This is a genomic window from Helicobacter pylori, assembly GCF_002832345.1.
Classification (GTDB): domain Bacteria; phylum Campylobacterota; class Campylobacteria; order Campylobacterales; family Helicobacteraceae; genus Helicobacter; species Helicobacter pylori_CP.
This window is the reverse complement of sequence record NZ_PHLZ01000002.1, coordinates 1-57,671: the sequence shown is the minus strand read 5'-3', so window position 1 is coordinate 57,671 and position 57,671 is coordinate 1. Positions and strand designations below refer to the sequence as shown.

Here is a 57,671-nt window from a genome sequence, read left to right as displayed (position 1 = left end):
CTTTCGCCTGTAATGACTTCTTTGTCAAACAATTCTTTGACCATGATCTCAATCGCTTCTCTATAGTCGCTTAAGGTTTGTTTGACATGCTTATAGCGCTCTTCTAGCAGGTTTTTAATGAAAAGATCCATTTCTTCTGCGGTCTTTTCGCTAAATTCCCTACTGCTTCCATAACCACCTCCCAAAAAGGCGTTCCGCTGTTTTTCTAACACCATAAGCCCACTGACACTGCTCATGCCGTAGTAACTCACCATGCCTTTAATAATATCAGTCGCTCTTTCTAAATCGTTGCTCGCACCGGTAGAAATTTCTTCTAAAAAGACATCTTCAGCCGCTCTCCCGCCTAAAAGCACATCAATTTCAGCGATGAGTTCGTGTTTTTGCATCAAGTATTTGTTTTCTTCAGGCGTGTTAAGGGTGTAGCCTAAAGCCGCCATGCCCCTTGGAATGATAGAGACTTTATTCACCCTAGCGCTCCCTTTAGTCATTTCAGAAATCACGGCATGCCCGCTTTCATGGTAGGCGACAATTTTCTTTTCCTTAGGACTGATGCGCCTGCTTTTCTTTTCTAACCCTGCAATCCCTCTTTCAACCGCTTCTTTTAAATGCTGTTGCCTAACTTCTTTTTGGTTGTTTCTTCCTGCTAAAAGTGCGGCTTCATTGATGATATTCGCTAAATCCGCCCCTGCAAGCCCTGCGGTGAGTTTGGCGACTTCTTGCAAATTCACATCATTAGCGAGTTTCACGCCTTTAATATGCACTTTTAAGATTTCTACCCTACCATTAAAATCAGGCTTATCCACTAAAACCTGCCTGTCAAAGCGCCCTGGACGCATTAAAGCCGGGTCTAAGATTTCAGGGCGGTTCGTTGCAGCTAAGACAATTACAGGCGCGTTTTCGCTCCCAAAGCCATCCATTTCGGCTAAGAGCTGGTTTAAGGTTTGCTCTCTCTCATCGTTCCCGCTCACCACGCCTCCAGCCGCTCTGCTTTTACCTATGGCATCAATTTCATCAATAAAAATGATACTAGGGGCTTGTTTTTTAGCGGTTTCAAACAGATCCCTAACCCTGCTTGCCCCTAATCCTACAAACATTTCAATGAAACTGCTCCCTCCCATAGAGAAAAACGGCACATGCGCTTCGCCGGCCACCGCTTTGGCTAAAAGGGTTTTACCCGTTCCTGGAGGCCCTACTAATAACACGCCTTTAGGGATTTTAGCCCCTAAATTGGCGTATCGTTCGGGGTATTTTAAGAAATCTACGATTTCTACCACCTCTTCTTTGGCTTCTTCATTGCCCGCCATGTCATTAAAACGCACATTGGGTTTTTCAGCGTTAATGAGTTTTTTCGCGCTCCCCATGCCAAAAATACCCCCACCCATATTTTTTTGCATGCGGTTTGCCATAAACATCCATAGCCCTAAAATCACTAAAATAGGCATGAGCCACCCCAACATGTCGGTAAAAAAGTTAGACTCGCTAAAACCAGAATAATTGATTTTTTTTTCGTCTAACAAAGGCACTAAGGTCAAATCAGGCACTCGTTTAGCGATATAGATCACACGATTGTTACCCTCTTTATGGCTGGCTTTGATCAAAGTTTGACCGATACTCACATTTTCCACTTCATTATTGCTGATGAGCTGTTTGATTTCATGGTAGCTCACATTTTTAGTGCTAGAAGCTAAGAAATTGTCCGAAAAACTGCCATCAGAATTGAAAGAGCGCAGAAAAAAGATGAGTAAAATCCCTCCAAGAACCGCAAGGATAATGGGACTTTGAAAAAAAGGTTTTTTAGGTTCGTTCGTTGGTTTCATTATAATCCTTAATTTATTGGTTGTTTTTTAAGCAATTTTAGAGCGACCCATTCGTTACGCTGCCGCTGTTCTAAAACCTCAAATCCATTATAATAGATCTGTAAAACAGAGTTTAAATGGGTTTCTAAAATCCCTGATAAAATAAGAGTGTGGTTACAAAGCCGCACAAATTCACTATACAAACTCTTAATCACATCAGCGACAATGTTCGCCACAATGATATCAAAACGCCCTTCAATTTTTTGCGTAGAGCCATGAATGACTTTATCTTGCGCTAATAGGGTGATTTGATTCAAGCTAAAATTTTTTAGGGTTTCTTCAACGGCTAAACTATCCGTATCGCAAGCTACTAAAGCGCTAACGCCTTGTTTTTTTAAGGCGATGCTCAAAATCCCGCTCCCACAGCCCACATCTAAAGCGTTTTTGCGTTTTAAATCAAGGTTAGAGAGCAGTTCCAAACACATAGAAGTGCTTTCATGATGGCCTGATCCAAAGGCCAAAGCCGGATCAATCATTATGTAATCATTTGTAACAACATGGCTTGGCTTTTGATGCCAGCTAGGGTGTATGTAAAATTTGGCGCATTGCACCGGTAAAATAGCTTGTTTGTAAGCTTCTAGCCAATCTTTTGAAGCCAAATTGCGTGAAAGGTAGAAAAAATCAAACTCGTTTTGCAAGTTTTGTTTTAAATTCAAACAAAACGCTTCTAATGCTGGAATGAGCGAGTGATTCAAATCCTTTTGAGAGCGTAAAATAACGAAATTTTTGAGATGCGGAGATTTTTCTTTTAAATTTTCTTTCAAATCTTTTTTTAGGGGGTCATGAGTGGCGAAATAATGCCAACTGGATTGGCTTATAAATTCAATGGTTTCTTTATCGTCAAACGCTTTTAAATTTTCTAAGCTAGATTCTTCTAAGGCTAGGTGCGTGGTGTCTAAAAGAAAGCCCTCAAAAAGCTCTCGCTCCTTAGGGAAGATAAAGAAAAACTCATAATACATTGGCTTTAACACTCAATCGTTTGTCCCTAAAACAACCTCTAATTTTTCCTTCAAAACTTGGGGGGTAAAAGGCTTCACAATATAGTTATTCACACCCGCTTTCAAAGCCGTAATGACTTCGGCCTTACCGCCCTCTGTGGTGATCATAATAATAGGAATTTCTTTAAAACGGCTATCAGAGCGCACCTTTTTAACGAGATCCAAGCCATTCATTTCAGGCATGTTCCAATCTGTAATAAGCACCTTAGTGTCCGCATTAGCGTCTAGTTTTTCCCAAGCTTCCACCCCATGCTCAGCTTCTAAAACATCTTCATAGCCTAAGCGTGAAAGTGTGTTTTTAATAATTCTTCTCATAGTTGAGCTATCATCTACTACTAGTAGTTTCAAAGTGCTTCTCCTTTTAAGATTGCATTTAAATTAGGCTCTTTTTAAACAGCCAAAGCGTCTCTAACGCCTTATAATAATAAATCATTCCAAATAATAGCATGTTTTGATTAAAATTACCTTGACCGACAATAATCATTGGCTAAATGGAGCGTTTAATGAGCGTTCTCATTTGTAAAAAAATTCAGTTTGTTTGCTATCATAATAGTTTAAAAGTAATAAAATAACTTTTGAGTGCGATAAAGGGTCATTGGATGGTTTGAAAAAAGAAAGACAAGGATTTTACAAGTAAGTGTATTATTTGAGAATTTTAATACTGGGTATAAGTTTTTTAAATATTTTAAATGCTGAAAATTTGAGTTACATGTCTTCTTCTTATCAAATAGGCACGGTGTTTATGCGCCCTTTAAACACTAACAAGCTTTTACAAGGGGCTTCAATCCTTCAAGGCTATGAAGTGAATCCTAAAAACGATTGGGCTTATTCTAGGTATTATTTCTTTATAGATTATGGCAATGTGCTTTTTAATAATGACTCTACTTTGCAGGCGAACATGTTCACTTATGGGGTGGGAGGGGATTTCATGGTCGCCTACGCTAAAAACCCTATCAACCGCTGGGCTTTTTTCTTTGGCTTGCAACTGGCCGCTAACACATGGATACTCAACAATAAAGTCAAAGATTTGGTGGTGAACACTTGGGATTCGTTAAAAGATTTCAATTTTCATAACACTTATTTCAGGGCTATCGGTAAATTTGGGGTGCAGTTTCGCACGATCGTTTTGTATCATAAGGTGGATGTGGAAATTGGCATGAAAATCTTTCTAACCCCTGAAAGGCGCAGTTTGTTTGAAAGGAGCTTTTTGTTTTTTATTTCGCATTCGTGGCATTTTTAAATGGCGGAGAGAGAGGGATTCGAACCCTCGAAGGCTTGCACCTTACACGCGTTCCAGGCGTGCTCCTTCAACCACTCGGACATCTCCCCTTAAAAGGGGCTTATTATAACTAAGATTTGTTTAAAAAGGGCTTATTTTAAAAGGAGTGAGTCTTTAGAAATCACGCCATCAATCTGACTTTTAGCGCAAATTTCCCACAACTCTGTATCGTTTAAATCCATAGAAAACAAGATTTTGCTATCTAATAAGTAATTCGTGGCGTGTTGTTGGGCGAGTACGGCTTGCTTAATATCCTTAAAAATACAATAGAGCGGTTTGAAAGCGTTGAATAAAAAAAAGGCGTCCGTTTCTATCTTGTGCGATAAAAAGATCACGCTAAAATTGACGCCATTTTCACAGCAATACTTAGCTAATTCCAAATTTTTTGGGTTTGCTTCAAAACACACTATATCGTTATTGGCACTGGAATGAATAGCATCGGTGTCTTTAATGAAAACAAAACGAGCGCTAGGGATTAAAGGGTGTCCTAAAATAAGCATTTTTACCTCTTATCCTTCAAACAAGTTTCACTGCAATAGGCTACCGCTCCGCTATAAATAGCGTCTTTGCTAGAGACATAAGTTTGGCATTTAGAACATACAATCATGTGATCTTCTAATTCTTTAGGGGTTTGTTGCGTGTAAGAGTGGTTGTCTTTATGATTGTCTTTAAGGGGTTTTTGCCTCAAAAACAAACGCCATAAAACCCACACGATAATGAGTAGGGGGATTAAAATTCTTAACATAAACTTTCCTTTGATTTGTAAAAATAAACACGCTTTTGATGCATAAAGCATTCAGTGTCTTTACAAGCGATTTCATCTTTTAACTGCTCGCCTTTATAGAATAAAAAATACCCCTTATCTTTTAGGAAGCGTTGGCTTTTTTCTATCAAAAAAGAAGAGCTAGCGACCGCTCTAGAAGTGATCAAATCCACTTGTAAAAGATTTTGATAATCTTCTAAACGCTTTTTAACAATCTCAATATTTTTTAAAGGCAAAACGCTTTTAAGGTAATTTAAAAAAGCCGCTCTTTTTATTCTTGGCTCTAAAAGAATGAATTGTGTTTCAGGTTTTTCAAGGGCTAAAGGGATAGCAGGAAGTCCCGCCCCGCTCCCAATATCCAAGCAGCTTTTAAAATCTTTGACAAATTCTAAGGGTTTTAGAGCGTCTGTGATCTGGGGTTCTAACTCGCTTAAATGTTTCGCGCCGCTCAAGTTGTGCGTCTGGTTCCATTCTAAAAGGATGCGCGCATAATCTTGCAATAAGGGGTTCATAAAATCAGCATCCCATCGCCATAAGAATAAAAACGATACTTCTTTTCTATGGCTATTTTGTAGATTTCTTTGGTTTTTTCTAAGCCTATCATCGCGCTCACAAGCATTAAAAGGCTAGATTTAGGCAAATGGAAATTAGTGAGCAAGTGATTAACATGCTGGATAGGGTTAGCAAGATGCAAGAATATATCGCATTCAAACGCCTCTTGATTAGGGTTTTTTAAACGCTTGAAGTATTCCACGCTCCTTAAAGCGGTCGTGCCGATGCATAAAATCTCTTGGGATTCTTGCAAAATTTCTTGGCTCTTTTTAGGAATGTGTAAAACCTCTGTATGGATTTGATGCTCTCTAATATCTTTAGTTTCTACGCCAAGAAAAGTCCCAGCCCCCACATGCAAGGTCAAAAAAGCGTGCTTGAAACTTTTCAATAATTTTTCTAAGGTATTTTGAGAAAAATGCAATGACGCTGTAGGGGCAGCCACCGCGCCGATGTGTTTAGCGAACACGCTCTGGTATTCATGCGCATCCAAACTTTCATCCGCTCTTTTAATATAAGGGGGTAAGGGCATATGCCCGTATTGCTCTAAAAGTTTTAAGATATTTTCTTGATTTAAAGGAGTTTTATGGTCATAAAAAGCGATCAAGCGCTGGCCGTTATGAAGCAATTCCAAAACTTCAGCGTGATAATTTGCATCAAAAAAGATTTTGTCCCCCACTTTGATCTTGCCCTTAATTTGAGTGAGAGCGGTATTATTTTTAAAAAAGCGGTGGAAAAACACTTCGGTCGTTTTTGATGGCAAAAAGGCATGCTTAGATCCAAAAAGCCTAGCCTTAATCACTTTAGTGTCGTTCAACACAATAAGGGCGTTTTTAGGGAAAAAATCTAAAACATGCTCAAAAGTGGTGTGCGTGATTTTTTGCGAACGCCTTTCATAGACGAGCAATTTAGCCTTTTCTTTGGGCAAAATGGGGTAGCTTGCGATCAATTCCTTAGGCAAACAATAATCATAGCTTTCTAGATCAAATTCTTTCAACTAATTCTCTTTGGTGTCATTTTCGTTGTTATTTTCGTTATCTTTGGGAGCCGGATTGACCATTTTGGCGATTAAAATAGAAAGCCCATAAAGCCCCACTAAGGGCAATGCCATAAAGATTTGACTCACCACATCAGGGGGAGTGATAATCGCTGCTACAATAAAAATCACTACAATAGCGTATTTGAAATACGCTTTCAAGCTCGCATCAGTAATCAAGCCCACTTTAGCCAAAAAATACGCCAAAACAGGCAATTCAAACGCCACGCCAAAGCCTAAAATCAAGCGTGTGAAAAAGCTCACGTAACTGGACGCAGAAATATTGGCCGCAAACACATCGCTCCCAAAAGTGGCTAAGTATTCAATGATGAAAGGGAACACCACATAATAAGAAAACGCCGCCCCCATTAAAAACATCCCACTCCCAAAAAACACAAAAGGCAAAATCACTTTTTTTTCATTCTTATAAAGCCCTGGAGCGATAAAGAGCCATAATTGCCAAAAAATAATGGGCATGGAAATGACGATAGCGGCTGAAAAACTGATTTTAACCGCTACCATGACCCCTTCAATAGGGGAGAGCTGAATGAGCGTGCCTTTATAAGAATTTTTAACAAATTCAAAAATATTTTTCCAAAAATGAAAGCATCCCAAAAACGCCACTAAAATCGTTCCCACAGAAACCATCAAGCGCTTTCTTAATTCCTGTAAATGCGGTTTTAAATCTTCAAACATGCTCTTTTTCTTTGTCGTGTTCTTTGGCGTTGTTATCGGTTGTTAATTGGACTTCTTTAGGAGACTCATCGCTTGAAACTTCTTTATTGGAGTGGTTAGGGGGTGCGTTGTTTTCTAGGCTTTGTTTGTAATCTTGCATCAAATCCTGAATGCTTTTAATCTCATTTTCTGCAGTTATTTTAGCATCTTCTAATTCTTCAATCTTAACGCCCTTAAGACTCTCCACTTTGTTTTCAAAGAGTTTTTGATACTCTAGGGTTTCTTTTTTGATTTCTTCAATATTGATTTCTTTATCTAAAGTGTCCTTAGCGTCATTGAGCGTTTTTTTAACCGTGCGAAAAAACTTCACCATATCCACGACAGCTTGGGGGAATTTTTCTGGCCCTAAAAAAATAATCGCTACAACCAACACCACAAGGATTTCAAAAAAGCCCATGCCAAACATAATGATCTACTTTCACACCCTTTAAAATTTTATCGTTATTGTAGTGTAATTTTCTTTCTAAACAAGATTAAAATAAAGTTTGGGGGTTTAAAGTGGGGATTTTTAAAAGCGCATGGGTTTTAGGCGTGGCGATCCTGCCTTTAGCGGTGCGCTCTAAATAACCATTAGCGAGTAAAAAAGGCTCAATCACATCTTCAATCGTGCCTTCATCTTCTCTCATAGACGCTGCAATCGTGTTCAAACCCACCGGCTTTCCTTGAGCGTTAGCCAACAAAGATAAATACGCCAAATCCGCTTCATCAAAGCCTAATTCATTCACGCCTAATTCATTCAAGGCATGCAAAGTGATGTTCAAATCCATCAAGCTTGAATTTTTGACTAGCGCAAAATCGCGCACCCTTTTTAAAAGCCTTAAAGCGATCCTTGGCGTGCCTCTACTCCTTTTAGCGATTTCATCAGCGCTTTCTTCTTTGATGTCTTGGTTGAGTTTAGTGGCGGCTTTTTTGATGATAAGGGCCAGTTCGCTAGGGCTATAAAATTGCATTCTAAAACTCATGCCAAACCTGTCTCTTAAGGGGTTAGAAAGCATTCCGGCTCTAGTGGTAGCGCCGATGAGGGTGAAAGGGGGTAAATCAATTTTAATGGTTTGAGCCGCTGGGCCTGAGCCTATGATAATATCCAACCTAAAATCTTCCATCGCCGGGTATAAAACCTCTTCAATCGCTGGGCTGAGCCGGTGGATTTCATCAATAAAAAGAATGTCTTTAGCTTGCAAATTCGTCAAAATGGCGGCTAAATCACCGCTTTTTTCTATCATGGGAGCGGCGGTGATTTTGATATTGGTTTCCATTTCTTTAGCGATGATATGACTGATTGAAGTTTTACCCAAACCGGGCGGGCCAAAAAAGAGCATGTGATCCAAACTTTCTTGGCGTTTTTTAGCCGCGCAAATAGAAATTTGCAAATTGCTTTTAATCTTTTCTTGACCGATAAAATCTTCCCAAAGATTAGGGCGCAAACTCACTTCTTGAGAAGTTTCAAAATCCAAAGTTTCTAAATTGACTATCCGTTCTTTCATTTAATGATAACTTTCTAATTCGTTAGGGAAGTTTCCCTTTTTCACATCATCAGCGTATTGCTTGATAGCGTTTTGAACCAATTCTTTCCCTTTGAGGTATTCTCGCACGAATTTAGGCTTAAAGCTATCAAAAAAGCCTAACATATCGCTCCACACTAAAATCTGCCCGTCGCAATCCTTGCCGCTCCCTATGCCGATCGTGGGGATTTTGATTTTTTGCGTGATTGTTTGAGCGATAGGGGTGGTTATGCCCTCTAAAACCAACAAACCCACCCCGGCTTCTTCTAAACTCAAGGCGTCTTCTAAAAGCTTTTTTTGTTGCTCTTCGTTTTTGCCCTTAATCTTATAACCTCCATCAAGACGCACGAATTGGGGCATTAAGCCGATATGTCCTACCACGATAACGCCCTCATTAGTGAGCGTTTTAACCAGTTTCGCTTTTTCTTTCCCCCCCTCTAGTTTGATCGCGCTCGCTTGGGTTTCTTTATAAACTCTAATGGCGTTTTTTAGAGCTGTTTTTTCATCTTTATAGCTTCCAAAAGGCATGTCTGTGATGATAAAAGGAGTCTTAGCGCCCGCGCACACGGCTTTGGTGTGATAGAGCATCATTTTTACACTCGCGCTTAAAGTGTCGTTTTGATTGAAAAAACTCATGTTCAAACTATCGCCCACTAGAATCACATCCACTAGCGGATCAAATATTTGAGCGAACAGCGCGTCATAAGCCGTAATGGCGATGATTTTTTCTTGATTTTTTTTAGCTTGGAGATGGTTGAGGGTGATTTTTTTAATTGGGGCGGTTTGCATGCTCATTAAAAATCCTAAGTGTTAAATATAGTGGCATTGTAGCATGACTTTATTGGGGTGGGTAAAAATTTTACTCCATTTTAACCGGTCATTTTAATTATTTTAGTATAATTGAAAGAAACTTTTAACAAACAATTCAAGGGATTTAGCGATTTTGGGTCTTAAAAAACATGTTATTTTATGGTCTTTAATGGGGTTTTATACGGGATTGAGTGCACTTGATTATGATACCCTAGACCCGAAATATTACAAATATATCAAGTATTATAAAGCTTATGAAGATAAAGAAGTTGAAGAATTGATCAGAGACTTAAAAAGGGCGAACGCTAAAAGCGGGCTTATTTTAGGGATCAATACCGGGTTTTTTTATAACCATGAAATCATGGTTAGAACCAATAGTTCCAGCATCACGGGGAATATTTTAAATTATTTGTTCGCTTACGGCTTGCGTTTTGGCTATCAAACTTTCAGGCCGTCGTTTTTTGCGCGCTTGGTCAAGCCAAATATCATTGGCAGGCGCATTTATATCCAATATTATGGAGGAGCTCCTAAAAAAGCGGGCTTTGGGAGCGTGGGGTTTCAATCGGTTATGCTGAATGGGGATTTTTTATTGGATTTTCCTTTGCCTTTTGTGGGGAAATACCTTTATATGGGGGGTTATATGGGTTTAGGTTTAGGGGTTGTAGCGCATGGGGTGAATTACACGGCGGAATGGGGGATGTCTTTTAACGCAGGATTGGCTCTAACGGTGTTAGAAAAAAACCGCATTGAATTTGGATTTAAAATTTTAAATAATTTCCCTTTTTTGCAATCTAATTCTTCAAAAGAGACTTGGTGGGGAGCTATAGCGAGCATTGGGTATCAATATGTGTTCTAAAAAAATAAGGAATCTCATTTTATGCTTTGGTTTTATTTTAAGCTTGCATGCTGAAGAGAGTATGACTGAAGAAAATACCCCTAAAGACGCCCCCATTCTTTTGGAAGAAAAACGCGCCCAAACGCTAAAGCTTGAAGAAGAAAAGGAAGCTAAAAAGAATATTGATGAAAAAAGCCTGCTTGAAGAAATCCATAAGAAAAAACGCCAACTCTACATGCTCAAAGGGGAATTGCATGAAAAGAATGAATCCATCTTATTCCAACGAATGGCTAAAAATAAGAGCGGTTTTTTTATAGGCGTAATCCTTGGCGATATAGGGATTAACGCTCATCCTAACGCTCGATCTTATGAGAGCTTTGAACCTTTAAATAATATTCAAGCTTCTCCTTTGTTGTATGGCTTAAGGAGCGGGTATCAAAAGTATTTTGCTAACGGGATTAGCGCCTTACGCTTTTATGGGGAATATTTAGGGGGGGCGATGAAAGGGTTTAAAAGCGATTCTTTAGCCTCTTATCAAACCGCAAGCTTGAATATTGATCTATTGATGGATAAGCCTATTGATAAAGAAAAAAGGTTTGCGTTAGGGATATTTGGAGGCGTTGGAGTGGGGTGGAATGGGATGTATCAAAATTTAAAAGAGATTAAAGGGTATTCACAGCCTAACGCTTTTGGGCTAGTGTTGAATTTGGGGGTGAGCATGACGCTTAACCTCAAACACCGCTTTGAATTAGCCTTAAAAATGCCTCCCTTAAAAGAAACTTCGCAAACCTTTTTATATTATTTTAAAAGCACTAATATTTATTATATTAGTTACAACTATTTATTGTAAAGGCTAAAATGTTGAAATTTAAATATGGTTTGATTTATATCGCGCTCATTATAGGACTTCAAGCGACAGATTATGACAATTTAGAAGAAGAAAACCAACAATTAGACGAAAAAATAAACCATTTAAAGCAACAGCTCACCGAAAAAGGGGTTTCGCCCAAAGAGATGGATAAGGATAAGTTTGAAGAAGAATATTTGGAGCGAACTTACCCAAAGATTTCTTCAAAGAAAAGAAAAAAATTACTCAAATCTTTTTCCATAGCCGATGATAAGAGTGGGGTTTTTTTAGGGGGTGGGTATGCTTATGGGGGATTTAATCTTTCTTATCAAGGGGAGATGCTAGACAGATATGGCGCGAATGCCCCTAGCGCGTTTAAAAACAATATTAAGATTAACGCTCCTGTTTCTATGATTAGCGTTAAATTCGGGTATCAAAAATACTTTGTGCCTTATTTTGGGACACGATTTTATGGGGATTTATTGCTTGGGGGAGGGGTGTTAAAAGAGAATGCAAGCAAGCAACCTGTAGGCTCGTTTATTTATGTTTTAGGGGCTGTCAATACCGATTTGTTGTTTGATATGCCTTTAGATTTTAAAACTAAAAAGCATTTTTTAGGCGTTTATGCGGGTTTTGGGATAGGGCTTATGCTCTATCAAGACAAGCCTAATCAAAACGGGAGGAATTTGGTAGTGGGGGGCTATTCAAGCCCTAATTTTTTATGGAAATCTTTGATTGAAGTGGATTACACTTTTAATGTGGGCGTGAGTTTAACGCTTTATAGGAAACACCGCTTAGAGATTGGCACCAAATTACCGATTAGCTATTTGAGAATGGGAGTGGAAGAGGGAGCGGTTTATCAAAATAAAGAAGATGATGAGCGTTTGTTGGTTTCGGCTAACAACCAGTTCAAGCGATCCAGTTTTTTATTAGTGAATTATGCGTTTATTTTTTAAGGCTTGATTTTGGAGTTGAGGTTTAAAATTTTAGCGTTAGTCGTTTTGATTTTAGGGGGTTATTTGATTTTTAACGCTTTAATCACAAAAACCAAAGCTTTAAGTTTTAGTTTGAATAGCAAAGAGGATGCGCTCAATGACAATAATGAAGCGCTTTTTTGGGATTTAAAAAAACCCATTAAGATTAAAATAGCAGCCCCAAAGGGCATCAAACGCTATGAACTAAAAGTAACCACGCAAGATAATTTGATTCTATATGAAAAAGAAAATCTGGTATTGGATAAACCCAAGTCTTTAGAAGTGCCTTTAATTAGGCCTGAAATCATGGGGTTAGAAGACAAGTGCCTTTTATATGAAATTCAAGCTAATGATTGGAGCTATGCTAATTTTTTCAATGGCAATAAGGCGTCTTTCAAACAAGAAGTGTGTGTTGATACGATAAAACCCTCAATCACGATTTTATCTCGTTCCCCAAGCATCGCTTATGGGGGGAGCGCGGTAGTTGTCTTTGAAGCTTTGGATAAGAATTTGTCTCAAGCGTTTGTGCGCGTCAAAAAAAAGGATTTTAAAGCTTTCAGGCTTGTAGAATTCAAGCAGCGTAATGTTTTTATCGCTCTAGTGCCTTGGCCTTATAAAAATAAGGATTTTAGGGCGTTCATTGTCGCTAAAGATAAAGCCTATAACTCTAATACCACCCCTTTATTGTTCAAGCGAAAAACCCGTCATGTGAGGGAAAAAGATATAGACTTAAGCGCCTTAAAAGATAAGATGGCAAAGCAAGAAAAATTTCAAAACCACACTGAACAAACTTTATTAGAAAGATTTTCCAACGCGCGCTTAAAAGATTTGGAAAAAATCCACAAGATCGCTTTAGAGCAAGGGGATTTTTATAAGGATTTTTCCCGTTTTCAAGCGCTAAAACCCTTGAACGAGTCTTTTAAAATGGCAAGCAATTTTTTAGAAAATCGGCGTATCTTAAAGGATAATCAGGTGTTGTTCCAGTTCTTGCATTTAGGGGTAGATTTGATACCTGGCAAGGATTTATCTTTAGCGTTTGATCCATCTGCAAAGAGGGTTTTTAAGGGGGAGTTCGATTTTTATGGTAATAGTTTAATCAATTGCTATGGGTTAGGTTTGTGCGTTTTTTTAGCGCATTTAAAAGACGATGGAAGCGTGGGGAGTAGTGGTTTGAAATTAGGGAGCGGGTTGCATTTAGGGATGCTTTTGCAAGGGGTTTTTGTCCGGCCCAATGAATGGCTTAATGAGCAATGGATAAAAACCAATATTATCGCCCCCATAGAGCAAGCCAAGCGGCTTTTAATGAAAGGATAGTCATGTTAAAAACGAATCAAAAAAATGTGCATGCGTTTGAAATTGAAAAGCAAGAGCCTGAAGCGGTCATAGGATTTTTAGAAAAAAACCACGCCCTTTTGCAGTATTTTCTTATTATATTTAAATATGATATTGAGCCAGAAGTCAAAGCCATTTTGCACAAACACCAGCTTTTGTTTTTAGAAACGAATCGCCCTTTAAACGGGCGTCATATCAAAACCACAGAAAAAGACGCTAACCTTTTAAAGCAAAATAGCCCTAATGCGATAGAACCCAAGACAACGATTTATGAGCGTCATATCAGGAGTGGGGAAGAGATTTATAGCGCTAATCACCTTATTTTTTTGGGCAATATCCACAATGGAGCCAAGATTATTTCAGAAAGCTGTGTGTCGGTTTATGGGGTTTGCGAAGGGGCGATTGTGTGCTTTGGAGAGTGTTTGATTTTGAAAGAAGTCAAGAGCGCTCAGATCGTTTTTCAAAATAAAATTTTATCTCTAAAAGAGGTTGAACGGCTTTTGGTAAATAAAAATATTAAAATAATCACTAAAAATGACGATATACTAGACATAAAGGAAGTATTATGAAACAAACAACCATTAACCACTCTGTGGAATTAGTAGGGATAGGCTTGCACAAGGGCGTTCCTGTGAAGCTTGTTTTAGAGCCTTTAGGAGAAAATCAAGGTATTGTTTTTTACCGCTCTGATTTGGGCGTGAAGCTCCCCTTAAAACCTGAAAACATCGTGGATACCAAAATGGCAACCGTGTTGGGTAAGGATAACGCTAGAATTTCTACGATTGAGCATTTGCTTTCAGCTATCCATGCGTATGGCATTGATAATCTTAAAATCTCTGTGGATAACGAAGAGATCCCTATCATGGATGGGAGTGCTTTGACTTATTGCATGCTTTTAGATGAAGCAGGGATTAAAGAATTAGACGCTCCTAAAAAAGTGATGGAAATCAAGCAAGCTATTGAGGTTAGAGAGGGCGATAAATTTGTTAAAATTGAGCCAGACAGCCAACTTTCTTTGAATTTCACGATTGATTTTAACCATCCGGTTATCGCTAAGCAAGCCCATCATTTCGTCTTTAGTAAAACCGCTTACAAAGAGCAAGTCGCTAAAGCCCGCACCTTTGGGTTTTTGCAAGAAGTGAATTACTTGCGATCCATTGGTTTGGCTAAAGGGGGGAGCTTGAATAATTGTATCGTGCTGGATGAAAACAGCATTTTGAACAAAGAGGGCTTAAGGTGCGAAAAGGAATTCGTGTGCCACAAGATTTTAGACGCTATGGGGGATCTAATGGTCTTAGGCATGCCTGTGATGGGCAAATACACTTCTTTTTCAGGGAGCCATAAGCTCAATTCCATGTTGGTTAAAGCCATTTTAGCGGACGCTAAAAATTACGAAGTTTTGATTGCTACGGATCCGGCTAAAGAATTTGCGTTGCAAAAGGCTTTCGCTTAATCCTAAATTAGGGTTTATTTTTTGGAATTGGATTTAGCACTTATCTCTTTAGGCGAGAGGGTCTTGCTTGGGGTGTATCAAAACAGTTTTTTGTGCACTTCTTACACTTCCAAATCCAAAACAAGCGAAGCTTTAGTGGAAGTTTTTTCGCAATTATTTAAAGATTTTAAAAACCCTACTTTACCGGCGATTAAGGGAGTTTATTACGCTAAAGGGCCAGGGAGTTTCACTAGCTTAAAACTCACGCATGTTTTCTTACACACTTTGGCTTTAATCCATGACTTTGAACTCTATTCCACCACAGGCTTTGATTTTAACGACAACACGCCCATTCTAGCGTATGCCAATAAATACTTTGTTTCAAAAGAAAGGGAAAGTTTGAGCGATTTTAAAGATTTGAAAATCGCGCCAAAAGATTTCATGCTGCCCTCTTTTTTAGAGAAAGACAAATTCACCCAATTGAACACGCCGTTTTACATTTTGCCGCCTATTTAGTGTATAATGCTAGTTTTAAAAATGAAAGGGTATCAACAATAGGGGTTTAAAATTTGGTAGTGAGTGTTCCTGCAACAAGTGCGAATTTAGGCCCCGGTTTTGATTGCTTGGGTTTGAGCTTGAATTTACGCAATCGTTTTTTTATTGAGCCTAGCAGTTTCCATGCGGTGAAATTGGTTGGGGAGGGTGAGGGGATCCCTAAGTTTTTAACCAACAATATTTTCACTAAAGTGTTTTATGAGATTTTAAAAAAGCATGGGAATGACGGCTCGTTTAAATTTTTATTGCATAATAAAGTCCCTATTACAAGGGGCATGGGGTCTAGCTCGGCGATGATTGTGGGGGCGGTCGCTTCAGCGTTTGCGTTTTTAGGGTTTGATTTTGATAGAGAAAACATTCTCAATACCGCTTTAATTTATGAAAACCACCCGGATAATATCACCCCGGCGGTCTTTGGGGGATATAATGCAGCGTTTGTGGAAAAAAAGAAAGTGATAAGTTTAAAAACCAAAATCCCTTCTTTTTTAAAAGCGGTGATGGTGATCCCTAATAGGGCCATTTCCACCAAGCAATCGCGCCACCTCTTGCCCAAGCGTTACAGCGTGCAAGAAAGCGTGTTTAACCTTTCGCATGCGAGTTTGATGACGATGGCGATTGTGCAAGGGAAGTGGGATTTGTTGCGTTGTTGTGCTAAAGATAGGATGCATCAATACAAGCGCATGCAAACTTATCCTGTGTTGTTTGCGATCCAAAAGCTCGCTTTAGAAAATAACGCCTTAATGAGCACGCTTTCAGGGAGCGGTTCGTCATTTTTTAACATGTGTTATGAAGAGGACGCCCCTAAATTAAAGCAGGTTTTGAGCAAGAAATTCCCTAAATTTAGGGTAGCGGTTTTAGATTTTGACAATGATGGAGTCCTTATTGAGAAAGACTGAAATTAAAATCCGCATGTGTGTGGCGTGCAGAATGCGCCAACCTCAAAAGGATTTGTTGCGTTTGAAAAGCTTTGAAAATCAAATCATGGAATTTGATGGCACAGGCCGTAGTTTTTATGTGTGTGGAAATTGTTTGAAAAATGGAGAAAAAAAGTTGTTGAAAGCGGTTTCAAAAATAAAGAATGCCCCAAAAGATACCAAAAACATCATTACTTGGATTAAGGAGAGAAGCATAGCATGAGTGGTATGGTTGATTTAAAGGAATTTTTAGCCGAGCTTGGTAAGACCCAAAAAGAGCTTAAAAATGTGATCGAGCAAGCCAAAGATATTGGTTTAGAGCTTAAGACAAATTCTAAAATGACCCCAGAGCAAGCAGGCAAGCTATACAAATACATTGTGGATGGCATTAAAGAACAAATACAAGCCAATCAACCCGCTAAGAATCTTGAACAAGACAATAAAGACGATTTGAATACAGCCGTAGCGTCTAAATCTCTTAACAAAAAGGTTTCCAAAACGCCTAAAAAAGAAGAGGCAAAAAGCCAGCCAAAGCCCAAAAAAACTAAAGAAAAGAAAAAAGAAGCTCCAACGCCCATTGCTAAAAAGAAGGGAGGGATAGAGATTGTCAACACTTTTGAAAACCAAACGCCCCCTACAGAAAACACCCCTAAAGCGGTTAGCCACTCTCAAATAGAAAAAGCCAAGCAAAAACTCCAAGAAATCCAAAAAAGCCGAGAAGCCCTAAACAAGCTCACCCAAAGCAACGCTAACAACGCTAACAGCACCAATAACGCTAATAACGCTAAAAACGCTAAAAAAGAAATCAGCGAAGTTAAAAAACAAGAGCAAGAGATCAAACGCCATGAAAACATTAAAAGACGCACCGGTTTTAGGGTGATTAAACGCAACGATGAAACAGAAAATGAAATTGAAAACAGCGTAACAGAAAGCAAAAAACCCACTCAAAGCGCGGCGGCTATTTTTGAAGACATTAAAAAAGAATGGCAAGAAAAAGACAAGCAGGAGGCTAAAAAAGCCAAAAAACCCAGTAAGCCCAAGCCCACCCCCACAGCCAAAAACAACAAATCCCATAAAATTGATTTGAGCGATGCGAGGGATTTTAAGGGCAATGATATTTATGATGATGAAACCGATGAAATCTTATTGTTTGATTTGCATGAACAAGATAATTTCAATAAGGAAGAAGAGGAAAAAGAAGCGCGCCAAAATATCAACGATAGGGTGCGCGTCCAAAGGAAAAACCCTTGGATGAATGAAAGCGGGATCAAACGACAATCCAAAAAAAAGCGTGCATTCCGTAACGATAACAGCCAAAAAGTGATCCAAAGCGCGATTGCAATCCCTGAAGAAGTGCGCGTCTATGAATTCGCGCAAAAAGCGAATTTGAATCTGGCTGATGTGATTAAAACTCTCTTTAATTTAGGGCTTATGGTAACTAAAAACGACTTTTTGGATAAGGATAGCATAGAAATTTTAGCCGAAGAGTTCCATTTAGAAATTTCTGTTCAAAACACTTTAGAAGAATTTGAAGTAGAAGAAGTGCTAGAAGGGGTGAAAAAAGAGCGCCCGCCTGTGGTTACTATCATGGGGCATGTTGATCATGGTAAAACTTCACTATTGGATAAAATCCGTGATAAAAGAGTCGCTCACACGGAAGCTGGGGGGATCACTCAGCACATTGGCGCTTACATGGTAGAAAAAAATAACAAATGGGTGTCTTTCATTGACACCCCAGGGCATGAAGCCTTCAGCCAAATGCGTAATCGTGGGGCTCAAGTTACAGATATTGCAGTGATTGTGATAGCGGCTGATGATGGGGTGAAGCAGCAGACTATTGAAGCTTTAGAGCATGCAAAAGCGGCTAATGTGCCTGTGATTTTTGCGATGAATAAAATGGATAAGCCTAATGTGAATCCGGACAAACTCAAAGCCGAATGCGCTGAACTTGGTTATAACCCTGTGGATTGGGGCGGAGAGCATGAGTTTATCCCTGTTTCAGCTAAAACGGGCGATGGCATTGACAATCTGTTAGAAACCATTCTTATCCAGGCGGATATTATGGAATTAAAAGCCATAGAAGAGGGCAGCGCTAGAGCGGTTGTTTTAGAAGGGAGCGTGGAAAAAGGGCGTGGGGCGGTAGCCACTGTGATTGTCCAAAGCGGGACTTTGAGCGTGGGGGATAGTTTTTTTGCTGAAACGGCGTTTGGTAAAGTAAGAACGATGACTGACGATCAAGGCAAGAGCATTCAAAATTTAAAACCCTCTATGGTGGCTCTCATCACAGGCTTGAGCGAAGTGCCGCCTGCGGGATCTGTTTTAATAGGGGTAGAAAACGATTCTATCGCGCGCTTGCAAGCTCAAAAGAGGGCGACTTATTTGCGCCAAAAAGCGTTGAGTAAAAGCACTAAAGTGTCTTTTGATGAGCTTTCAGAAATGGTCGCTAATAAGGAATTAAAAAACATTCCTGTAGTCATTAAAGCGGATACGCAAGGAAGCTTAGAAGCCATTAAAAACAGCTTGTTAGAGCTTAATAACGAAGAAGTAGCGATTCAAGTGATCCATTCAGGGGTGGGGGGTATTACTGAGAATGATTTGAGCCTGGTTTCTAGCAGTGAGCATGCGGTGATTTTAGGTTTTAATATCCGTCCCACTGGTAATGTGAAAAATAAGGCTAAAGAATACAATGTGAGCATTAAAACTTACACGGTGATTTATGCGTTGATTGAAGAAATGCGATCGCTGTTATTAGGCTTGATGAGCCCTATCATTGAAGAAGAGCATACCGGACAAGCGGAAGTGAGAGAAACCTTTAATATCCCTAAAGTTGGCACGATAGCCGGGTGTGTGGTGAGCGATGGGGTGATCGCTCGTGGCATTAAGGCGCGTTTGATTAGAGATGGCGTGGTGGTTCATACCGGCGAAATCCTTTCTTTGAAACGCTTTAAAGACGATGTGAAAGAAGTTTCTAAAGGCTATGAGTGCGGGATCATGCTAGACAATTATAATGAGATTAAAGTGGGCGATGTGTTTGAAACCTATAAAGAAATCCATAAAAAAAGAACCCTCTAATGAACGCTCATAAAGAACGCTTAGAATCCAATCTTTTAGAATTATTGCAAGAGGCTTTAGCGAGCTTGAATGATGGCGAGTTGAATTCTTTAAGCGTTACTAAGGTGGAATGCTCTAAAGGGAAGCACCACGCTTATGTGTTTGTGCTTTCATCAGATCATAAAATCCTTTCCAAATTAAAAAAAGCTGAGGGGTTGATCAGGCAGTTTGTTTTGCAAGCGAGCGGGTGGTTTAAATGCCCAAAACTCAGTTTTGTTTTAGATGATAGCTTAGAAAAGCAGCTCCGCCTAGACGCTTTATTCAATGAAATCGCTAAAGGGAAAGATAATGACTAAAAGAATAGAAGAGAAAATAGAGGGCGTGATTGAAAGCTTGGGTTACTTGCTTTATGATGTGAGTTTAGTTAAAGAAAACGAGCAGCATGTTTTAAGGGTGAGCCTTAAAAACCCTAATGGGGCAGTTAGCTTGGATATTTGCCAGCAAGTGAGCGAGGTGATTTCGCCCTTATTAGATGTGTGCGATTTTATTCAAGACGCTTATATTTTGGAAGTGAGCTCTATGGGGTTAGAAAGAACGCTTAAAACCCCCAAACACTTCAAGCTTTCTTTAGGCGAAAAAGTGGAAGTCAAACTCACAAATAAAGAAAGCTTTCAAGCTGTCCTTAAAGACGCTAACGATTTGAGCGCGGATTTTGAATTAGAAGATCATGCTGTCAAAAGCGTGGAGTATAAAGATTTAAAGAAAGTTAAAACGCTTTTTGAGTGGTGAAATAATGCGAAGCGGTAGCGTTCCTACACTTTATGAGAAATTACCGCTTGATTGAAATTGGGCTCTTGTTATTTGGCTAAAAAACGCCAAAAAGCATTTTTTAGATTTTACTCCTCCATTTGAGCGATGCTCATTATTTCTTTAACCACATTCACATCTTCTAGCGTGCTTAAATCTTGAGTGATGGGCTCTTTTTTGGCGATGGATTTCAAAAGCCTTCTCATGATTTTCCCGCTCCTAGTTTTAGGCAAACCTGGCACATACATGACGTTGTCTAATTTAGCGATCTTTCCAATTTCAACGGATAAGATATGATTCATTTCTTTTAACAATTCTAAACTCTCGCCAAGATTGCATTTAGCCCCATCGCACAGCACCACAAACGCAAACAAGCCCTCTCCTTTAATCGTATCAGGGATACCCACTACCGCGCATTCAACCACCATTTCATGTTTAGAAATAGCGCTCTCCACTTCAGCCGTGCCAATCCTGTGCCCGCTCACATTCACAATATCATCTGTGCGCCCAATAATAGTGATGTATCCGTTTTCATCCACGATAGCGCCATCTCCAGAGAGGTAGACATATTCCCCATTCAACTTGATCTGAGAAAAATAGCTATCAATGTATCGTTTTTCATCGCCCCAAATGTTTCTTACCATAGAAGGCCATGGCTTGGTGATGCATAAAAACCCTTGCTCTCCGGGCTTTGTTTTGGTGCCGTCTTCGTTTAAAACTTCTGCATGGATTCCAGGCAAAGGTAAAGTTGCACAGCTGGCCCTTATAGGCGTAGCTCCCGGTAAAGGGCTGATGATATGCCCGCCTGTTTCTGTCTGCCACCAAGTATCCACGATACTGCATTTTGAATTGCCGATTTTTTCATAAAACCATTTCCATGCCGTAGGGTTAATGGGCTCTCCCACCGTTCCTAAAACTTTGAGTGACTCTAAATTATACTTTAAGGGTTCGTTTTCGCCTTTGGCATGCAGCATTCTTATAGCGGTGGGGGAAGTGTAGAATTTATCCACGCGGTATTCTTCTATCATCCTCCACCATCTCCCATAATCCGGATAAGACATCGTGCCTTCTAGTATCAAAGTCGTCGCCCCACAAGCTAAAGGTCCATAAACTACATAAGTGTGCCCTGTAATCCAGCCAATATCAGCGGTGCACCAAAAATTATCGTTATCTCTAATATCAAAAACCCACTCCATCGTCATTTGTGCCCACAGCAAATACCCTGCACTGCTGTGTTGAACGCCTTTAGGTTTTCCGGTTGATCCGCTTGTATAGAGCAAGAATAAAGGATCTTCAGAGTCCATCATTTCAGGTTCGCATTTATCGGATTGGTAATTGACCATTTCATTATAGACAAAATCGCGCCCTCTCACATAGTCAATCTCTTTGGCGTTTCGTATCACAATGAGCGCTTTTTCCACACTAGGGCAGGCGTTATTTTCTAGAGCCTTGTCAAGGGCTGGCTTAAGCATATAGGGTTTGCCTTTTCTAAAAGTCCCATCTGCTGTGATAACTAATTTGGCTTGAGTGTCGTTGATCCTATCTCTCAAGGCTTCAGGGCTAAACCCAGCAAAAACGATGCTATGGATCGCTCCAATCCTAGCGCATGCGAGCATCATATAAACGCTTTCTACAATCATGGGCATATAGATAATGACTCTATCGCCTTTTTTGACATTGAATTCGTTTTTTAAAAGGTTGGCTGTTTTATTGACTTCAGAGTGGAGTTTTCTGTAGGTGATGACATTATAATCCCCCATTTCCCCTTCAAAAATGATCGCCACTTTATTCTTTTTGTCTTTTAAATGCCTGTCTATGCAATTGTAAGAAACATTGATTTTGCCGTTTTCAAACCATTTGAAAAAAGGGGCGTTATCGCTGTTTAAAACCTTATCAAAGGGCTTAAACCATGTGAGTTTTTGCGTGGCTAACTCGCCCCAAAAATGTTCATAATCTTCATTGGCTTCATGCACTAAATCTTTATATTCACACATGTTTTTAATCCTGGCTTGCTTGGCAAACGCTTTGTTAGGGTTAAAGACTTTTTTAGCGAACTCTAAATCATCGTCTAATTGCATTGCATCTCCTTTCTATGGCTTTAAGCGCATTTTTTATTATTGTATCCAAACTCACACTCTTTTAAGGGGAGGGATACTTTTCTCTTTCTGTGGGGATTGAGACTGATAAAAAAGGAAACAATAGTAAGATGAAACCTAAAGGGTGCATTAGCGTTAATATGCTAATATAAACCAAAACATTATGACTATATAAAAGGGTGGTATGCTGATCTCCATAGCGTTTTTATTGGTTTTGTGTCTTTTGAATTATAGTTCTTTTAGGATGTTGAAATCGTTTTTAACCTTAAAGAAATTTTCTCAATACGCTTATTTAGGGTTTTTTATCCTTTTGAGCATAGGCGAGGCGGCTTTTGCTTTTTATAGAAATATTATGCCTAGCCATTTGTTTGTTTTGACTTCGGCGTGTTCGTTTGTGTCTTTTATTGCGTTTATTTTTTCTTTGAGTTTTTATGGGTTTTCCTACTCCATAGAAAAAATAGATTTTTTGCATTCAAGACGTAAAAGTTTAAAAAACTTTTTAAAATTAGGGTTTTATCTGGCGTTATTAGGGTATTTTTGGCGCGGGTTTTATGAAGGATTAGCCCGCCCTAAAATCAAAGAAACCCCTATTTATTTAGACAAGCTGGATAAAGAATTAAAGATTATTTTACTCACAGACATGCATGTGGGGAGTTTGTTGCAAAAAGATTTTGTTGATTACATTGTAGAAGAAGTCAATCAAAAAGAAGTGGATATGGTACTGATTGGGGGGGATTTAGTGGATGAAAGCATTGAAAAAGTCAAATCTTTTTTACTGCCCTTAAACAACCTTAAAAGCACGCATGGCACTTTTTATGTGCCAGGAAATCATGAGTATTATCATGGCATAGAGCCGATTTTATCGTTTCTTAACACGCTTAATTTGACGATTTTAGGGAATGAATGCGTGCGTTTAGGGGGGATCAATTTGTGCGGCGTGTATGATTATTTCGCAAGGAAGCATCAAAATTTTGCCCCTGATATTGACAAAGCTTTAAAAAAGCGTGATAGTAGTAAGCCCACGATCCTTTTAGCCCACCAGCCCAAACAAATTAGAAGCCTCAAAGAAGGCCACTCTGTGGATTTAGTGCTTTCAGGGCATACCCATGCAGGGCAAATCTTTCCCTTTAGCCTTTTAGTCAAGTTAGCGCAAACCTATTTACATGGTTTATACAAGCACAGCGGCACCACTCAAATTTATGTGAGCAGTGGGGCAGGGTATTGGGGCGTTCCTTTAAGGTTTTTAGCCCCTAGCGAGATCGCATACCTTAGGCTTTTACCTAAAAATCAAGCTTAGTTGAACAAAATCTTAAAATCGTAATCAAGCGGTTAAAAACAGGGATTAAAACAAGGGGTTAAAAACAACCGCCAAGACAAAGGGAAAGGAGGGGGAGGTGACCCTTCAATCTTAAGCGGTGCCAACCAAACCATAAGGAATGGTTGGATTTGTAATTATACAATAAAATGGTGATTTTTAGCAAATGATTTTAAAAATTATCCATAAAAAACGCTTAAAGGTATTTTTTACAGCCAACAACCAAACACAAAAGAGCTTGATTTTAATCAAGCGATAACTTTTATTAATATTTTCTTAAACTAATTTAAAATTATGATATAATCAGTGCTTGAATTACTCTTAAATGCAGGAGTCATACACCATGCGCGTTCTACTGATTGAAAAAAATTCTGTTTTGGGTGGAGAAATTGAAAAAGGCTTAAATGTTAAAGGCTTTATGGCTGATGTAACAGAGAGTTTAGAGGATGGGGAATATCTTATGGATATTAGGAATTACGACTTAGTTATGGTTAGCGATAAAAACGCTTTAAGTTTTGTTTCTAGAATCAAGGAGAAACATTCTTCTATTGTTGTTTTAGTTTCTTCTGATAACCCTACAAGCGAAGAAGAAGTCCATGCGTTTGAGCAGGGTGCGGATGATTATATCGCTAAGCCTTACCGCAGCATTAAGGCTTTAGTCGCAAGGATTGAGGCTCGTTTGAGGTTTTGGGGTTCTAATGTGATTGAAATTGGGGATTTGACCATTAGCCCTGATGAAGAAAAGATTATTTACAAGGGGCGTGAAGTTGAAGTGAAAGGGAAGCCTTTTGAAGTGCTTACCCATCTTGCCAGACACAGGGATCAAATTGTCTCCAAAGAACAGCTTTTAGACGCTATTTGGGAAGAGCCTGAGATGGTTACCCCTAATGTCATTGAAGTGGCTATTAATCAAATCCGCCAAAAAATGGATAAACCCTTGGGGATTTCCACGGTTGAAACCGTGAGGCGCAGAGGCTATCGTTTTTGCTACCCCAAACCGGCGTGTGAAGAGTAAATTCCGTGGTTTGCTAAAAAATAGATTAGAATGAGGGTGTGGAGTGGGTAAAATCAAATATTTTAATAGCGATAGTAGAGACTCTCATATCATGTTGGTGTTTAGCTAAGATCATAATCATTTTATCTGCGATTAGTAGGGTGTTTTGGTTAAAAAACACTAAAGTAGGTTCGTATCAATTCATGGATTTAAATATCTATCAAAACACAAAAATACAAACTTTGGCTCTGTTTTCATTGGATATTGACAAAGTCTTATTTTTGTGGGATTTTTATGGGATACAAGAAAAATACACAAAGAAAACGCTAGCTAAACCCTAGCTTGCACTAAAATTTTAGTATAGTGGCGTTGTGAGAACCATTAAAACTATGATTGCTAATAGTAGTTTCATAGTTGGTCATCTCCTTTTTAAGATAGCCGCTCACTATTACCCAAACCCTAACATGCTACAAATACCCGCAACAAAAAACAATAAAATAGAGAGATAACTTAAAATGATTTTTTGCGTTGGCGTGATGATAATTTAAAAAACCTAAAAATACTAAAAAAGCGTTTTTTACAATCAAATTATTAAGAGAGCTTGATTTTAAGCAAGCGATAGTTTTTTAAAAAAAGCGGTTTTTTGGGGTTAGGGGATTTAGTTGGAGGTTTGTAGGGAGAGAAGTTGTTTTAAAATACTCCTTATCCCCTTAAAAAATGAGTTTTTGCCATAAAACAATGGAATGAAAATTTTTAAACCTTCCAAAAAGAGTTTTTAAACTCTTAGTTTTTATAACTAACGCTTTTTACAAACAGCTAACTTTAGCGTTAGGCGTTATTGAAAATTTCTTCAACTTGCTCTTTAATATCCTTATAATTAAAGCTTTCTTTAAAGCCATCAATCTTGCCTCCGCTCGCATTCCTATGCCCGCCCCCATTAAAACACATTTGACTGAGTTCGCACACATCGCAATTCCCGTTCGCTCTTAAGCTCACATTCCCTTTAGCGTTCACATCTATATAAAAATCAAAATCCGGATTTTGCGTTAAAAAAAGGTTAGCCAACACGCTAATACCCCCCATAGAATAACTTAAAAACCCTTTTTTATCCTGGTAATAAACGCTGCAATCATGCTTTTTTAAAGAGAGCAAATGCGTTTGCGCATTTGAAGAGATATTGTCCATCGTTTCTGTATCAGGGTCGCCCCCTAAAGCGATTTTTTTAAGCCTGAACAAATCGTTATCATAGGCTACAGGGGCGTTTTCTAAAAACAAATAGTTTTTAACTTCTTCTAAAAGCTTTAATTTATAATCGCGGTTTTCATCATCAAACATGAAACGATTCAATTCAGAGGTTTGAGTGATCATGCGCATGCACACTTTGCCTAATTCAAAGCCATAACCTTGCGTGTCCCAAATATCCACAGAATTGACCATTTCCACCAAAGGCTCTAGCCATGTTGTGTTTTTTGGCTCTAAAAGAGCGTAATGCTTTTTCAAAAATTCATACACGATTTTAGTCGCGCAACGGTTCGTGTCTAAAAAATACCAATGGAAACTCTCAGCCACTTCCTTACCGCTGATATGGTGATCTAAAAGCTGGATTTGAATGTTTTTATTTTGCAAGCGGTGTTCTTGGATCTTATCCTGCAAATACTGCGCTTCATTCAAATTCAAATTCAAATCGCTAATCAAAATAAGGAATTCACTCTCTTTAGATTGAGCGATCGCGTTTAGAATCTCATAAATTCTCGCTGAAACTTCACGCCCGTAATTAGCGTTATAGCATTGGGTATTTTTAAAAAATTGTTTTGAAACAAGCTGGCATGCATAGCCGTCTAAATCAATGTGTGAAAGGTGGTAAACTTGCATCATTCTCCTTTTTTATCAATTATTTATCCATTAAAAGTTAATATGGATCGTGCCTAAGGCTTCAAAATTAGAGTTAGGATCCAATTCGGCATGGCTTAGCACGACTACATCAATCCTGGCCTGCTCCATTTGATTGGAAAGGGCTTTTCTTAAATTAGGCTCTACGATCAAAATCACCGGAGCGATCCCTTTTTGCAAGACTTTCATAGCCTCTTCAGAGACCCCTTCAATGAGTTTTTGCAATTCGCCCACATTGAGTAGCAGGCTCTTAGAAGTGCCATTTTCTCGCAATTTATTAAGCAAAAATTGTTCGCTATCGGTAGAAAAGGTTAAAAATTTCAAACGCCCGTCTTCAGATTTAAAAGCGTTAGTGATCACCCTAGAAAGCCTCGCTCTCACTTGTTCGGTTAAGATATTCACATCGTTTTGAACCAATGGGGCAATATCGGTAATCGTTTCTAAAATAGTGAGCATGTCCTTAATAGGGATTTTTTCATGCAACAAGGCTTGCAAGACTGATCGGATCGCACCGGTGGGGATTTTTTTACTCTCTTCTACAATTGTAGGATAGTCTTTAGCCAAGCGCTCTAAAAGGGATTTCACTTCATCTTTAGTGATAAAATCTTCAGCGTATTTTTTCACTAATTCGCTGGTGTGTGTCGCAATAACGGTGCTTGGATCAATAATAGTGTAGCCTTGAATGATGGCTTCTTCTTTATTTTTAGTTTCAATCCATAAAGCGTCCATTCCAAAAGCCGGCTCTTTAGTAGGAATGCCTTCAATTTCTTTATTCACAAAACCGGTATTCATGGCTAAAAACTTATCTGGCATCACCATGCCCTCACCAATCACAATGCCTTTAAGCTTGATTTAATAATGCGTTGGGGGGAGTTGCAAATTATCCCTGATCCGGATTTGAGGCATCAAAAAACCATAATCGCTCGCTATCTTTTTTCTAATGCCCCTAATCCTTTCTAACAAATCGCCCCCTTGTTTCATGTCCGCTAAGCTAATGAGCTGATAGCCTAAAGCCAATTCTAAAAATTCAATTTTTAACACTTCATCAATGGCTTGTTCTTCTTCTCTTTTAAGCTCTTCTTGGGTTTTAGCCCTTGTAGTGGGGGTGTGGGGTTTGATTTTGGAGCTGTGGGGTTTTTCGCTCAAATCCAAGCCGAATTTTTGACTCAAATAATTTTCTAATTTAGTGAGCAACCCGTCTTTTCCCTCCCTGCTAATCAGCCATGCGATGAATAAAAAGAGAGCCCCTACAAACGCTAAAGAAAAGGTAGGGAGTCCAGGAATGGTTGCAAAAAGCAATAAAATCGCTCCCACAATCACTAAAGTTTTGCTTTTATTGGTGAGCTGTGTGATGAGTTTGGAAGCAAAGTCCTCTTCTTCGTTTTGCGTGGTGCGAGTGGCGACAATACCGGTCGCTGTCGCAATGATTAAAGCAGGGATTTGCCCTACAAGCCCATCGCCAATGGTTAGGATAGTGAAAGTGCTAGCGCTAAAGCTCAAGCTCATATCCCTTTGAAACACGCCCACTAAAAACCCCCCAATGATATTGATAAGCGTGATAATGATAGAAGCGATCGCATCGCCTTTGACAAATTTAGACGCGCCATCCATCGCGCCATAAAAATCCGCTTCTTGGCTTAGAGCGGCGCGCCGTTTTTTAGCTTCCTTATCATCAATCAGACCTGAATTTAAATCCGCATCAATCGCCATTTGCTTTCCTGGCATAGCGTCTAGAGCGAATCGCGCCCTAACTTCAGTAACCCTAGTAGAGCCATTAGTAACCACTAATAGATTCACTAACACTAAAATACTAAAGATAATAGCCCCAATCACATAATTCCCGCTCACGCTAAATTCCCCAAACGCCGTGATAATATCGCTCACCGCGCTAGGCCCTTTATAGCCTTGCGTTAAAATCATTCTAGTGGTGGCGACATTTAAAGCCAAGCGGTATAAGGTTACAATGAGCAATAAAGTGGGGAAAGCGCTAAAATCAGTCGGCTTGTCAATATAAAGCCCAATTAAAATAATCAACACCGATAGCGCGATAGAAATCGTGAGTAAAAAATCCAACACAAAAGGCGGTAACGGCACGATAATGATCGCTAAAATAGCTATCACAAAGACCACAAGGGCTAAGTCTTTGGATTGCAAGAAGCGTTTAAAAACAGGGAAAGTCTTTTTAAAAGCTAATTTGGAGCGTTCGTTTGCCATAATCTAAAATCAATGCCTTAATCTGGTAGGTGTGTTTGTCTCTTATTATAATATAAAGTTTGAGCGTATGATACAAAAAAGCTTGTTTTACGCTATAATGATCGTTTTTAATTTATTACCAATTAGGAGGTCGTTATGGCTTTGAATCTGGAGAAAAAACAAGAAATCATTAAGGCGTTTGCCACTAAAGAAAACGATACGGGTTCTTGTGAAGTGCAAGTGGCGTTGTTGAATGAAAGGATCAAGCTTTTAACCGAGCATTTAAAGGCTAACCCTAAAGATCATTCTAGTCGTTTAGGGCTTTTAAAATTAGTCGCTCAAAGACGCAACTTGTTGAAATACATCAAACGCACTAATCATGCGCGTTATGTGGTTTTGATTGAAAAGTTAGGCATTAAAGACAGATAATTTTATCGGTTTTAGGGTATGGCGAGTTTGTGTTGAAAGAGCGTTTGAAGGCCTTTTTTAGTGCGGACTCTGTTTTCACTCTAATTTTTGCTCTTTTTTTTCTCACTTCGTTTAAAAAACCTTTAACTCAAGTCTTATTGATTGTTTTAATGGTTTTTTTGTTTTTTATGTGTTATTTCCAAGCGTCTTTGAAAGAGACCTTTAGAGTTAATCATCTAAAAACCATGCCCTTTAAATGGCTCACTTTGGCTTTTTTGGGCGTGTTTTTAAGCATCTTCCCTAACATGTTTAACATGTATGATAGTCAAACTTTCCGCTACAATTTATTCGCTCTAAACATGTCCTTAACTTACGCTTGTGGGGCGTTATGCTTGCTTTTTGCCAGTTGTTTAAGAATCAAATTGAATCAAAAAGTCCTTTTTTATAGCATGGCTGTTGCAAATTTCATTAACGGCTTGCTTTCATTGGTGCAAAAAATTTATTTTAACATGCCCAGAGCGCAAGGGTTTAGCACGGTTAAGGAGTATGTGGTTTTAGTGAGCGTGTCCATTTTAGGCTGTTATATTTATGCGCTCTATTCGCAAAGTCAAAAAGAGAAACTTTTTTTCACCCTTTCTGTTTTTGTGGGGTTTTTAGTCGTTATTTTAAGCGCCACAAGGAGCGCGACAATCGCTTTTGTTATTACTTTTTTGATCCTTTCTTGCTTTATTTTATACGCCAAAAAATCGCTCAAACCATTGGGTTATATGGTGGTTGTGAGTCTGATTTTGAGCGCTTTGTATGTGGGGAGTAACGCTTTAGAAAAAAGGGGGGCAATAGAGCAATCTAGAGTTCAAAACCAAAGCTTTGAAGAAGATTTGAAACGCTACGCTAAAAAGGACGCTGATAGCAGTATCGGGTGGCGTTTGGAGCGCTGGAAAGAAGCCCTAACGGTTTTGCGTTTAAGACCCTTGTTTGGTATGGCCGCTAGCGAGAAATGCCAGAGGTTAGAAGAGATTTTATCCTTATCAAAGTCTTATAGAGCCAAAGATTTGATTCTTTGTTATGAAAGATACGACAATCAAATCATTCACATTTTAGCCACTAGGGGGATCATAGGCTTTTTGATCTGGCTCTTTTTTTTATTAGTTATTGTAAAGATTTTTTGGAGCGGGATAAAACAAAATTCTTTAATATCGCTCTTTATATTAACGACACTCGCTTTTTATCTCATTTTTGGCATTGGGTTTGACCCCTTTGATTTCTTCATTACGGGAAGTTTTTTTGTAGGAATGGTCATGATGGCTGTTTTTGTAAAAAAAGATAAAAGCGCTTTTTAGCATCAAAGAGTTTGATATTAGTCAAGCGGTAGTTTCTTGTGAGATGCTCTTAGGGGGATTTAAGGGGTAAGATAAAAACTTATGCTATAATGCGGTTTCATTCCATATTCAACAAGGAGAAATAAATTAATGAAAATTTTAGTGATTCAAGGGCCTAATTTAAACATGTTAGGACACAGAGACCCAAGACTTTATGGCATGGTAACCTTAGACCAAATCCATGAAATCATGCAAACTTTCGTGAAGCAAGGCAATTTAGATGTGGAATTAGAGTTTTTTCAAACCAATTTTGAGGGTGAAATCATTGATAAAATTCAAGAGAGCGTGGGCAGCGATTATGAAGGGATTATTATTAACCCTGGAGCGTTTTCGCACACTTCTATTGCGATTGCAGATGCGATCATGCTAGCGGGCAAACCCGTTATTGAAGTGCATCTCACTAACATTCAAGCCAGAGAAGAATTCAGGAAAAATTCTTACACCGGAGCGGCTTGTGGAGGCGTGATCATGGGATTTGGCCCGCTTGGCTACAACATGGCTTTAATGGCGATGGTCAATATTTTAGCCGAAATGAAAGCGTTCCAAGAAGCCCAAAAAAACAACCCTAATAACCCCATTAACAATCAAAAATAAAAGGGGGCTACCCATGAAAGGATTAGAAAGAGAATCGCATTTCACGCTCAATGAAAACGCGATGTTTTTTGAATGCGCTTATAGTTGCGATAACGCTTTGTTTTTGCAATTAGACGATCGCTCGTTTTTTATCACTGATTCTCGCTACACTCAAGAAGCTAAAGAAAGCATTCAGCCTAAAAATGGCGTTTTAGCGGAAGTGATAGAATCTAGCGATTTAGTCCAAAGTGCGATTGATTTGATCGCAAAACACTCGGTTAAAAAGCTCTTTTTTGACCCCAATCAAGTGAATTTGCAAACCTACAAGCGTTTGGATTCGGCGGTTGGGGATAAGGTTACTTTAGAGGGCGTGCCTAGTTACCACCGCCAAAAACGCATCATTAAAAACGATCATGAGATCCAACTCCTCAAAAAATCTCAAGCGTTGAATGTTGAAGCTTTTGAAAATTTTGCCGAGTATGTGAAAAAGATTTTTGATGAAAAAGAATCCTTGAGCGAGCGGTATTTGCAGCATAAGGTTAAGGACTTTTTGACTAAAGAGGGGGTTTATGATCTGAGTTTTGAGCCTATTTTAGCCTTGAATGCGAACGCGAGCAAACCCCATGCTTTGCCTAGCGCGAAGGATTTTTTAAAAGCGGAGCATAGCATTCTTTTGGATATGGGGATCAAATACGAACGCTATTGCTCGGATAGGACTCGCACGGCTTTTTTTGACCCTAAAGATTTTGTATTCAAAAGAGAGCAGAGTTTCAAGGATAAAGAGCGTCAAAAGATTTATGACATTGTGAAAGAAGCGCAAGAAAAGGCTATTTCAGGCATTAGAGCGGGCATGACCGGTAAAGAAGCGGACAGCTTGGCTAGGGGGGTGATTAGCGATTATGGTTATGGGCAGTATTTCACTCACAGCACCGGGCATGGCATTGGCTTAGACATCCATGAGCTTCCCTATATTTCATCGCGCAGTGGAACCATTTTAGAAGAGGGCATGGTGTTTTCTGTAGAGCCTGGGATTTATATCCCTGGATTTTTTGGGGTGCGCATTGAAGATTTAGTGGTGATCAAAAATTCTAGGGCTGAGCTTTTGTGATGCGAGAGATCCTTACTAGCCGCTTTTTCCCTAGCCTTTTTAAAAAAAGGCTTGATTTTTCTAACAGGGTGGTTTTAGGGTTGGGATCTAATCTTAAAAACCCTTTAAAAATATTAAAAAATTGTTTTTTGTATTTTAAAAATCATAGTAAGATCGGGAAAATTTTTTCTTCGCCCATTTATATCAATCCGCCTTTTGGTTACACTAATCAACCCAACTTTTATAACGCTACGATTATCCTTAAAACATCTTTAAGTTTGCGCCATTTTTTCGCTCTGGTTTTTTATATAGAAAGGCGTTTTGATCGCCAAAGGAAGCGCGATTTTAAAGACGCTCCAAGAACTTTAGACATTGATATTATCGCTTTCAACCAAGTCATTTTAAGACAGAATGATTTGACTTTACCTCATCCTAAATGGAGTGAAAGGGATTCGGTGTTAGTGCCGTTGGCTTTGCAACAAATTCTTTTTAAAAAAGGGGAGTGGTGAAATTCTATACCTATAGTGGGGAGACGGCTGCTGAAGCTTTAAAGATCGCTCAAAGCCACCATGGGGTGGATACGCTGGTGTTTAAAACCCAAGAAATCCGTAAAAAAACGCTCACTTCTTCTGGGCTTTATGAAATCGTTGTGGCGGTTGAAGAAGAGAGCGAAAACAAACCCCCTAAAGCCCCCCTTATTCCTGAAAGTTTGTATGATGAAGAATTGAATGAAGAAGATGTGGTCATGCAGCTTTCAAGCACTGTAGAAGAAATGCGCAAACTCGCCGGGGTTTCATCTAATCAGCGCAACTATAGTTTTTCAAAAAATAAAACTCTTTTAGAAAAAGACACCCCGTTAGAGGATGCACCTTTAGAGGCTAATAAGCAAGACGCTTTATTGCAAGCTTTAAAAGATGAAGCCAACCATAAAAAAGAAAGAGAAAAAAGAGAAGTTAAACAAGAAGAAGAGATTAAAGACATCAATCTGCAACTAAGTAAAATCAGAGACAGCTTGAAACTCATTCAAAACATGTTTTGGGATGAGAAAAACCCCAATTCTGTCAATATCCCTCAAGAATTTGCAGAAATTTACAAACTGGCCAAACAAAGCGGGATGAAATCCAGCCATTTAGATGAAATCATGCAATTGAGCCTGGAATTGATGCCTTTACGCATGCGCGAAAATTCCGTAACGATTAAGCGTTATTTCAGGGAAGTGTTGCGTAAAATGATCTTGTGCCGCCCTGAAGATTTGAATTTAAGGCAAAAACGCATCTTAATGCTTGTAGGGCCAACAGGCGTGGGGAAAACGACGACTTTAGCTAAATTAGCCGCGCGCTATTCTAGGATGTTAGCTAAAAAATACAAGGTGGGCATTATCACTTTAGACAATTATCGCATTGGGGCTTTGGAGCAATTAAGCTGGTATGCTAATAAAATGAAAATGAGTATAGAAGCGGTGATTGACGCTAAAGATTTTGCTAAAGAAATTGAAGCGTTGGAATACTGCGATTTTATTCTAGTGGATACAACAGGGCATTCGCAATACGATAAAGAAAAAATTGCCGGTTTGAAGGAATTTATAGATGGGGGTTATAATATTGATGTGTCCTTAGTGCTTTCGGTTACCACTAAGTATGAAGACATGAAAGATATTTATGATTCTTTTGGGGTGTTAGGGATTGACACTTTAATCTTTACGAAATTAGATGAGAGTAGGGGGTTAGGGAATTTGTTTTCTTTAGTGCATGAAAGCCAAAAACCTATCAGCTATCTTTCTGTTGGGCAAGAAGTGCCTATGGATTTGAAAGTGGCTACTAATGAATATTTAGTGGATTGCATGCTAGATGGCTTTAGTAACCCTAATAAGGAACAAGCATGAACAATCAAGCGAGCCGCTTAGATAATTTGATGAATCTTAAAAACCCTAAAAGTTTTTTTGATAATAAAGGGAATACCAAATTCATCGCTATCACAAGCGGTAAGGGAGGCGTGGGGAAATCCAACATTAGCGCTAATTTAGCCTACTCTTTATACAAGAAAGGTTATAAGGTAGGGGTGTTTGATGCGGATATTGGTTTAGCGAATTTAGATGTTATCTTTGGGGTGAAAACCCATAAAAATATCTTGCATGCCTTAAAAGGTGAAGCCAAATTGCAAGAAATCATTTGCGAGATTGAACCCGGGCTTTGTCTCATTCCTGGGGATAGCGGCGAAGAAATTTTAAAATACATTAGCGGCGCAGAAGCTTTAGATCAATTCGTGGATGAAGAGGGGGTTTTAAGCTCTTTAGATTATATTGTGGTTGATACAGGCGCTGGGATTGGAGTCACTACGCAAGCGTTTTTGAACGCGAGCGATTGCGTGGTGATTGTTACCACACCCGATCCTTCAGCGATTACCGATGCGTATGTATGCATTAAAATCAACTCCAAAAATAAAGATGAATTGTTTCTTATCGCTAACATGGTAGCCCAACCTAAAGAGGGCAGAGCGACTTATGAAAGGCTGTTTAAAGTGGCTAAAAACAATATCGCTTCATTAGAATTGCATTACTTGGGAGCGATTGAAAACAGCTCCTTATTGAAACGCTATGTGAGAGAGCGCAAAATTTTGAGAAAAATAGCCCCTAATGATTTGTTTTCGCAATCCATTGATCAGATAGCAAGTCTTTTGGTTTCTAAATTAGAAACCGGTGCTTTAGAAATACCAAAAGAAGGTTTGAAAAGCTTTTTCAAAAGGCTTTTGAATTATTTGGGGTAGGCTGATGAAAGTGCAAAATTTTATCCATTTTTCTGTTGTGGTAGGGTTTTTTTTGGGGTTAGTGTTTTCGGTGTTGAAATTCAATGAGCCAGAGAGCATTTTATTATGGACGGTGTTATCCACGCTTGGGGGATACTTGATTGCGTTGTTGTTCGCGTCTATTTTTATCGCTTGCACGGATTTAGATATTTGTCTTTTTGACAAAAAAGGCACTGAAGAGAGCTTGCTTCGTTTCAACCATGAGTTTAAGAACAGAGAAAAAGAAGTGGCTAGTATTTTAGAATACATTAGAAGTTATGATTTTGATGATGGAAAATAGAATGCCCAAAGAAATTCAAAATATTGAAACCAGCGAAAAAAATATAGAAAAGGTTTTGAACGCCTATGATAAGCAACAACACCACCATCAAGACGCGCTCGCTATCCAGTATTTACCGGCCGTGCGTGCTATGGCGTTTCGTTTAAAAGAGCGTTTGCCAAGCTCTATTGATTTTAACGATCTGGTTTCTATTGGCACTGAAGAATTGATTAAATTAGCCAGGCGTTATGAGAGCGCGTTAAACGATTCTTTTTGGGGGTATGCTAAAACTCGTGTCAATGGGGCGATGCTAGATTATTTGCGTTCTTTAGATGTGATTTCTCGCTCTAATAGAAAGCTCATTAAAAGCATTGATATTGAAATCACCAAACACCTTAATGAGCATGGGAAAGAGCCTAGCGATGCGTATTTAGTGCAAACTTTAGGCGAAAATATTGAAAAAATCAGAGAAGCCAAAACGGCCTCAGATATTTATGCGTTAGTGCCAATAGATGAGCAATTCAATGCGATTGAGCAAGATGAAATCACTAAAAAGATTGAAGCAGAAGAGTTGTTAGAGCATGTCCAAAAAGCGTTGAATCAAATGAGCGAACGAGAGCAAATCCTTATCCAGCTTTATTACTTTGAAGAGTTGAATTTGAGCGAGATTAAAGAGATTTTAGGCATCACTGAATCGCGCATTTCTCAAATCATTAAAGAAGTGATTAAAAAGGTGCGTAAATCCTTAGGAGTGGATCATGGCTGATATTTTAAGCCAAGAAGAAATTGATGCGCTTTTAGAAGTCGTTGATGAAAATGTGGATATTCAAAATGTCCAAAAAAAAGATATTATCCCGCAACGCAGCGTAACCCTCTATGATTTCAAACGCCCTAATCGTGTGAGCAAGGAGCAACTGCGCTCTTTTAGGAGTATCCATGACAAAATGGCTAGGAATCTTTCCAGTCAAATTTCTTCTATCATGCGTTCTATTGTAGAAATTCAGCTCCATAGCGTGGATCAAATGACTTATGGCGAATTTTTGATGAGTTTGCCTAGCCCTACAAGTTTTAATGTCTTTTCCATGAAGCCTATGGGAGGAACAGGGGTTTTAGAAATCAATCCTAGCATCGCTTTCCCTATGATTGACAGACTATTGGGGGGTAAGGGGAGCGCGTATGATCAAAACAGGGAGTTTAGCGATATTGAATTGAATTTATTGGATACGATTTTACGCCAGGTGATGCAAATTTTAAAAGAAGTGTGGTCGCCTGTGGTGGAGATGTTTCCTACCATTGACGCTAAAGAATCCAGCGCGAATGTGGTCCAAATCGTCGCTCAAAATGAAATTTCTATCATGGTGGTTTTAGAGATTATTATCGGGCATAGCCGTGGGATGATGAATATTTGTTACCCGGTGATTTCCATTGAGAGCATTCTTTCTAAAATGGGGAGTAGGGATTTGATGCTTTCAGAGACGAACTCTAAAAAGAGCCGTAATAAGGAATTGCAAGCGCTATTGAGTGGGGTGAGCGTGGATATGATCGTGTTTTTGGGTGCGGTGGAATTGAGTTTGAAAGAAATGCTGGATTTAGATGTGGGGGATACTATCCGGTTGAATAAAATCGCTAATGATGAAGTGAGCGTGTATGTGCATAAAAAAAAGCGTTATTTGGCGAGCGTGGGGTTTCAAGGGTATAGAAAAACCATTCAAATTAAAGAAGTGATCTATAGCGAAAAAGAACGCACTAAAGAAATTTTAGAAATGCTAGAAGAACAGCGCAGAGGCAAAGTGGGCGATATTATGAAGATAGAAGAAGAGTGAGAAATGCAAGATTTTATTAAGATTTTTATTCAAGAGGTTGTCTCTACTTTAGAAGGGTTAGTGGGTAAGGCCCCGAGCGTGGGGTTAGAAAAGGAAGTTTCTAACAGCGACGAATCTTTTTTGAAATTAATCAGCGCGCCTTATGCAAGGGTTAAGATTAGTGCGATTGAAAAAGAAGAGAGCTCTATTGAATTACTGGCTCCGGTAGATTTAGTTACCGCTTTAAGCGATTTGATGTTAGGAGGTGAGGGGGCGAGTAAGGAAGAAATGGATAATGACGATTTAGACGCTTTTAAGGAAATGGCTTCTAATATTTTTGGCGCGATCGCTACGAGCTTGAAGTCTCAAGAATTGCTCCCCAAACTCAATTTCACTACCACGAACGCTGAAATCGCTAAAGAGATTCCTAAAAAAGAAGATTATACTAAAGCGATGGTGTTTTCTTTTAAAATGGAAGCCATCAAAGAAAGCCAAATCATTTTATTGACTACGGCGGCTTTTGAACGCCAATTTGAAAAAACGCACAAAGAAGAAAAAGAAGAAACGACACAGAGCGCTACTGAAGAGATTAAAACCCATGATGCGTCTTTAGAAAACATAGAAATCCGCAATATCAGCATGCTTTTAGACGTGAAATTGAATGTTAAGGTGCGTATCGGGCAAAAAAAGATGATTTTAAAAGATGTGGTCTCTATGGATATAGGGAGCGTTGTGGAGTTGGATCAATTGGTGAATGACCCTTTGGAAATTCTTGTAGATGACAAGGTGATCGCTAAGGGCGAAGTGGTGATCGTGGATGGGAATTTTGGCATTCAGATCACGGATATTGGCACTAAAAAAGAACGCTTAGAGCAACTGAAAAATTAAACCATTTTAGAGTAAAAAAGGAAGGATTATGGCTATTTTTGGGGAATTAAGCTCTCTTGGGCATTTGTTTAAAAAAACGCAAGAATTAGAAATTTTGCATGCGTATTTAAAAGAGGTCATGCAAAAGGGTAGTAAAGCGAATCAAAGGGTTTTAAATCTCGCTACTAATACAGAATTTCAAGCGCCTTTAGGGCATGGCATTTTTAGTATAGAGCAGAGCTATTGTTTAGAGCATGCTAAAGAAAGCGAGAAAGGTTTTTTTGAAAGCCACCAACAATATGTGGATTTCCAGCTGATTGTCAAAGGCGTTGAGGGGGCTAAAGCGGTGGGTATCAATCAAGCTGTCATTAAAACCCCTTATGATGAAAAAAGAGATTTGATCGTTTATGAGCCGGTTCAAGAAGCTTCTTTTTTGCGTTTAGATGCGGGCATGCTGGCTATTTTTTTTGAAAGCGATGCGCATGCGTTGAGGTTCTATGGGGAGTCCTTTGAAAAATACAGGGAAGAGCCGATTTTTAAAGCGGTCGTTAAAGCACCCAAAGGATTGATCAAATTAAAATTATGAAATTGGTGAGTCTTGTTATAGTTTTTTGTTGTTTTTTAGGGGCTGTAGAGTTGCCTGGAATTTATCAAACTCAGGAATTTTTATACATGAAAAGCTCTTTTGTGGAGTTTTTTGAGCATAATGGGAAGTTCTATGCTTATGGTATTTCTGATGTGGATGGCTCTAAAGCCAAAAAAGACAAGCTTAATCCTAACCCAAAGCTAAGGAATCGCAGCGATAAAGGCGTGGTGTTTTTAAGCGATTTGATTAAGGTTGGAAAACGATCTTATAAAGGCGGTAAAGCGTATAATTTTTATGACGGCAAGACCTACTATGTAAGGGTTACTCAAAGTTCAAACGGGGATTTAGAATTCACTTCAAGCTATGATAAATGGGGGTATGTGGGCAAGACTTTCACTTGGAAACGCTTGAGCGATGAAGAAATCAAAAATCTAAAACTCAAGCGTTTTAACCTGGATGAAGTCCTTAAAACCATTAAAGATAGCCCTATTTAAGCTAGCTTTTTTAAAATCTTTTAACATTCACTCTCTTGGCATTCTTTACACCACACAAACATTTTCATGTCATGGCTGATCAGCTTGGCTTGATATTTTTTAACGACTTCATTCTGGCGGTTTTCAATTTCAGGGTCTGCAAATTCAATGATCTTACCGCAATGCAAACAAATGATGTGATCATGGTGTTCTTTAGCCGCAATTTCATAGCGCCGACCACTTTTTGAAGTTTCTAAAACGCAGATAAAATTTTCTTTTTCTAAGAAATTCAAAATGCGATAGACTGAAGAAATGCTGGTGTTTTTGTCCTTTTGGCGGATAGAATGCGTGATTTCTTCAGGGCTTAGGTGTGTGCCGCTGCGATACAAAACGCTCACCACTTCTTCTCTCTGCTTTGAATTTTTGAGTCCGTTTTTTTTGATAGACATTCTCAAGCGCTCTAAAATGGATTCTAAAGTTTCTAATCTTCTCATGCTGATATTTCCCTTGTCCGTAAAATGATTTTTATAACTAGAATATTATTATACAATAATAATGCGATGAACCATAGATAAAACTCATTATTATTTTAATTCAATCAAAAAATATTGATTTTTTATTACCATTGTCGCATTTTAATGCAACTTATAAGATCAATTTCTTATTTTATCAAGCCATTCTAAAAGGGTTTTTTCAAACCCTATGCCTTGAGAAGAAACCAAATTGAGGGGTTTTTCTAGATAATCTTGTTTGACATAGCCGTTATAATCATGCGGGTAAAGGTAGTCTTTAGCGTTAGGCAACAGGTGTTTAGGAATAGGGTAGAGTAAGCCCTTTTTAACGCAATCTAAGGCCTGATTGATCGCTCTATAAGCCATGTTAGACTTGGGCGAACAAGCCAGATAAATCACGCATTGGCTTAAAATGATGCGCGCTTCAGGGTAGCCGATTTGTTTGACTGCAAACAAGCAAGAAGAGGCTAAATTAAGGGCGTTTGGGTTAGCGTTACCAATGTCTTCGCTCGCAAAAATCACCAACCTTCTGGCGATAAATTCTGGGTTTTCCCCGCCAGCAATCAAGCGCGCCAGATAATAGATGGAAGCGTTTTCATCGCTCCCTCTTAAAGATTTGATTAACGCGCTAGTGAGGTTATAATGCGTATCATCGCTATAAGATCCGTCATTTAGGCTATGAGGCCGTAAGGATTTGAGCGTTTTTAAAGTGATAGGATTTTCTATTTTAGCGCTCAAATCTAAAAGGTTTAATAACGCTCTAGCATCGCCAGCGCTGTTGTTTAAAAGATAGGTTTTAGCACTAGGCTCTATTTGTTTTTTGAGCAATGTTAAAGCCTTATCGCAAAGCTTGTCTAAATCGCTCTTTTTTAGGGGGGTTAATTCAAAAATAAAACTTCTTGAGCGGATCGCATGGCTTAGGCTGTAATTAGGATCTTGCGTGCTAGCCCCTAAGATTAAAGCGTGATCTTTTTCCATAATGGGGAGTAAAAATTCTTGTTGGGTTTTATTCAATCTGTGGGTTTCATCAATAAAAACAACGGGCTTTAAAAGGGTGTTTTGGTAATTTTTAAGCTTAAGGCGTAAATCCTCTAATTTAAAATCCGTCGCATTAAACAAAAGAATGGGGCGCTCTAGGGAGCGAGCGATGATTTGAGCCAGGCTTGTTTTACCCACGCCAGGAGGGCCATAAAAAAAGGCATGGGGGAAGTGTTTGGATTTTAAGGCTTTAAATAAGGGGGCGTCTTTCCCTATTAAATGTTCTTGGCCTAAAAAATCTTCTAGGCTTGTGGGGTTTAAAAGCGAAGTCAGACTCATTTTTTAAATAAAATCAATTCGTAAAAATTCGTAGGGGTGTTTAAATTTTTCGTTGGGGTTTTGGTGTTTTTAGAGTGTTTTTGCAGAGCGTCTTGCAGTTCTTTATTGAGATTGTCTAATTCATCAAGCTTTTCTTTTAAACGCAAGATAATATCCACGCCCGCTAGATTAACCCCCATATCCCTTGTAAGGCGTAAAATCGTTTTGATTTTGTCCATGTCTCGTTGGGAATACAAGCGCATTTTCCCATCAGTCCTGCTAGGCTCTATCAAACCCTCTTTTTCGTATTGGCGCAAGGTTTGAGGGTGCACGCCTAAGATTTTAGCCACGACGCTTATTAAATAAAGCGGTTCATCATAATCACACACGATTCCTCCTTACAATTCTTTTTCTAATAACGCTTTTAACTCATTAGAAAGCGTTTCCGTTTTAGGCAAAATCAAACGAGCTTGCAAATACAAATCCCCCACATGCGAAGTTTTTCTGTTTTTAATCCCTTTTTCTTTAATGCGGAATTTTTGCATCGCTTTGGTGTTAGGGGGAATGGTTAGGGTTAAGGTTTTATGCCAAGTAGCGATTTCAATTTTCCCTCCAAAAAGAGCCGTCTTTAAGGGTAAATCAAAGATTTGGATAATATCGTCTTTCTCGCGCCTATACATTTCATCTTCTTCAATATGGATCTGCAAGAGCAAATCGCCCCTGCCCATTTGCCCCTTTTTCCCTTTGTTGCGAACCCTGATTTTTTCGCCCTCTTCCACGCCGATAGGGATTTTAAGGCTAAAAGTCTCATTATTGATGCTCACTTGTTTTTTATTGCCTAAAAGGGTGTCTAAAACAGAGACATTTAAAGTGATGGTTATGTCTAAATTTTCAGGGGCGAAATTGGAAAAATTAAAGCCAGAAAAGCCTTGCGAGTTTTGAGAAAATCTTTGCGAAAAGCCTCCTTTCCCAAAAATAGAGCTTAAAATATCGTCTAAATCTTCACTAGGACCACGGCTTCTGGCAAAATCGCTGAAATTTTGCCCCCCAAACATGTTATCGCCAAACTGATCGTATTGGCGGCGTTTTTCTTCGTCACTCAAAATTTCATAAGCGGCGTTGATTTCTTTGAATTTCTCTTCGGCTTCTTTGGTTTTATTCAAATCCGGGTGGTATTGCCTAGCTAAACGGCGGTAGGATTTTTTGATTTCATCTTGGCTGGCGTTTTCGCTCACATTTAAAGTTTGGTATAAACTCTTACTCATGGATCACCTTTAAAATAGTTTTATTAGAATACTATCATAAATCTTTAGTGTTAGTCAATAAAGTTTATTGATAATGTTTAGTGGTAATTGAGATTTTAAACCCGTTTCAGCGCAATTAAAAGGAATTTTAACTAAAATATTAAGTTTAAATCCACGATGAGTTTTTAATGCAATATAAGAAAAATAAGAAAAGATATTATTATTTAGCGTTAGGGATCCTTTTTTTAAATGGTCTGTCTTTGAAAGCTTTAGAAATTGCAGTCAAACCTTTTGGCTATCTGGGGCTATTGTATAATCAAGGGGCGCAAAAAAACCCTCACAGCTATGTGGGGGCTTTAGCGCGTCTTGGGGTGGATTTTTCTTATAGCAACGGGTGGTCCTTTGGCATTGGAGCGATTGGGGCTTGGAATATTTATAACAAACAGCGTTTGGCTAACCTTTACATCAGTCTAGGGAATTTTTTTGGTAACCCTAACAATGTTAAACCTTATTTGAGCGCTGGCGATGTTTCTGATGCGTATCTTCAATACACTAACCAGCGTTTTAAAATCGCTTTAGGGCGTTTCAATACCGATTTTGTGGATTTTGATTGGATAGGGGGCAATATTCAAGGGATCTCTGTGGCTTTTAAGCAAAATTCCATGCGTTATTTTGGGATTTTTATGGATAGCATGCTTTATAATGGGCATCAGATCAATAAAGAGCAAGGGAATCGGATCGCTACTTCCCTAAACGCTCTAGCGTCTTATGATCCTGTGTCTAAACGCTTGTATGTAGGGGGGGAAGTGTTTGTTTTGGGTGCAGAATACAGGCATGAAAATCTTAAAGTGGTGCCTTTTATTTTAACGGACACCCGCTTGCCTTTGCCCACTCAAAATGTTTTGGTGCAAGTGGGGGGTAAGTTGGAGTATGACGCTTCTTTAGCTAAGGGTTTCACTTCGCGCACTCTAGTGCATGGCATGTATCAATACGGCAACACTGATAGTGCTATAAGCGCTAAAAATGCCGGCTTGTTTTTGATCGATCAAACTTTTAAATACAAAATTTTTAATTTTGGAACGGGTTTTTATATCGTTCCGGCAAGAAACAATAAGGGCTATCTATGGACTTTTAATGACAGGACTAAATTCTATGGCCGTGGGATCAACGCGCCCGGTGTGCCAGCGATTTATTTTGCTAATTCTAGCATTTCAGGCTATGTTTTTTTAGGGCTTAAGACTAAAAGGGTGCGTTTAGACGCAATGGTGGCTTTTGGGGATTACCAAGAATATTCTTTGATGAGCAGTTTTAGGGTTTGGACTTATAGGAGTTTGTCTTTTGATATGGGTGGGGGGTATGTGTATGCTTACAATTCTAAAGCCACGAGAAAAAGTCTTGGAAATAGTTCTTTTGTCTTTTTTGGGAAGTTTTTGTTTTAATAAATACCATTTTACAATCAATAGTGAAGAATTTGCCAAAAGTGAGCGATAAAGCAAGCGGTAATTTCTTTTTTAAACAATCAACATTAAAAGAAGTTTTTATTTTAAGAAATTCTTTTAAAATCAGGTCTTTGGGGTTTTTTAGGGAAAAAAGTTTTTTTAAACTCAGGTTCCCATAGTTTGATCACGCCATGGTGGGTCATCTGGTGCATATTGACTAAACGCATGTTTAAAAGAGCCTTTTCTTTAGCTTCGCTATCGCTCAAATCTTCTTTAATTTTGAACGCTTGAATAATCTGCTCCCACAGCTCATGCTCTTTAGCGTCTTCGTTTAAAAAATCTTTATAGTTGAAGCCGCCAATCCCTTTAACCCCTTTGATATTATCCCCCTTATCCCCCACAACGCACTGGTAATAAGCAAAAAAATGAGCCTCTTTTTGACTCACATTAAAAAAAGCGTTGGTTTTCAAGTTGAAATGAGAACCTCTATTGGAATACAAAATATCCTTATCCATGCTGGCTATCACATAATTGTTGGGGTCTTTCTTTTTGTAAAAAGAGATAATATCATCGGCTTCATATTCAAAACAATGTTCGCCCTGGATTCTAGCCCCTTTTTTTAGGGGGTATTTTTCCACGATGGCGATTTTTAGGGTTCTTAGAAGGGCTTTAAAATCTTCATCAAATTGGTGGCGTTTTTGTTTGTAATGATCGCACAGCTGGTAGCGGAAACTCTCTCTGCCCCTAGTGATAAAAAAAAGCGTTTTAGAGCAACGGGTTTTGCGCATGATAGATAAAATTTGAGTGGTGAGAAAGATGATGCCCACTTCTTGCAAGCTGTAAGCGGCGAATCTTTTGGGGAGCGTTTTATTAGAGAGCAAACGCCTAACAATATTAGGGATAACGCAATCAATGTCTAGTAAAAGAGTTCTTGAATGCATGAATCTTGTTTTGTTAAACGCTTGTCTAATGGTTAATCCTTAAGTTGAATTTCTCTTTTTTAAAAGTTAAACTATTATAGTAAATATATAGCAAATAATAAGTTATTTTAATAATAATTAACTCTATTCTCATTAAATACGCTAAATTTTGAGAGGTTACCGCTTGCTTTAGCTCTTTTGATTGTAAAAACGCTTTTGGCATTTTTGCATTTTATGATCAAACGCCCAATGGAAAACAAAGCTTAAAGATTTTCTTTTATTTGCGCGGTAAGTTATACTTCCGGCGTTTTTCCCAAAGGCTTTTACGGCTAATGCCAAGCTTGTTGGCCAATTCTGTATCGGTGCAAGTAGAAGAAAAATGCCTGATCGCTTCTCTTTCATATTCTTGAATGGAAAGGAAAGTCGTGTGGTTGCTGAACAAAGATAGGGGTTTATTGTCGCATTCAATGCTCACAATTTTAGGAAATTCTAAGGGTTCTTTATGGGTATAGGACAAAACAATAGGGCATGAACGGGCCAATTCTAACAATTTCAATTGCTCATCTTTTTTAAGCTCTTCTAAATGCATGATGTAAAAAGGGCGTTCTAGTTTGTCTTTATTCTTGTATAGTTCTTTCCAAGTGGTATCCTTTAAAGAGAAAAAAGAAAAATCCATTTGCCTTTCTTTAGCGTATTGCAATAAATAAGCGTTCGCAAGTTCTTGAGAGGGCGTGTGGATGATAAAGGGCGGCCGGTAAGAAAAATCTTTAGGCAAGGGCAATTCTGCATGGATAAAGTCTAAGTAATTTTCATAAAATCCCAAGCGAGCGGTCATTTCTTGGTAGGCTTTGTGGTATTGGATCTTACGCAACAACTCATCCATTTTAAAAGGTTTTAGAATATAATCTCTCGCTCCCGCTTGAATGGGCTTATTCACGCCATCTTCATTGACATGCGAAGCCATCATGATAATGATTTGCTTGGAATTATAACGCACAAAATGTTCGCAACGCCCTTGAGTGCAAACCTTAGAAGAAACCAAAATCACATCATAAGGCTCTTTATTTTCTTCTGAAATGCTAGAAATGATCTCGCAAAAATGCCCTAAATCATGCAAATTATGCGAAATACTCCTAGCTAGCGCTAAATCGTCTTCAATGATTAAGATTTTCATCCATTCTTCCTTTTATCACATTTAAAGTTTTTGTTTATAACGCATGCTCACATGCGCTTGGACCAACAGCCCTTCTTGTTTGCCAATGAACCCCATTTTTTCCATTGTAGTGGCTTTCAAGCTGATTTGAGATTTTTCTAAACCCAAAAGTTGGCTCAAATTCTCTAAAATCGCCGGTTTGTAAGGAGTGATTTTAGGGATTTCGCTAAAGATGGTCGCCCCCATTTCAAACAATTCAAACCCAATGCTTTGAGAAAAATCCAACACGATTTTTAAAAGCTCTTTAGAAGAGGCGTTTTTGTATTTGGGGTCATTATCAGGGAACCATTCGCCAATATCTCCCCCTTTAATCGCTCCTAAAATCGCATCAATAACCGCATGCAACAAAGCATCGCCGTCGCTATGAGCCTTTAACCCAAACTCGCAATCCAAAACAACCCCCCCTAAAACCATAGGCTTATCTTTAATGAACGCATGCGTATCAAAGCCCATGCCTATAAAAGTGTCTTTTGCTGGGTTGAAAAAGAGCGCGAAACGCTTCAAATCGCCGCTTGTGGTGAGCTTGTGCAAATCCTTACTGCCTTCAATATAGCTCACCAAATCAGGGAAAGCTTGTAAAATCGCGCTGCTTTCATCTTTAAAATCCCCTTGATTTAGGGCTGATTGGAGCACTTTGGTGTGGCTTAATTGCGGGGTTTGAATGAGTTTGATCGCTTCTCGATCTAAAGCTTCGTTATAATAGATTGCTGTGTCATAGCAAGGCAAGTAAGGAGCGATGCAATAATGGCTCGTTTGTTGGAGGGTTAAAAACAAACTTTTAAGCGTTTCCATATTGGCTAAACCCCTAGCCACATCGCTGGTGAGCGTGTAAGCGCTATCAATTATTTTTAAAGCGTTACGGACGGATTCTTGCCTTGATGCCCCGCCTTTTACAAGCTTGATTTCAGGGTAATGGCGTTGGATATAAGTATAATCCAATCCGCTTACAACCAGAATGATTTCTTTAAAGTTTAGGGCTTCTTTAAAGCTTTCATAAACGCTGAGCCATAAGGGGGTATGATTAGAACGCAACCATTGTTTTTTGATGGTTTGAGAAAAACGCTTAGACTCCCCAGCAGCCAATAAAACAACGCTCGTTTGTTTGATAAGCGTTTCTAGCGTTTCTTTAGTTTCAAAAGGGTCTTCCTCTAAACTTTCTAAAGAGAGTTCAAAAGCTTCCCCATTCACTCTAATCAAAGACATGCGACTGACGACCCACCTCTATCATTTCACCAAAATGATCCTATAACCTTGATTTAAATCTAAAACTAAGAATCGTTTGGGTTTGCCTTTATACTTTTCTAAAGCATGGTTAAAATCCGCAACGCTTTTCACTTCAACCTCTTCAATTTTTGTGATGATGTTGCCTTGCCTGAAGCCGGCTTGCTCCGCTGGGGAATTTTCATTCACTTGAGAGACTAAAACCCCTTGAACATCATCGCTCAAACGCATAGACCTTTTGGTTTTTTGGGTTAAATCTTCTACTTGAAGCCCGTTCAATTGGCCTTGTGCACCGTTTTGAGCAGAAATGGTTTCTTTTTTGTTAGGGTTTTTCCTTTCAGCTAGAGTGAGGGTGAAGGTGCGTTCTTTTTTGTCTCTAATGACTTTTAAGGTTACTCTTTGATTGGGTAGCATGGAGCCGATTAGATTTCTTAACTCGTTCGTGTTTTTAACCTTTTTCCCATTGACTTCAGTGATCAAATCCCACACCAAAATCCCTGCTTTTTTAGCCGGAGAGTCTTTTTCTACGCTAATGACTACCGCCCCTTCTTTATTGTCATAAGAATTTTGCAAATCGCCACTCAAATCTTGCAAGCCCACGCCCAAGTAACCTCTTTCAATCTTACCGGTTTTGATGAGCTGGGTTACAATATCTTTAACCATGTTAGAAGGGATGGCAAAGCCAATGCCGTGGTTGCCCCCAGTTTTAGAAATGATAGCGGTATTGATCCCCACTAACCCTCCACGGCTGTCAATTAAAGCGCCACCGGAATTTCCAGGATTGATGGAAGCGTCTGTTTGAATGAAATTCTCATAGCTGTTGATTCCGATCCCGCTTTTATTGAGCGCTGAAACAATGCCTTGCGTAACGCTTTCGCCCACGCCAAAAGGGTTACCAATCGCAAAAACCAAATCGCCCACTAAAATATCATTAGAATCAGAGAATTTGATCGTGGGCAGGTTGTCTTTAGTGATGCGAATCACCGCTAAATCGCTTTCAGAATCCGTGCCTACTAAAGTGGCGGAATATTCTTTATTGCTCCCTGGAATGGTTACTTTAATCTTATCCGCGCCATCAATCACATGGTTATTCGTAACGATATAGCCATCTTTAGAAATGATGACGCCGCTGCCTAAAGCCCTTTCCATTCTTTCTTTAGGGATCATGCCGCCCAAATCCCCAAAAAATTGTTGGAAAAAGGGGTCATTAAACACACCGCCACCTATAAAATTGTTTTTAATCTTCTTTTCAGTGGAGATATTCACCACCGCTTTAATCGAATCCTTAATAGAATCGTGGTAAGAATAGATCGTATCCTCTTTAGAGGGGACGCTTATTCGCTCTTTCACTTTGGGCATGTTTTGGATTTGGATATTGCCCGCATTCAAACTTAACGCTAAAGCCAAAGAGACAAAAAAAGTTTTTTTTATCATGGTTACTTCCTTAAAATTTGCTAAACTTCAAAATTAAAAAAAGATTATATCAAATCTTTTTTGTTATTTTCATTAGCTTTTTGTGTAAAATAGTATCCAATGTAACACACAACAGCAAAAACAATCGTTAAAATCATCCCGATGCGTTGATCCTTATCCATAGCCGAACCAATCACGCCGATGGCACACCCAGTGATCCCTATGAGTTGCAAAAAGGGCAGGAAAGGGGCTTTATAAGGCAAATCCTCTAAAGAATGCCCGGCTTTTAAGTATTGCTTGCGGAAAGAATATTGCGAAATGGACACGCTAACCCACACAATAATCACCGTGAAACTGATCACATTAATCAAAGCTTCCACGACATTTTCTTTGGCATAAATTTGGACTAAAAGCCCTATAAGGGAAAAAGAAAGGGAAAAAAACATCGCATAAGTGGGCGTGCCTTGTCGGTTGAGTTGGGAAAAAACTTTAAAAAACATCTTTTGTTTGGACAGCCCATAAATCATGCGGCTCGCTCCATAAAGCCCTGAATTAGCGGTAGAAAACATCGCCGTAATGATAACAGCGTTCATTATATCAGCCACATAAGGGATACCCATGCCAATAAAGGGCAAGTTGATGCGTTCTAAAACGCTCACAAAAGGGCTTTGCGCGATAGAAGAATCGCTCATGGGTAAAAAAACAGAAATGACAAACACAGAGCCTAAAAAGAAAAAGACAATCCGCCACAAGGTCGCTTTAATCGCTTTGGGCATCACCTCGCTAGCGTTTTTAGTCTCTCCTACAGCCACCCCAATGACTTCTGTGCCAGTGAAAGCAAAAATGACAGCGAGCATCGCGCTAAAAACCGCCTCGCTCCCGTTAGGGAAAAACCCTTTATCGCCAAAATGGAAGTTATCAAAAATAGAACTAAACCCATGCAAATAGATTTGATAGATGATCCCAATCGCGCCAATGCCTATAAAAGCGATCACCGCTAAAACTTTAATCAGGCTAAAGAAAAACTCGCCCTCGGCAAAAATTTTAACCGAAAAAAAGTTCAATAAAAAAACTAACGCAATGCATAAAATAACCCAATAATGGATAGGAATATCCGCAAACCAGCGTTGCATGAGCATGCCTATAGCGATGTATTCTAACGCAACCGTGATCACCCAGCCAAGCCAATACATCCAAAAAACCATATAGCCCGTGCCAGGGCCTATGAATTTAGCCGCATAATCCCCAAAGCTTCCCGTAGTGGGATAAACGCTAGCCAATTCGCCTAAAGAGAGCATGATGCAATAGACCACAAGCCCTCCAAAACCATAAGCGATCAAAGTCCCTAAAGGGCCAGCACTCGCAATATTACCCCCAGTGCCTACAAAAAGCCCTGTGCCGATCGCTCCTCCAAAGGCAATCATTAAGAGATGGCGCATTTTCATGTCTCTTTTAAGCTCGCCTTGTTTTTGCGTGGTATTTTGATGCGTTATCTTTTGATTGTCCATGCGACACCTCCTTAGATTGAAAATAAAAATAGCTTGAATTATAACAAAAATAAAATAAAATGATTTTTTTTAATTGAATATTGAAAATAAAATTTAAAAAAAACGAAAGAATACTAAAATTAATGTTTATCAATATTTGATGAGAGCGGATTTTTAAGGTATTTTTTTAAAGAACGCTAAAAACTTCTTCTAAAACATTAAGATTTATAATATTTAATCGTGTAATCTATCCCCGAATAAAGGGTTAAAAAAACCGCTATAGCCACAAGCGCATAGGAGTAAGTTAAATTGGCTAATAAAGCGCCAATCGCCACGACTTGAGAAACGGTTTTATACTTGCCTAACGCATTGACAGGAATATCCTTTTTTTCATTAGCGGCTAAAACCCTAAGCCCTGAAATAAAAAATTCGCGCCCTAAAATCACAAACGGAATCCACGCATTCACACGATCCAAATAAACTAGCCCTAAAAACGCGCTCAAAATAAGGATTTTATCCGCTAAAGGATCAAAGATTTCCCCAAAGCGCGATTTGGCTTTATAGCTTCTAGCGATGTAGCCGTCCAATAAATCCGTGAGCGCGGCAAACAAAAAAACCGATGAAGAGATCATGTTGGTTTGAAAGGGGGTTAAAAAACTAAAATAAGTGCGCGTGTTTAACAATAAAAATAATAAAAATAAGGATAAGACAATGCGTAAAATCGTCAAAAAATTAGGCAGGAGTTTTAAAACTTTCATGCTTTCAAAAAGACTTGTGAAAAATTCAAAAACGCGCGCGCTAAAAAGCCAAGCGCCACACACATCAAAATCACAGCGATCGTTAAAAAAATGATAACTAACGCTTGCACTAAAATCCCTAAAAGAGCCAGCATGAAACTAAAAAGCAACAATCTAAAACCGCTTAAAAAAAACCTTTCTTGCGTGTAAAGGCTCAATTCTCTATAGAGTTTGTGCAAATAAAAAATAGAAACGCCATTACCGATTAGTGAAAGGGCGTTACTGGCGTTAGGGACAAGATAGCTTAAAAGAGCGCATAAAATCACCGCCAAAAAACTGAAAGCGAAATTTTCAAAAAACCCTAAATGGTGCGTGATTTTAGAAAGCCTGTAAAAACCAATCGCTCCGGCAATAAACCCAAGCGCGCACAAAAAAAGAGACAATAACACGATATAAGCTAGTTGATTATTGAAGAGGTTAGAAATTTGAAACGATTTTGCCCCGCTTGAAACAAGAAAAAGCACTAAAAGAATAGCCCCACACAAAGGGGCGAAAAAATAGCCCAACAAACATTTTTTAATGAATTGCAACTCTTTGTTTTGGTGGATGTGGATAATGTTTTGCAAGAAATATCTTTATTTAAAAGTAGTCCCGCCATCTACAACGATCGTTTGCCCTGTAAGCCAACCGCTTTGGGTTTCATCGCATAAAAAATAAGCCGCCCCGGCTAGATCGTTAGGATTACCCATGCGCTTTAGGGGCGATTGCTCTTCTACTTTTTCTTTAATCTCCACATAGTCAGGGAAGGCTTTCAAAGCGTCCGTATCAATAGGCCCGCCACTAACCGCATTCACTCTAATGTTAAATTCGCCTAAATCCACGGCAGCGTATTTGACCATGGTTTCTACGGCATTTTTAGAATTGCCATGCCCGGCGTAATTAGGCATATAGACCAAATTCCCAGTAGAGCTTAAACTCACGATCGCCCCGCCGCCTATTTTTTGCATGCGTTTTGCCGCTTCTTGAGCCCCCACCACAAACGCTAACACGGTGGCTGTGTAAATGTTGTTTAACCCCTTAGGTTTTAATCGCATAAACGGTGCAAATCCCCCCACGACAGAACGCCCGTAAATAATAGCGTTAGAAATAAAAAAATCCACTCTGTCAAAATCAGCGTCAATTTGCTTGAAAAGCTCTGTGTATTGCTCAGGCTCTAAAACATTAAGGGGGTAGGCTTTGGCTTTAATGGAATATTTTTGCTCCACATCTTCTATGATTTTGTTGGCTTCTTCAACATTTTTATTGTAAGTGAAAGCGATATTCACGCCACTTTGAGCGAAACGATACAATATCGCCTTGCCAATCCCTCTAGTCGCGCCGCTGATCACTAGGGTTTTATTTTTCATGTGATTGGAACCATTCATGCAATTACCTCATATTGTTGTAAAGTTTTTTCTAAAAGTTGAATCGTTTCTTTGCTTGGGGCCACTAAAGGCAGTCTGTAACTTGGGTTTTCAATCAAGCCGGCTAAATGCATAGCCATTTTAATGGGGATGGGATTTGTTTCTACAAAAAGGGCTTGGTGCAAATGAAAAAGCTTATTTTGGATTTCTAGGGCTTGTTGGTATTTTTGTTTGAGCGCGCAATTGACCATTTGTGAAATCAAATTAGGCATTAAATTACCGGTCACTGAAATCACGCCGCACCCCCCTGAAAACATGATAGAGTGGTTGAGTGAATCTTCCCCACTAAAAATTTTAAAATCTTTTTCATAATAATGCAATTCTGTTACTCTTTTCAAAGAGCCAGACGCTTCTTTAATGGCTTTAATGTTAGGGACTTCTCTAAAGAGTTTGAGAGCGGTTGGAACTTCAATAGACACGCCTGTTCGGCTTGGCACATCATAAAGCATGACAGGGATTTCCACCGATTGAGCGATAGTTTTATAATGCTCAAACAGGCCTTGTTGGGTGGGGCGGTTATAATAAGGGCTTACGCATAAAATCGCATCCGCACCGATTTTTTGAGCGAACTTTGCTAAAGAAAGGGACTCGCTCGTGGCGTTACTGCCCACGCCGGCTAACACTTTCATGCGCGAATTGGAGGGCGTTTTAGTGTTTTTGCAAGTCTCTATGGCGATTTCAATGCAACGCATATGCTCTTTATGGGTGAGCGTGGCGGATTCCCCTGTCGTGCCAACAGGCACGCATGCGTCCATGCCCTGAAAAATTTGGCGCTTGATCAAGGATTCATAAGCGGCCTCATCAACGCTCAAATCTTTTTTAAAAGGCGTAATTAACGCGCTAGATGAATGGAATTGCATGTTATAAGGCTCTTTTAAGGTTTCAAAAACACGGTGGTTGATTGGGCGTCTTTAAAATATTCATTAGCCACACGCACCAAATCGCTCACTTTTAAATCCAAAAATTGTTGCTGATAATCCGTCAAGCCTTGAATATCGTTTTGCACTAAATAGTCCGCAAAAAGCCCCGCAACATTGCTAGAACTTTCTAAGTTAGAAATAAAGTCAGCTTTTTGATTGATTTTGAGCTTGTCTAACTCGGCTTGAGTGATTTCGCCTTTTTTAAGCTTTTCTAAAAGCGCTACGATTTCTTTTTGTAGGGCTTCGGCTTTGATGTTAGGATTACCCCCCGCAATGAATAAAAACACGCTTTCATCTTGTAATTGCATGTTGTGCGAGAAGGCTTGAGAAGCCAGGCGTTTTTTATCCACTAATTCGCTTTGCAACCACGAGCTTTTACCTTCGCCTAAAAGCTTGCTTAACGCATCTAAAGCGACTTGATCTTTATGCTTGAAAGCAGGCACTTTATACCCAAGGGCTACCCATTCTAAATGGACCCCATCTTTATGCACGACTGCCGTTCTGGCTCCATCTTGCTTAGGCTCTTTCATGTAAGGGCTGGGGATGGCTTTTTCATCAAGGTTTTTTAAGGATTCAAAATGCTTTTTACTCAATTCAAAAACCTTTTGAGAATTGACATCGCCTACCACTAAAACGATAGCGTTTTTAGGCTGATAATAGAGCGAATGGAATTTTTTAATGTCTTTTAAAGTCCAGTTTTGAATATCGTCCATAAAACCAATGGGCGTCCAATGGTAGGGGTGATAGACATAAGCGGTGTTAAAAAAGCGGAAATAAAGCATGCCGATAGGGGAATTATCGGTGCGCCATCGCCTTTCTTCAGCGACCACTTGACGCTCAGGCAAAAACTCATCTTCTTTTAAATTCAAAGAACCCATGGTTTCAGCGAACAATTCTAAAGACTTATCCAAGTTAGCTTGACTGGTTTTAATGAAATAGCGCGTAATATCAAAGCTCGTGGAAGCGTTACTCACGCCCCCAAAACGCTTAACGATTTTATCAAATTCGCCGGCTTTAAGGTTTTTGGTGCTTTTAAAATTCAAATGCTCTAACATGTGAGCGATCCCGCTCTTGCCCATGACTTCGTTTCTAGAGCCGACTTTATAAAGCACATCCACCTCTATAACCCCGGTTTTATTTTCTAAGGGGACGCTTACGACTTGCAACCCGTTTTTTAAGGTAACGCTCTCGTGTTTGGGTAAGTAAGATTGTGCGTGCATGCTCACTCCTAAAGTGACTAACAAGACAGAACTAAGCCCTAAAAGTCTTTTAACAGAAAAATATCTCATCTTAAATCCGCTCCTATAGCCTCTTTAACGCTCAAAAATCCATCTTTTTGGAGTAATTTTACCAAATCTTTAAGAATATTTTGGCATAAATTTGGCCCGTTGTAAATAAAAGCGCTATAAATTTGTAACAGACTCGCTCCCATTTTAATCCTTTCATAAGCTTCTTTCGCACCGCTAATCCCCCCCACAGAAACAAGAACGCTTTTATTAAAAAAGGCTTTAGCCAATTCTTTAAAGATCTCACGGCTTTTTTTAGTCAAGCATTTCCCGCTCAAGCCTCCCATTTCTTTAGGAGCGAATACTAGGCTTTTATCAATGGTCGTATTAGTCGCAATAATCCCATGCGCTCCCGCTCCAATAGCGCTATTGACGATTTCTAGCATGTCATCTGTTTCTAAATCCGGGGCGATTTTTAAAAATAAAGGCTTATGGGTCATTTCTTTAGCCATGCAAAAAAGCTCATTCACAAACGCTTTGTTTTGTAAATCCCTTAAATTAGGAGTGTTGGGCGAAGAAAGGTTGAAAGTGTAATAATCGCCAATGTTTAAACATTGATTTAAAACCGCCTTGTAATCTTCTAGGGCATGCGCTTGCTCTATGTGTTTGTTTTTGCCTAAATTGATGCCAATAGGGGTTTTATAAGGGGCGAAGCGCTTAAACGACCTCGCTCCTAAAACCGCCCCGTAATTATTAAACCCCATCGCATTTTGTAAGGATTCTTCTTCAATGTGCCTGAAAAGCCTGGGTCTTTCATTCCCCATTTGCGCTTCATTGGTGAGAGTGCCTGCTTCTAAATAGCCAAACCCAAAAGCGATTAACACCCTGAGCATGGAAGCGTTTTTATCAAAACCGGCGGCTAAGCCTAAAGGGTTAGGGAAATGCAAGCCTAAAATGTCGTTTTCAAGCTTTGGGTTTTTATAACCCCATTGAGAATGGATTAAACTACACAAAAAGCTCGATTTAGAAAGCATTCTTAAAATTTGACAAACTTTTTCATGCGCGTCTTCAGCGTCTAGGCTAAAAAGATATTTTTTTACTAATGAATAAAGCATTTAAATCCTTATCTTTTATGATTTGAACGATAACCCTTTAAAAGGTTTTAAGGGCTTGTTTTTCAAAATAATCCTGCGAATTTAAAGGATCGTTAGGGTTTGAAACTTTAGTATAACGGCCTTTAGAATTTAACTCGTAGCGTTTTAGGGTGTCTTTGAGTTGGATTTCTAAAATATGCAACAATTTATGAGCGATCTTTGGGTTTGTGGCTGGGATGAGCAATTCCACGCGCCTTTCTAAATTTCTGGGCATTAAATCCGCGCTAGAAAAATAGATATTCTCATGTTTAAAATAATAAATGCGTGCATGTTCTAAATATTTCCCCACAATGGAATACACCCTGATATTTTCGCTCAAGCCCTTGACTTGGGGCTTTAAACAGCAAATCCCTCTAATAATGAGATCGATTTTAACCCCTTTTTGAGAGGCTTGATAGAGCCATTCAATGATTTCGCTATCCACTAGGGCGTTGGCTTTTAAAATGATATAGCCTTCTTGTTTGTGATTCATTTCATTTTGAATGAGTTCAATGATTTTAGGCTTAATTTGTTTGGGCGCCATAAAAAGCGTTTCTAATGCGCTATTAGTCGCGCTGCTAGTGAGCAAGGAATGGAAAAGCTTGATAATGTCGTTAGCGATTTCATTTTTAGCACTAAAAAAACTCACATCAGTATAGACTTTAGCGCTCAAAGGGTTGTAATTGCCCGTGCTTAAATGGGTGAAATGGTGTAATTGGTTGTCTGTTTTTTTAGTGATCAATAGCATTTTAGCATGCACTTTGAGTTTGAAAACGCCATAAACGACTAACGCGCCCGCCCTTTCTAAAGCTTTTGCCCAGTGCAGATTGCTTTCTTCATCAAAGCGCGCTTTTAATTCCACTAAAACGCTCACTTGAATCTTGCTCGCCGCTTCAATTAAAGCTTTGACAATGGGGGAATGCTTGCCCACACGATAAAGCGTCATTTTGATAGAAAGGGTACTCGGATCGCTAGCGGCTTGCTCTATCAAGTCAATCACAGGCTCAAAACTTTCATAAGGATGAAACAGCAACAGATCTTGTTTTTCTATGGATTTGAAAAGATCGTTTTCATTGAAATGAGGGTGGATTTTGGGCGTGAAATTGGGCGATTTAAGGGTTTTAAAATCGCTATGATTGACCAATTCCCACAAATCTCCTAAATTGAGCATGATCGCGCTTTTATAAATATGCATGCCAGTGAGTTTGTGCTTTTTGTAAGAGTGGGTTTGAAAACTCCTTAAAGACGCTAAAAGGGTTTTTAAAAGCTCTTGACTCCCTTTTTGGGTTTGCAAGCGCACGATTTCGCCTTGATTTCTTTTCCTCAAACTCTTACTCATCAAATCCGCATAATCATGCGCTTCATCTTCAGTGATAGCAATATCCGCATCGCAAGTTACCCTAAACGCCATGCAATCTAAAATCTCATGCTCTAAAAACAATTCTTCTAAATGCGCTTCTACGATTTCTTCAGCCAGCACAAACAAGCCTTTTTCTAGCTCTACAAAACGGAAGATAAAAGAGGGGAGTTTAATGAGCGCATAGGAGGTAATTTGGGTTTCTTTGTCTTTAATGCGGGCAAAAAGCGCGAAAGTCAAATTCGCTAAAGGCGGGAAAGTGTGCGAAGAATCCAACTTAAAAGGCAAAACTAACGCGTAAAGCTGCTCTTTAAAATAAGTTTTAGCCTTAGCTTTTTGCTCTAAATTCAATTCATTATAGGGGGTGATACAAAGCCCTTTTTTGAAGAGTAGGGCTTGGATTTTTTGGAATTCTAACTCCCTTTCTTCAATTTCATGCGCTAAATAATGCTTGATTTTTTCTAATTGTTCTTCAGGGCTTGTGCCATCAATGCCTTTAGAGGCGATTTTATGCTCATAGAGTTGTTTAAGCCCTGCCACTCTTATCATGTAAAATTCGTCTAAATTCGTGTCATAAATGGCTAAAAATTTCAAGCGCTCTAATAAAGGCAAGCTCTCATCTTTGGCTTCGTTTAAAACCCTTGTGTTAAAAGCTAACCATGAAAGCTCTCGGTTAAAGAAACGATTCAACAGAAATCCTTTAAATCATCATGTTTAAAAATCAGTTTTATTTAGTGTGATTATATAATGAAATGATAATCATTGAAGCTTTTTTAAAAAGTCATGGTCGGAGTAGCGGGATTCAAACCCACGACCTCACCCACCCCAAGGGTGCGCGCTAATCAGGCTGCGCCATACTCCGCAATCAAAAAGGACTATTCTAATATAAGTTTTCTTAGTTATTGCTTATTTTTGGTTTTTATTTGTTGTAGGTTAGACACAAAAACCTAAAAAATGCTCAAAGGCTCAATCTTTTTTCAAAATCCCCTCTGTATTTTGCCCCAGCCACCATTAAATATAAGTCCAAAGAATAGACTTCATATTCTTACAGAACCTCCTTCACTTCTTTTTTATCGATTTTTAAAGCCAAA

The 57,671-nt window shown here is 39.0% G+C and carries 58 protein-coding genes, 2 tRNA genes and 2 pseudogenes (1 of these 62 running past the window's edge); 29 read left to right on the top strand and 33 right to left on the bottom strand.

Annotation, left to right across the window (positions count from 1 at the left end; genetic code table 11):
* The 3 genes in view from ftsH to CXY28_RS01005 are tightly spaced (at most 8 nt apart) and all read right to left on the bottom strand, a layout consistent with a single transcriptional unit that may run on beyond the window.
* A protein-coding gene (ftsH, locus tag CXY28_RS01015; RefSeq protein ID WP_000805281.1) for an ATP-dependent zinc metalloprotease FtsH crosses the window boundary here: on the bottom strand, positions 1-1,817 show its 5' portion. It extends 82 nt beyond the left edge of the window; only the first 1,817 of its 1,899 coding nucleotides appear in the window; it begins with the start codon at positions 1,815-1,817; its stop codon lies beyond the left edge, outside the window.
* Positions 1,818-1,825: 8 nt separating this feature from the next.
* Positions 1,826-2,827 (bottom strand): 50S ribosomal protein L11 methyltransferase, encoded by a 1,002-nt coding sequence (gene prmA, locus CXY28_RS01010; protein WP_100979188.1) that lies wholly within the window; start codon positions 2,825-2,827, stop codon positions 1,826-1,828.
* Positions 2,828-3,202, bottom strand: a complete 375-nt coding sequence (locus CXY28_RS01005) for a chemotaxis response regulator CheY (RefSeq protein WP_000772151.1) — start codon at positions 3,200-3,202, stop codon at positions 2,828-2,830.
* Positions 3,203-3,491: 289 nt separating this feature from the next.
* Between CXY28_RS01005 and CXY28_RS01000 the strand changes: the two genes are divergently transcribed.
* The gene (locus CXY28_RS01000) at positions 3,492-4,094 is read left to right on the top strand and encodes an outer membrane protein (RefSeq protein ID WP_000291620.1); all 603 of its coding nucleotides are present in this window, start codon (positions 3,492-3,494) and stop codon (positions 4,092-4,094) included.
* Between the two features lies 1 nt (position 4,095).
* On the opposite strand, the gene CXY28_RS00995 is transcribed toward CXY28_RS01000, so the two are convergent.
* The 9 genes from CXY28_RS00995 to panB all read right to left on the bottom strand — a co-directional run bounded on the left by CXY28_RS00995 (position 4,096) and on the right by panB (position 9,513).
* Positions 4,096-4,183, bottom strand: a tRNA-Ser gene (locus tag CXY28_RS00995).
* Positions 4,184-4,225: 42 nt separating this feature from the next.
* Positions 4,226-4,633, bottom strand: coding sequence for a hypothetical protein (locus CXY28_RS00990; protein WP_100979187.1), 408 nt, complete (start codon positions 4,631-4,633; stop codon positions 4,226-4,228).
* Between the two features lie 2 nt (positions 4,634-4,635).
* Complete coding sequence (locus CXY28_RS00985; RefSeq protein WP_000944422.1) at positions 4,636-4,878, bottom strand: PP0621 family protein; 243 nt, start codon at positions 4,876-4,878, stop codon at positions 4,636-4,638.
* On the bottom strand, positions 4,872-5,408 hold the full coding sequence (rsmG, locus tag CXY28_RS00980) for a 16S rRNA (guanine(527)-N(7))-methyltransferase RsmG (protein ID WP_100963817.1): 537 nt from the start codon (positions 5,406-5,408) through the stop codon (positions 4,872-4,874). Before rsmG ends, CXY28_RS00985 begins: the two co-directional genes overlap by 7 nt.
* Complete coding sequence (gene queA / locus CXY28_RS00975; RefSeq protein ID WP_100979186.1) at positions 5,405-6,442, bottom strand: tRNA preQ1(34) S-adenosylmethionine ribosyltransferase-isomerase QueA; 1,038 nt, start codon at positions 6,440-6,442, stop codon at positions 5,405-5,407. Before queA ends, rsmG begins: the two co-directional genes overlap by 4 nt.
* A complete protein-coding gene (gene tatC / locus CXY28_RS00970) occupies positions 6,443-7,177 on the bottom strand; it encodes a twin-arginine translocase subunit TatC (RefSeq protein WP_000461223.1) in 735 nt (244 codons plus the stop codon).
* The gene (gene tatB, locus CXY28_RS00965; RefSeq protein ID WP_100979185.1) at positions 7,170-7,622 is read right to left on the bottom strand and encodes a Sec-independent protein translocase protein TatB; all 453 of its coding nucleotides are present in this window, start codon (positions 7,620-7,622) and stop codon (positions 7,170-7,172) included. Before tatB ends, tatC begins: the two co-directional genes overlap by 8 nt.
* A gap of 67 nt (positions 7,623-7,689) precedes the next feature.
* Positions 7,690-8,700 (bottom strand): Holliday junction branch migration DNA helicase RuvB, encoded by a 1,011-nt coding sequence (gene ruvB, locus CXY28_RS00960; protein WP_000664482.1) that lies wholly within the window; start codon positions 8,698-8,700, stop codon positions 7,690-7,692.
* Positions 8,701-9,513, bottom strand: a complete 813-nt coding sequence (panB, locus tag CXY28_RS00955; RefSeq protein WP_000062694.1) for a 3-methyl-2-oxobutanoate hydroxymethyltransferase — start codon at positions 9,511-9,513, stop codon at positions 8,701-8,703. It abuts the gene before it with no gap.
* A 148-nt stretch (positions 9,514-9,661) separates the two neighbouring features.
* Here panB and CXY28_RS00950 point away from each other — a divergent pair, with 148 nt between their 5' ends.
* Genes CXY28_RS00950 through CXY28_RS00895 form a run of 12 tightly spaced genes read left to right on the top strand, consistent with a single transcriptional unit; the run spans position 9,662 to position 20,257 of the window.
* Positions 9,662-10,384, top strand: a complete 723-nt coding sequence (locus tag CXY28_RS00950; protein ID WP_100979184.1) for a hypothetical protein — start codon at positions 9,662-9,664, stop codon at positions 10,382-10,384.
* A complete protein-coding gene (locus CXY28_RS00945; RefSeq protein ID WP_100979183.1) occupies positions 10,374-11,213 on the top strand; it encodes an outer membrane beta-barrel protein in 840 nt (279 codons plus the stop codon). Before CXY28_RS00950 ends, CXY28_RS00945 begins: the two co-directional genes overlap by 11 nt.
* 8 nt (positions 11,214-11,221) lie before the next feature.
* Positions 11,222-12,166 carry an outer membrane protein gene (locus tag CXY28_RS00940; RefSeq protein WP_100979182.1) on the top strand — a complete coding sequence of 315 codons (945 nt, stop codon included), beginning with the start codon at positions 11,222-11,224 and terminating at the stop codon, positions 12,164-12,166.
* Positions 12,167-12,175: 9 nt separating this feature from the next.
* A complete protein-coding gene (locus CXY28_RS00935; RefSeq protein WP_198542582.1) occupies positions 12,176-13,498 on the top strand; it encodes a M23 family metallopeptidase in 1,323 nt (440 codons plus the stop codon).
* A gap of 2 nt (positions 13,499-13,500) precedes the next feature.
* Positions 13,501-14,085 carry a septum site-determining protein MinC gene (gene minC / locus CXY28_RS00930; RefSeq protein WP_198542581.1) on the top strand — a complete coding sequence of 195 codons (585 nt, stop codon included), beginning with the start codon at positions 13,501-13,503 and terminating at the stop codon, positions 14,083-14,085.
* Positions 14,082-14,969: a UDP-3-O-acyl-N-acetylglucosamine deacetylase gene (lpxC, locus tag CXY28_RS00925; protein WP_015644007.1), complete on the top strand. Its 888-nt coding sequence runs from the start codon at positions 14,082-14,084 to the stop codon at positions 14,967-14,969. Before minC ends, lpxC begins: the two co-directional genes overlap by 4 nt.
* A 21-nt stretch (positions 14,970-14,990) precedes the next feature.
* A complete protein-coding gene (locus tag CXY28_RS00920; protein ID WP_198542580.1) occupies positions 14,991-15,464 on the top strand; it encodes a tRNA threonylcarbamoyladenosine biosynthesis protein TsaB in 474 nt (157 codons plus the stop codon).
* 53 nt (positions 15,465-15,517) lie between these two features.
* A complete protein-coding gene (gene thrB, locus CXY28_RS00915; RefSeq protein ID WP_024369003.1) occupies positions 15,518-16,399 on the top strand; it encodes a homoserine kinase in 882 nt (293 codons plus the stop codon).
* The gene (locus CXY28_RS00910) at positions 16,386-16,640 is read left to right on the top strand and encodes a DUF448 domain-containing protein (RefSeq protein ID WP_001232508.1); all 255 of its coding nucleotides are present in this window, start codon (positions 16,386-16,388) and stop codon (positions 16,638-16,640) included. Before thrB ends, CXY28_RS00910 begins: the two co-directional genes overlap by 14 nt.
* Positions 16,637-19,489: a translation initiation factor IF-2 gene (gene infB, locus CXY28_RS00905; protein ID WP_100979180.1), complete on the top strand. Its 2,853-nt coding sequence runs from the start codon at positions 16,637-16,639 to the stop codon at positions 19,487-19,489. The genes CXY28_RS00910 and infB overlap by 4 nt, the downstream gene beginning before the upstream one ends.
* Positions 19,489-19,824: a 30S ribosome-binding factor RbfA gene (gene rbfA / locus CXY28_RS00900; RefSeq protein ID WP_033761304.1), complete on the top strand. Its 336-nt coding sequence runs from the start codon at positions 19,489-19,491 to the stop codon at positions 19,822-19,824. Before infB ends, rbfA begins: the two co-directional genes overlap by 1 nt.
* Entirely contained in the window at positions 19,817-20,257 is a 441-nt protein-coding gene (locus tag CXY28_RS00895) for a ribosome maturation factor RimP (RefSeq protein ID WP_100979179.1), read from the top strand. The genes rbfA and CXY28_RS00895 overlap by 8 nt, the downstream gene beginning before the upstream one ends.
* Before the next feature lie 107 nt (positions 20,258-20,364).
* Here the strand turns inward: CXY28_RS00895 and acs are convergent, their stop codons facing one another.
* The gene (gene acs / locus CXY28_RS00890) at positions 20,365-22,353 is read right to left on the bottom strand and encodes an acetate--CoA ligase (protein ID WP_100979178.1); all 1,989 of its coding nucleotides are present in this window, start codon (positions 22,351-22,353) and stop codon (positions 20,365-20,367) included.
* 202 nt (positions 22,354-22,555) lie between these two features.
* Between acs and CXY28_RS00885 the strand changes: the two genes are divergently transcribed.
* Together CXY28_RS00885 and hsrA are read left to right on the top strand one after the other, a co-directional pair.
* A complete protein-coding gene (locus CXY28_RS00885; protein ID WP_100979177.1) occupies positions 22,556-23,668 on the top strand; it encodes a metallophosphoesterase in 1,113 nt (370 codons plus the stop codon).
* Positions 23,669-24,029: 361 nt separating this feature from the next.
* On the top strand, positions 24,030-24,701 hold the full coding sequence (gene hsrA / locus CXY28_RS00880) for a response regulator-like transcription factor HsrA (RefSeq protein ID WP_001264984.1): 672 nt from the start codon (positions 24,030-24,032) through the stop codon (positions 24,699-24,701).
* 180 nt (positions 24,702-24,881) lie between these two features.
* Here hsrA and CXY28_RS09010 read toward each other — a convergent pair.
* The 3 genes and pseudogenes from CXY28_RS09010 to flhA all read right to left on the bottom strand — a co-directional run bounded on the left by CXY28_RS09010 (position 24,882) and on the right by flhA (position 28,784).
* A pseudogene (locus tag CXY28_RS09010) lies at positions 24,882-25,146 on the bottom strand (hypothetical protein).
* Positions 25,147-25,508: 362 nt separating this feature from the next.
* A complete protein-coding gene (locus CXY28_RS00870; RefSeq protein ID WP_198542579.1) occupies positions 25,509-26,552 on the bottom strand; it encodes a 3',5'-cyclic-nucleotide phosphodiesterase in 1,044 nt (347 codons plus the stop codon).
* Positions 26,553-26,582: 30 nt separating this feature from the next.
* A pseudogene (gene flhA, locus CXY28_RS00865) lies at positions 26,583-28,784 on the bottom strand (flagellar biosynthesis protein FlhA).
* A 135-nt stretch (positions 28,785-28,919) separates the two neighbouring features.
* Between flhA and rpsO the strand changes: the two are divergent.
* From rpsO to CXY28_RS00800, 13 genes are all read left to right on the top strand, one after another.
* Positions 28,920-29,192: a 30S ribosomal protein S15 gene (gene rpsO, locus CXY28_RS00860; RefSeq protein WP_001207122.1), complete on the top strand. Its 273-nt coding sequence runs from the start codon at positions 28,920-28,922 to the stop codon at positions 29,190-29,192.
* Between the two features lie 29 nt (positions 29,193-29,221).
* Positions 29,222-30,511: an O-antigen ligase family protein gene (locus tag CXY28_RS00855; RefSeq protein ID WP_100977279.1), complete on the top strand. Its 1,290-nt coding sequence runs from the start codon at positions 29,222-29,224 to the stop codon at positions 30,509-30,511.
* Between the two features lie 129 nt (positions 30,512-30,640).
* Positions 30,641-31,144, top strand: coding sequence for a type II 3-dehydroquinate dehydratase (aroQ, locus tag CXY28_RS00850; protein WP_000699284.1), 504 nt, complete (start codon positions 30,641-30,643; stop codon positions 31,142-31,144).
* Between the two features lie 13 nt (positions 31,145-31,157).
* Positions 31,158-32,231, top strand: coding sequence for an aminopeptidase (locus CXY28_RS00845; protein ID WP_050825445.1), 1,074 nt, complete (start codon positions 31,158-31,160; stop codon positions 32,229-32,231).
* Entirely contained in the window at positions 32,231-32,719 is a 489-nt protein-coding gene (gene folK, locus CXY28_RS00840) for a 2-amino-4-hydroxy-6-hydroxymethyldihydropteridine diphosphokinase (protein ID WP_181227872.1), read from the top strand. The genes CXY28_RS00845 and folK overlap by 1 nt, the downstream gene beginning before the upstream one ends.
* The gene (flhF, locus tag CXY28_RS00835; RefSeq protein ID WP_162974969.1) at positions 32,716-34,092 is read left to right on the top strand and encodes a flagellar biosynthesis protein FlhF; all 1,377 of its coding nucleotides are present in this window, start codon (positions 32,716-32,718) and stop codon (positions 34,090-34,092) included. The genes folK and flhF overlap by 4 nt, the downstream gene beginning before the upstream one ends.
* Positions 34,089-34,973, top strand: coding sequence for a flagellum site-determining protein YlxH (gene ylxH / locus CXY28_RS00830; RefSeq protein WP_100979174.1), 885 nt, complete (start codon positions 34,089-34,091; stop codon positions 34,971-34,973). The genes flhF and ylxH overlap by 4 nt, the downstream gene beginning before the upstream one ends.
* Positions 34,974-34,977: 4 nt before the next feature.
* On the top strand, positions 34,978-35,292 hold the full coding sequence (locus CXY28_RS00825) for a hypothetical protein (RefSeq protein ID WP_000868000.1): 315 nt from the start codon (positions 34,978-34,980) through the stop codon (positions 35,290-35,292).
* A complete protein-coding gene (locus CXY28_RS00820; protein WP_100979173.1) occupies positions 35,270-36,037 on the top strand; it encodes an RNA polymerase sigma factor FliA in 768 nt (255 codons plus the stop codon). The genes CXY28_RS00825 and CXY28_RS00820 overlap by 23 nt, the downstream gene beginning before the upstream one ends.
* The gene (gene fliM / locus CXY28_RS00815) at positions 36,030-37,094 is read left to right on the top strand and encodes a flagellar motor switch protein FliM (RefSeq protein ID WP_000763562.1); all 1,065 of its coding nucleotides are present in this window, start codon (positions 36,030-36,032) and stop codon (positions 37,092-37,094) included. The genes CXY28_RS00820 and fliM overlap by 8 nt, the downstream gene beginning before the upstream one ends.
* A gap of 3 nt (positions 37,095-37,097) precedes the next feature.
* Complete coding sequence (gene fliY, locus CXY28_RS00810) at positions 37,098-37,961, top strand: flagellar motor switch protein FliY (protein WP_100979172.1); 864 nt, start codon at positions 37,098-37,100, stop codon at positions 37,959-37,961.
* Between the two features lie 28 nt (positions 37,962-37,989).
* Positions 37,990-38,526, top strand: coding sequence for a NanQ anomerase/TabA/YiaL family protein (locus tag CXY28_RS00805; protein WP_100979171.1), 537 nt, complete (start codon positions 37,990-37,992; stop codon positions 38,524-38,526).
* A complete protein-coding gene (locus tag CXY28_RS00800; protein WP_015644021.1) occupies positions 38,523-39,020 on the top strand; it encodes a DUF2147 domain-containing protein in 498 nt (165 codons plus the stop codon). Before CXY28_RS00805 ends, CXY28_RS00800 begins: the two co-directional genes overlap by 4 nt.
* Positions 39,021-39,040: 20 nt before the next feature.
* Here CXY28_RS00800 and fur read toward each other — a convergent pair whose 3' ends face one another.
* From fur to CXY28_RS00780, 4 genes are all read right to left on the bottom strand, one after another.
* Positions 39,041-39,493: a ferric iron uptake transcriptional regulator gene (fur, locus tag CXY28_RS00795; protein ID WP_001253273.1), complete on the bottom strand. Its 453-nt coding sequence runs from the start codon at positions 39,491-39,493 to the stop codon at positions 39,041-39,043.
* A 159-nt stretch (positions 39,494-39,652) separates the two neighbouring features.
* Positions 39,653-40,828, bottom strand: coding sequence for a replication-associated recombination protein A (locus CXY28_RS00790; RefSeq protein WP_100979170.1), 1,176 nt, complete (start codon positions 40,826-40,828; stop codon positions 39,653-39,655).
* Positions 40,825-41,196 carry a heat shock protein transcriptional repressor HspR gene (locus tag CXY28_RS00785; RefSeq protein ID WP_000332999.1) on the bottom strand — a complete coding sequence of 124 codons (372 nt, stop codon included), beginning with the start codon at positions 41,194-41,196 and terminating at the stop codon, positions 40,825-40,827. Before CXY28_RS00785 ends, CXY28_RS00790 begins: the two co-directional genes overlap by 4 nt.
* Positions 41,197-41,205: 9 nt before the next feature.
* Positions 41,206-42,072, bottom strand: a complete 867-nt coding sequence (locus tag CXY28_RS00780; RefSeq protein ID WP_015644023.1) for a DnaJ C-terminal domain-containing protein — start codon at positions 42,070-42,072, stop codon at positions 41,206-41,208.
* 167 nt (positions 42,073-42,239) lie between these two features.
* Here CXY28_RS00780 and CXY28_RS00775 point away from each other — a divergent pair, with 167 nt between their 5' ends.
* Positions 42,240-43,490 (top strand): hypothetical protein, encoded by a 1,251-nt coding sequence (locus CXY28_RS00775; protein WP_100979169.1) that lies wholly within the window; start codon positions 42,240-42,242, stop codon positions 43,488-43,490.
* A 104-nt stretch (positions 43,491-43,594) separates the two neighbouring features.
* Here CXY28_RS00775 and CXY28_RS00770 read toward each other — a convergent pair whose 3' ends face one another.
* The 13 genes from CXY28_RS00770 to CXY28_RS00705 form a co-directional block, all read right to left on the bottom strand.
* A complete protein-coding gene (locus CXY28_RS00770; RefSeq protein ID WP_100973570.1) occupies positions 43,595-44,431 on the bottom strand; it encodes a 5'-3' exonuclease in 837 nt (278 codons plus the stop codon).
* Between the two features lie 256 nt (positions 44,432-44,687).
* Positions 44,688-45,584, bottom strand: coding sequence for an OriC activity response regulator (locus tag CXY28_RS00760; protein ID WP_100979168.1), 897 nt, complete (start codon positions 45,582-45,584; stop codon positions 44,688-44,690).
* Between the two features lie 21 nt (positions 45,585-45,605).
* The gene (locus tag CXY28_RS00755) at positions 45,606-46,826 is read right to left on the bottom strand and encodes a bifunctional 2-C-methyl-D-erythritol 4-phosphate cytidylyltransferase/2-C-methyl-D-erythritol 2,4-cyclodiphosphate synthase (protein WP_100979167.1); all 1,221 of its coding nucleotides are present in this window, start codon (positions 46,824-46,826) and stop codon (positions 45,606-45,608) included.
* 21 nt (positions 46,827-46,847) lie between these two features.
* Positions 46,848-48,278, bottom strand: coding sequence for a Do family serine endopeptidase (locus CXY28_RS00750; RefSeq protein ID WP_100979166.1), 1,431 nt, complete (start codon positions 48,276-48,278; stop codon positions 46,848-46,850).
* 44 nt (positions 48,279-48,322) lie between these two features.
* Positions 48,323-49,765, bottom strand: coding sequence for an amino acid permease (locus tag CXY28_RS00745; protein ID WP_100979165.1), 1,443 nt, complete (start codon positions 49,763-49,765; stop codon positions 48,323-48,325).
* A 197-nt stretch (positions 49,766-49,962) separates the two neighbouring features.
* Positions 49,963-50,502, bottom strand: coding sequence for a CDP-diacylglycerol--glycerol-3-phosphate 3-phosphatidyltransferase (gene pgsA, locus CXY28_RS00740; RefSeq protein ID WP_100977291.1), 540 nt, complete (start codon positions 50,500-50,502; stop codon positions 49,963-49,965).
* The gene (locus CXY28_RS00735) at positions 50,499-51,107 is read right to left on the bottom strand and encodes a hypothetical protein (protein WP_100971119.1); all 609 of its coding nucleotides are present in this window, start codon (positions 51,105-51,107) and stop codon (positions 50,499-50,501) included. The genes pgsA and CXY28_RS00735 overlap by 4 nt, the downstream gene beginning before the upstream one ends.
* A gap of 9 nt (positions 51,108-51,116) precedes the next feature.
* Complete coding sequence (locus CXY28_RS00730; RefSeq protein ID WP_001014507.1) at positions 51,117-51,905, bottom strand: enoyl-ACP reductase; 789 nt, start codon at positions 51,903-51,905, stop codon at positions 51,117-51,119.
* Positions 51,902-52,804 carry a 4-hydroxy-tetrahydrodipicolinate synthase gene (dapA, locus tag CXY28_RS00725; protein WP_100979164.1) on the bottom strand — a complete coding sequence of 301 codons (903 nt, stop codon included), beginning with the start codon at positions 52,802-52,804 and terminating at the stop codon, positions 51,902-51,904. Before dapA ends, CXY28_RS00730 begins: the two co-directional genes overlap by 4 nt.
* A 14-nt stretch (positions 52,805-52,818) precedes the next feature.
* Positions 52,819-54,153 (bottom strand): zinc protease PqqE, encoded by a 1,335-nt coding sequence (gene pqqE, locus CXY28_RS00720; protein ID WP_100979163.1) that lies wholly within the window; start codon positions 54,151-54,153, stop codon positions 52,819-52,821.
* Complete coding sequence (locus CXY28_RS00715; protein WP_100979162.1) at positions 54,150-55,205, bottom strand: quinone-dependent dihydroorotate dehydrogenase; 1,056 nt, start codon at positions 55,203-55,205, stop codon at positions 54,150-54,152. The genes pqqE and CXY28_RS00715 overlap by 4 nt, the downstream gene beginning before the upstream one ends.
* A 37-nt stretch (positions 55,206-55,242) precedes the next feature.
* A complete protein-coding gene (locus tag CXY28_RS00710) occupies positions 55,243-57,270 on the bottom strand; it encodes an RNA degradosome polyphosphate kinase (protein ID WP_100979161.1) in 2,028 nt (675 codons plus the stop codon).
* 94 nt (positions 57,271-57,364) lie between these two features.
* A tRNA-Pro gene (locus CXY28_RS00705) sits at positions 57,365-57,442 on the bottom strand.
* Positions 57,443-57,671 lie beyond the last annotated feature (229 nt).

Coding starts and splice junctions, on each gene's coding strand:
- CXY28_RS00990 (WP_100979187.1), bottom strand. CDS start 4,633: ATGCTTATTTTAGGACACCCTTTAATCCCTAGCGCTCGTTTTGTTTTC.
- CXY28_RS00985 (WP_000944422.1), bottom strand. CDS start 4,878: ATGTTAAGAATTTTAATCCCCCTACTCATTATCGTGTGGGTTTTATGG.
- rsmG (WP_100963817.1), bottom strand. CDS start 5,408: ATGAACCCCTTATTGCAAGATTATGCGCGCATCCTTTTAGAATGGAAC.
- tatC (WP_000461223.1), bottom strand. CDS start 7,177: ATGTTTGAAGATTTAAAACCGCATTTACAGGAATTAAGAAAGCGCTTG.
- tatB (WP_100979185.1), bottom strand. CDS start 7,622: ATGTTTGGCATGGGCTTTTTTGAAATCCTTGTGGTGTTGGTTGTAGCG.
- ruvB (WP_000664482.1), bottom strand. CDS start 8,700: ATGAAAGAACGGATAGTCAATTTAGAAACTTTGGATTTTGAAACTTCT.
- panB (WP_000062694.1), bottom strand. CDS start 9,513: ATGAGCATGCAAACCGCCCCAATTAAAAAAATCACCCTCAACCATCTC.
- CXY28_RS00945 (WP_100979183.1), top strand. CDS start 10,374: ATGTGTTCTAAAAAAATAAGGAATCTCATTTTATGCTTTGGTTTTATT.
- CXY28_RS00940 (WP_100979182.1), top strand. CDS start 11,222: ATGTTGAAATTTAAATATGGTTTGATTTATATCGCGCTCATTATAGGA.
- minC (WP_198542581.1), top strand. CDS start 13,501: ATGTTAAAAACGAATCAAAAAAATGTGCATGCGTTTGAAATTGAAAAG.
- lpxC (WP_015644007.1), top strand. CDS start 14,082: ATGAAACAAACAACCATTAACCACTCTGTGGAATTAGTAGGGATAGGC.
- infB (WP_100979180.1), top strand. CDS start 16,637: ATGAGTGGTATGGTTGATTTAAAGGAATTTTTAGCCGAGCTTGGTAAG.
- rbfA (WP_033761304.1), top strand. CDS start 19,489: ATGAACGCTCATAAAGAACGCTTAGAATCCAATCTTTTAGAATTATTG.
- CXY28_RS00895 (WP_100979179.1), top strand. CDS start 19,817: ATGACTAAAAGAATAGAAGAGAAAATAGAGGGCGTGATTGAAAGCTTG.
- acs (WP_100979178.1), bottom strand. CDS start 22,353: ATGCAATTAGACGATGATTTAGAGTTCGCTAAAAAAGTCTTTAACCCT.
- CXY28_RS00885 (WP_100979177.1), top strand. CDS start 22,556: ATGCTGATCTCCATAGCGTTTTTATTGGTTTTGTGTCTTTTGAATTAT.
- hsrA (WP_001264984.1), top strand. CDS start 24,030: ATGCGCGTTCTACTGATTGAAAAAAATTCTGTTTTGGGTGGAGAAATT.
- CXY28_RS00870 (WP_198542579.1), bottom strand. CDS start 26,552: ATGCAAGTTTACCACCTTTCACACATTGATTTAGACGGCTATGCATGC.
- rpsO (WP_001207122.1), top strand. CDS start 28,920: ATGGCTTTGAATCTGGAGAAAAAACAAGAAATCATTAAGGCGTTTGCC.
- aroQ (WP_000699284.1), top strand. CDS start 30,641: ATGAAAATTTTAGTGATTCAAGGGCCTAATTTAAACATGTTAGGACAC.
- CXY28_RS00845 (WP_050825445.1), top strand. CDS start 31,158: ATGAAAGGATTAGAAAGAGAATCGCATTTCACGCTCAATGAAAACGCG.
- folK (WP_181227872.1), top strand. CDS start 32,231: ATGCGAGAGATCCTTACTAGCCGCTTTTTCCCTAGCCTTTTTAAAAAA.
- ylxH (WP_100979174.1), top strand. CDS start 34,089: ATGAACAATCAAGCGAGCCGCTTAGATAATTTGATGAATCTTAAAAAC.
- CXY28_RS00825 (WP_000868000.1), top strand. CDS start 34,978: ATGAAAGTGCAAAATTTTATCCATTTTTCTGTTGTGGTAGGGTTTTTT.
- CXY28_RS00820 (WP_100979173.1), top strand. CDS start 35,270: ATGATTTTGATGATGGAAAATAGAATGCCCAAAGAAATTCAAAATATT.
- fliM (WP_000763562.1), top strand. CDS start 36,030: ATGGCTGATATTTTAAGCCAAGAAGAAATTGATGCGCTTTTAGAAGTC.
- fliY (WP_100979172.1), top strand. CDS start 37,098: ATGCAAGATTTTATTAAGATTTTTATTCAAGAGGTTGTCTCTACTTTA.
- CXY28_RS00805 (WP_100979171.1), top strand. CDS start 37,990: ATGGCTATTTTTGGGGAATTAAGCTCTCTTGGGCATTTGTTTAAAAAA.
- CXY28_RS00800 (WP_015644021.1), top strand. CDS start 38,523: ATGAAATTGGTGAGTCTTGTTATAGTTTTTTGTTGTTTTTTAGGGGCT.
- fur (WP_001253273.1), bottom strand. CDS start 39,493: ATGAGAAGATTAGAAACTTTAGAATCCATTTTAGAGCGCTTGAGAATG.
- CXY28_RS00790 (WP_100979170.1), bottom strand. CDS start 40,828: ATGAGTCTGACTTCGCTTTTAAACCCCACAAGCCTAGAAGATTTTTTA.
- CXY28_RS00780 (WP_015644023.1), bottom strand. CDS start 42,072: ATGAGTAAGAGTTTATACCAAACTTTAAATGTGAGCGAAAACGCCAGC.
- CXY28_RS00775 (WP_100979169.1), top strand. CDS start 42,240: ATGCAATATAAGAAAAATAAGAAAAGATATTATTATTTAGCGTTAGGG.
- CXY28_RS00770 (WP_100973570.1), bottom strand. CDS start 44,431: ATGCATTCAAGAACTCTTTTACTAGACATTGATTGCGTTATCCCTAAT.
- CXY28_RS00760 (WP_100979168.1), bottom strand. CDS start 45,584: ATGAAAATCTTAATCATTGAAGACGATTTAGCGCTAGCTAGGAGTATT.
- CXY28_RS00755 (WP_100979167.1), bottom strand. CDS start 46,826: ATGTCTTTGATTAGAGTGAATGGGGAAGCTTTTGAACTCTCTTTAGAA.
- CXY28_RS00750 (WP_100979166.1), bottom strand. CDS start 48,278: ATGATAAAAAAAACTTTTTTTGTCTCTTTGGCTTTAGCGTTAAGTTTG.
- CXY28_RS00745 (WP_100979165.1), bottom strand. CDS start 49,765: ATGGACAATCAAAAGATAACGCATCAAAATACCACGCAAAAACAAGGC.
- pgsA (WP_100977291.1), bottom strand. CDS start 50,502: ATGAAAGTTTTAAAACTCCTGCCTAATTTTTTGACGATTTTACGCATT.
- CXY28_RS00730 (WP_001014507.1), bottom strand. CDS start 51,905: ATGAATGGTTCCAATCACATGAAAAATAAAACCCTAGTGATCAGCGGC.
- dapA (WP_100979164.1), bottom strand. CDS start 52,804: ATGCAATTCCATTCATCTAGCGCGTTAATTACGCCTTTTAAAAAAGAT.
- pqqE (WP_100979163.1), bottom strand. CDS start 54,153: ATGAGATATTTTTCTGTTAAAAGACTTTTAGGGCTTAGTTCTGTCTTG.
- CXY28_RS00715 (WP_100979162.1), bottom strand. CDS start 55,205: ATGCTTTATTCATTAGTAAAAAAATATCTTTTTAGCCTAGACGCTGAA.